Below are 56,460 nucleotides of genomic sequence, written 5' to 3'. Positions count from 1 at the left end.
AAGGCTTTATTTCCTATCAAAAAGACGTAGAAATAAACTCCTGCCGTTAACCACTCCGGTTACCTTGACTTATTATTTCATCAAGCATGAACACTACAAGCATCGCAGCTTGTGTGAGCATGGACTTTCCTCTACACAGTAAACTGTGCAGCGATTACATGAGCATTCTTATTTATTATATCATATTTTTACATTTCTTTCTCATTTATTTTTTGTCCAAAAACTGCTTTTTCCAAATTGGATAACCTTTTTAATACGTCATAATTTGATTGTGGCGGTGGTGTGTTTGCTGTTACGCGAGATTTTGGTTGACTAGCACTTTTTCTAAACCGTTCATTTTCTTGTTTTAGCTTTTCAATCTCTTGGTTAAATGCTTCATAATCTTTAATAATAATATCTAAAAATTCATCAACATCTTCCTCGTTATACCCTCGCATCGATTTCTTAAACTCTTTTTCCAATATATCGTTTGCAGTTAATTGTACCCTACTTACCGTCATAAATGATCACCTCAGTAATTATTGTAAACAATTATCGTTTTGATGTTCCATCTCATCATTGCTCGTCTACTGTCATTTTATTAATTAAATTAAAAATTATGCAATGCTTGATGATATTATACCATTAAATAAACCTATAACGAATTAAACGTCATTATATATTAAAAAACGTTGTTCTAACAACAACTATATCAAATAGTCAATTTTCAAGTAAACGTAATGTTATGCATGAAGAAGAACGTATTTGGGGCTGTTTTTAGGCTGAATTGCGACTAAAATAATACGTAGGTAGATGTTATAGAAATCAAAGATCGCTTTTACAGTGGCGGTCTTTTTTTCTCCTTTTTTATTGCTTTTCATAAAAACACGAGCTTCATTTAAAAAAAGAACAATTTATCCGATGTTATAATAGATCCTTTAGGTCCTATTTTCCAAAATGTTATAAGACAGATAATGACAGCCCCACCAATCGTAGTGCCAAGTCACAAAAATATCTTATCTATTTTATCAATTTTTTTATGTGAGGATTTAGTGCTTGCCAAGGCTTCATTTGCGGTTTTCTCTGCATCTTCTGCCATAGAGTCAATTTTTGTTTGAACCTTTACCATTCGTTCTTTTATATCCAACAGCATTACAGTTGCATCCACACCTCAACCCCTTTCAAAATTTTCACATAAAAAATACGCTCGAAGTGAGCGTTTTAAAATATAATAAGCACCATAACCGAGATGCTTTATTGCGTAATTTAGATAAAGAGTAATTTTATCTCTTTTATTTGTTCTATGTGTCGCTGTTCATGCAAATATATCTGTTCAACCCATTGATCAAGAGGTAATTCACCGAGAGCAGGATGTTTCATTGATTTTTTGGCTAATATGGATTTATCTTCTATAGTACTAAGAAAACTCATCAATTCTTTTCTTGAATCTCTTAACAAATCAACTATTTGCTGAACTTCAAATGGCCCTTCGTCTGGTTCAACGATTTTTGGAGCTTTAATCTTTTTCGTTCTATCCAATAATATAAGGTCAACCTTTTTACGTTCTTTTTGAGCACTATCAATCTCTTTTAATCCCCATGCAATAGCCTTTATAGAAGCCTTTTCCACTAGAACTAAGTGATGGCAAACTTGTGCTATACTCCACTTATCCCTATCAGTCTTACTATTAAATTGAGCATCATTTAATAAAGTAATTTCCTTTACGAGATCATTTCTCGTTTCATACAGATTGTCATTTACTAATTTGTTCATGAGATTTCTCCCTTCACAATGCAAGCGACTTTCATCGCACATAGCGGTTCGTCATCAATAGCTATTTACTCATTTCCCTATTTTTTTATTATATTCCCATTATTAGAAAAGTCAATATTTATTTTTAAGCATACAAAAATAATGCTCGTGTGAGCGTTAAAGAAAAGTACCTCATCATGAAGGTTCTTTAAAAAAATTTATTAAATAAATAGTAAGCTGATGCCAAAATAGTAACCGTCCAGATGAAATTTATTAGTACCCTTGGCATCGGCAACAACTTTAAAATAATTGAGATAGCCATTAACACTAATAGTAAATATAACAAAAATGGTACTAGCGTCTCGTACAACGATAATGCGGAGATCTCCATCCAATCACTCCTCTTTGGTAAAATAAGTTTTTATTTTTACCATTTGAAAGGCATAAATTCCTATAAATAAAAAATACGCCCTACTGGACGTAAAAGAAAATATTTGATTTTTTTAATAAGAATTTGCCATCCTCTATTAAATGTAAGTTAACTAAATGTATTAATAACGCCTGTTTTCGAAACAAAAGCCAATATCTTAAGACTGATGTTTTTTTAACTTCTGCTGTAAGTATTCTTCTGATTTTCCTTTTGGTATACTAAGGGTTTCCCAGTTCTCATCTTTTAATTGTTTCCCAATATAAACAATCTGACCAACATGATAAGCGTAATGAGCCATTTGTCTTTCGATTGCTTCTAGTACAGTGTGTTTTTCACTCCGAATGGTTATATTTTTTAATAAATCTTGGTTTTCCAATTCATTCAATGTATCAAGAAAAGTGTTCCATCCTTTTTCCCAAATAGTTATCATTTCTTGTTTAGAGGAAATGTCATCTTCAAATTCCTGATCACGATTTCTGAAGGATTTTTCTCCATCTGTTGTTAAAAAGTCAGACCATCTGGATATCATATTTCCACTTAAATGCTTTACAATAATTGCAATGCTATTTGAAGCCTCGTTTAATTTCCAGTGTATATCTTCCTCTGATAATTGACTTATTGTTTTATCTCCAAGATTTTTAACGCTTTTAAATCTTTCTTGCACAATCTTCAAGTATTCATTTCCAAGATTCATTAAATATACCCCCTTGAAATTTGTTCAATAATCTGACCCGTTGTTTTGACCATTTAGATCCGTTATCATACTCCCCATTATACGGTAGGAAGGGAAATATTTCCATAAAAAACAACGCCTAACAAATTTTTCCCCCTACGCAATATATAGCTACATGATGCTATGTTTGGTAAAAATTTTAAAATTATTGCATGCTATTATATTAGACCATCTTAACCAAAATGCCCTGCTATTGGCTGGGAGATATCCTAGCTTTTATTTTCTACGTATTCGATAAGAAGTTCAAAAATTCTCCAAACTATCATATTATTACAATCCCATATCTATGATAAGCTTTAAGTATGGAGTTGATACTGATGATTCAATCTACTAAAACCAATCATTTAATAATAGAGGCAACAAAATTTATACAAATTTGTTATGATGAACTCGGGATGTCTAAAGAAAAGCAATCGGAACGAATGACAGAAATTGAAAATGAAATAAAGACTACCGGGACATACTTCCATAAATCTTTTGAATTAACACACGGTGCTAAAATGGCCTGGCGTAACAGTAATCGTTGTATAGGACGATTGCTATGGAATACATTACATGTTTTTGATGCACGTGATGTGTATTCAGCTGAACAAGCTTATAAAAAATTATTAAAACACATTGAATTTGCTACAAATGATGGAAAAATACAATCTACAATCACAATCTTTCCACCTCGAGAAAATGGAAAAGATCCATTAAGAATTTTGAACCATCAATTGCTTCGTTATGCTGGATACAAAAATGGCGATAAAGTAATTGGTGATTCAACATCTGTTAAAATAACCAAAACATGTGAAGGCTTAGGATGGAAAGGAACTAATACTCCTTTCGATATTCTCCCATTGGTTATTCAGGAATTAGGAAAAAAACCTAAAGTATATGAAATTCCTAAAGATATAGTTAAAGAAGTTCCAATAACTCACCCACAATATGAAGCCTTTAGTAAACTAAATATTAAGTGGTATGCGGTCCCAATCATTTCAGATATGCGTCTCGAAATAGGTGGAATTGATTACCCTATGGCCCCTTTTAATGGTTGGTATATGGGCACTGAAATTGGAGCAAGAAATTTAGCAGATGAAGATCGATATAATTTATTACCAAAGATTGCTGAAATAATGGGATTAGATACAAAATTAAATCGCTCCCTATGGATCGATAAAGCTTTAGTTGAATTAAATATTGCAGTATTACATTCTTATCAAAAATCCGGCGTTACGCTTGTTGATCATCATACTGCAGCAAAACAATTTAAGAGCTTTGAAAAGAACGAGAGCGAAAACGGTCGTTCTGTTACTGGGAATTGGGCTTGGCTCATTCCGCCGATATCATCTGCAACTACACACATCTATCATAGACCATATAACAACGACATTTTAACACCTAATTACTTTTATCAATCGGATCTTAAATTGAATTAAACGATATAAAAGAAATTTCTATGATATGAGGCTAGGACAAAACCCTAGTAAGTGAAAAAGAAGTCAGGTGGTCCATCTAACTAATGGATGGAACGCCTGACTTCTTCCTCTATATGCTGGTAACTTCGTTGATTTGCACTACAGGAGGCTGCTTTTCAGCCTCCTCGGAAAGAAAACCATTCTTCCTAGCGAGGTTTTTAGACTAGTGGGACTGGGACTGCGCTTACTCGTCCCATCGAAGAACATTTGCTTTTCCGCAGGGGTTGTCCCCTTTCAAGTTGTTGAGCCTCTTTCCCCATACCGTTTCCACCTTCGCTTTTAACTGTACTATGCGTAACTTCTTCCCAAGAGATCGGGAGGAATATAGTTCGATAAAATAACATAAACGGTATACACGTAGACTACACTAATACCTTTTTCGATAAAATAATGGGTTAAATGAAGTTAAAATTAATCCAATACACTGGATGGATTGCATCACACACATGCTACTATATTAATCGATGAGTTGATACCACCAACTGATGTTGCCGATCGTTTAGGGAGTACGCTAGAAATGATTTATAATGTTTATGTCCATTCATTTCAAAAAATAGAAAATAAAGTAGTTATGCATTTGGTGAGCGTTTAAAAAGAGTAGCTAAATAATTCAGGTGGGGCTAATTTCAGGGCTACTTATTTTATTGAGTCTCGATAAATGTATATGTAACATTGTATTTGAACGATTTATCGAGACTATACTTTTTTATGCATTAAAAAAGAAGCTTTAAAACAAAGCTTCCTTTCTAAGCAGAAAGAAAGTATCAATCCTTTCTTTCTGCTTATGTGCAACATCACTGTCGTTACTGACGGCTTGCCAATCGGTGTGTTTTTTTAACGTACGCCAATAATTTTAACTATATTTTAAAGAAAATTTATAATTTAAAGGAATAGGGTAATAATTCAGCAACTGTTATTTCCTTTGTTTTTCCTGTAAGATTTGTTAAATAAATCGTTACGTCTTCAGTAAAAAACTCAGCCATCACTTGACGACATGCTCCACAAGGGCTAACTGCACCCTTACTATCTGCGATAACGGCCATTGCTTGAAAGTTTTTTTCACCTTCTGAGATTGCTTTAAATATTGCCGTTCTTTCCGCGCAACAAGTAAGTGAGAATGAAGAATTTTCTATATTACAACCAGAGTATATTTTACCGGAATTTGCTAAAAGTGCAGCACCTACTTTAAAGGAAGAATAAGGAACATAAGCATTTTCTCTCGCCTTTGTAGCTTCTTCAATTAATTTCTCTTTCACTATTTTGTCTCCTTTAACAATTGATTGAAAATGTATTTACATGATTTGTAAATGTCCATATATCTTCTTTTTCGTACATCGGCATAATAACTATGCATCATTAATTTTTTCATATTATCTTTAGTTGCATGGATTTGTTGTTCATGAATGGAAATTTGCTTTTTATTAATTAAGTCAATAGCAAGAGCTTCCCATTCATCAAGCAAATGAAATATTGGCTCTGTTTCTTGTTTTACATATAGAAAAAACGCTCGATCTTTTGCAGGTTCCTTACCCTCTTCATACGTATTCTTTAATTCGTTTAACTGGTGCATTAATTGCTCTGTTTTTCTCAAAATAATTGTCATCAAGTTTATATCACCACTTATAAAGCTAAATTTCTACATTTTCTTTGTTCTCTCTTCTATTCTCTCAATATACCCTTTTGAGAAATGAATCAATTCAATTTTTTGATCATATAACTCTTTGATCTCTTCTCCTACCATTAAACCATACTTGCTATTAATTTGTCTAAACTGATCCATGATATGGCTAAATGCATGCTCCATTTCTTCGTTTGTTTTAGTTGTCATTTTCTCTATACTATTAGTTGCTGTTAGCATTTTTTTCACCGAACCTTTCGATTTCATTTTCTTCATAAACGATTATTCGGTTTTTATATTTTTTATCCTGCAATCATGACAAAACTAGTGAAATAAAGATAAATTCCTTCAAGTTCTCTTAACGTGTTGAAATATGTCATTGCTGTGAATCATTTTTTGCTAATTATTTTCGATCAAAATGATGATTAGCAAATGAATCACTTTTCCACACTATTTTTCGATTACGCTTTATTTTTATCGATCATACTTTTGGTTTTAATCCCCTTATTAGTTCATGACTGTGATTATATTCTGCCTCCAAAGAGCAAATTAAATGTTGAATTGCTAACCCAGGTTGGGTATGTCTTCCACATGTATATATATCAATACTTGCATATCCATGTTCTGGAAAAGTGTGTACACTTAAATGAGATTCTGCTAAAATAACAACTCCACTAACTCCTTGCGGTGAGAATTCATGAAAGAAAACCCCGCATATCGTAGCTTTAGATTTTTCTGCAGCATACGTAAACTCCTTTTCCAAATAATCTTTATCCGTTAGTTTGTGCACGTTACATCCCCATAAGTCAGCTACAATATGACAACCGAATGTGTCCATCTTAATGATCCTCTCTATTACCTTTTTTATGAATGAAGTGAAATGTATGTTGGCTACAATTCGGACAACCTTGATTTTTTAATTTTTCTATCGTTGGAAAGTCACCTTGAATACCGATCAAAATTAATTGTTGGCACATTTTACACTGGTACGTACGTATAGTTTGTTTTATCTCACCCGTATAAAGTGCATCTTCAAAAGAACTAGTAATCTTCGGTGTTGTTTCCTCTGTCGTTTTTAAAATGATCATTTGTCCCCTATTTCCGATAATCTGTGCCCCTTCATATTCATTAAAATCAGGAATAATTTCTTCAAGTGATAAGCCCATTTTTACTATTTCCCTTTGAAATGCCAACATATAATCAGAAGATTTATGGGCAAATGATAAAAAGATCGGTAATCCTTTTTCTTTCTTTAATGCTGTTATTCCGCGGGAGGTGAACAACTCCATCCCTTGCAAAGTATAGGGCGGATCTGTAAAAAAACAATCGTATTGTTCATGAAAATAATTTGGAAGTGGTTGTCGCAAATCTACATTTAGATAATTAATCAATAATCCTTCTCGAACCTTTACATCAGCAATATATTGCAAAAATCGTTCATCATTATCTACAACGGTAATCATCGTTTTTTTATGGTCTTTTTCTGGAAATAAACGTTTAAGAAGGAAGCCGATCGAGACACTGACTAAATCATCATCTCCCACACATAAAATTTGCTTTCCCACTAGTGCATATGCTCTTAAACATAAAATCGCTCGATGTAAACTAGTTTCAGGTGTACATTTAGATTGATCTGTTAGTACGTTAACTTGTGGGCGTGATTGAAATAACTTACTTAGTATCGCTAATATGTCGGCTAGTTCTGTCTTCCAATCATTATTATTAATCATAAGCTTTTGATAAAGCTCTTTATCTAGTCCTCCATATCCCATTTCTTTTTCGATAAATACCATTCCTTCGCTCGTACAATACACACCACGTCCTTGAATTAAAGCACCCGCCTTAATAAGTTCCTTCTTAATTGCTGTTGCAACTGGGACTGGAAGTTGAATGTTACGTGCTAATTTTTTTGTGGAAATTCCTGGGTCTGTATAACATTCAACTAATACTTTTTCAATAACATTCGCTCCTTCTTGTAGCCTGACATTTACTTTTACTTGTTCTATAAGGTTTTTCATTAAATTAGTCTCCCAATGTTAAGTTATATTTTGAAATACGTTGTATAAAAAGCAAAAAAAGGACATAGATGAACAAATTGTCCATCTATGTCCCTTTTCGAAAACACGATCATATCATACATAGTATATCTAGAGCTTCAAAAGCACTTTAAATATACTTAAAATAAAGCCATGCCTAAGAGCACGACTTTTGTAATCAATTGTGTTAGATGGCCGTTATGTTCTTAACTGATCTCCAGCATTCCATTTTTTCCATAACAAATAACCCCCTCTAAGAAGTGGGATTTTGCTAAAAATAGAATGATATAGATAAATTTTGATTAGTTAACAACAATTTCGGACATCAAGACATCCCCTATTATTTAATATACAAACAATTATACTTAATAAATACTACTATTACAATAAGAAAATACTTAAATAATAGTATGTTTGATGTATATTTTACTTAATTACTAATACAGTCCCCTTATGTTTTTTATTAGCCCCTTGATCATGAGGAGATCTGTTTTTTTATGATGCAAAAAAATAGCCGCAAGCTCCCATAGCTTGTGGCTTGTACATTTTGTTTATACGAATAATCCTTTATCTATTTTTAAAATAAGAAAATACAGCTGGCAAGGTAGACATTAAGATGATAATCAAAATAACAACTGAAAAGTTATCTTCCACAATTCGCAGATTACCAAATAGATAACCAGCCATAGTACAGACTAGTACCCATAGCACTGCTCCTACGACATTATAAAAGGTAAACAGTTTATAATTCATGCCACTTGCACCAGCTACAAAAGGTGCAAAAGTTCGAATGAATGGCATAAAACGAGCAATGATTATTGTCTTTCCACCATGTCTATTAAAAAACTCTTCAGCCATATTCATTTTTTCTTTATTGATCATTCTTCTGAAACGATTTTTCTCCATCACAGATTTTCCTACTTTTTGTCCAATATAATAATTGACTGCGTCTCCTAGTACTGCTGCGCTAATAAAAGTAAGTATCAGTATTGACAGACTAAGCGAATCCATTGAAGCAAATGTACCACTGGCAAATAATAAAGAGTCACCAGGTAAGAATGGAAATATCACCACTCCTGTTTCAATAAAGACAATCAAAAACAATACTACATAGGTCCAATGGTCAAACAACGATATTATTTCAAGGAGATGCTCATCAATATGCAATATAAAACTGATTATAAATTTAACTAATTCCATATATTTTCTCCAAAATAATCTTTATCCATATAGCCCGTCACCTTTTATCGCATTTAAGACCAGCTCTTTAATATAGGAAATCCATCCTGCTTGGGTGAAGATACCAACAACAATCATAAACCCAAAAAACATAATTGTTATTGAAAAAATATAGATATAACATTCTACTAGCTGCTTTGTATATTCAGTTTTATTTATTTTTTTCATAAAATACTCCCCTTTATATTTTTGGCTAAAAGCTATTTATGCTTCTGGGGAGATAATTTGATTCATACTTCACAGCAAATAAAAAGCCTATTGACTGTAATCTTCGTAATGAAATATTCAATGTATATTGAATGAGAAAATAGAAGCAGATCAGTATACATGGACTTGAGGGAAATATCGAGTCCTTTGAATAATTTTCACTAGATAAAATAGTCGGCTTCGTTAACTGAGCTGCTGTGAGACTTGAAGATTTATTAGTGGCAGAGATTGTAGTTTCTTCAATTTCCTCAATATCCAGATCAATATTAATCGTATTTATTTGTACATGTAAAAGTAAAATCAAAAAAATACAAAGTGAGAAAAATTGAAGGGTTTTTTTCATTTTTTACCTCCTACCATTAATAGTTGCTTAAAAATTATATAGATACAATATTATTATACATTTTACTTTATTCCTTTGCACTCATAGGTTCATTTTTCTTAATCTATTGACAAAGTAGTACTAATCGACTTGGATCTATCGTTCAGTAACATTTTTAACACTGAAAAGCTGGAATTACATAACTTAGTAGTACTCATAGATGACAATAATAATGAAGACTGTCCTTTATTATTTAGAAGGAATCTACAGGAGTTAAATCAAGAAAAGCTAAATAAAAGATAATTTCCACTGTTCGATCCCTTGTCTCTCTACCAACTGCAACAGCTAGCAACCTTCTCGTTTTTACCTATGATCATAAGACATCCTCCTGAATAAATAGGAGAAGCTTGGTCAATATAAATGTAAAAATTTCTATGTAAGAATCCTCCATTTATTGAATTCTCAGTTTTATTCTTATGGGAATTTTCAAAGTAGACATGCGCCTTTATGACATTAGTGTCATAGCATGTAATTAGTTAGATTATTATTTTTTCAAAAGGAGAGTGAAAGCAATGAACGGTGAAGAATCACATCAACATCATGAAACAAGACATGTACACCATCATTACCATCATCACCATCATCATATGATGCATCCTGGAATGCATCACGAAATGCAACATGGAATGCAACATGGCATGCATCCTGGAATGCATCATGGTATGCACCACGAAATGCAACATGGTATGCATCAAGGGATGCAACATGGGATGCAACAAGGAATGTATCAAGGAATGCATCATAATTCCCGCTAGTATTGGATTCAATCTCTTCCCCTTATCGATGGAAGTTGATCCTCCGTAAGTTATTTATTATGTAATGAAAGGTTCGTTTTCCTGAATCTCAATAATATTATATTTAACAAACAAGTTAATTTTAGAAATGTGTCATTAAAAAATCTAGAGTGAATGTTCTATTCCTCTAGATTTTTTTAAAACCACTTTAAAGTTAATGTCAAAGTATTATGTGACATTTCATATCCTTTATCCCCTCCCTCATTTTTTGATCATTTAAACGCCATCTTTTCTAAAAAGAAAAAGCAATATCCCTCAAATGAATAATTGTCGTTTTTTTCTATATAAGTTCCTGAAACAGGATCTTGCTCTGCCAAAACATACAATCCAACCATCTTTTAGATAAAACTTTTTAAACAAAAATTTTCTATGAGATGGTAAACTTGCTACTGCTTAATTTCTTTTTTAGGAGCCATTTTAAGTTCAGCAAAACAACGAGAACAAAATTTTCAAGAATGATGTTACCTTATTTTCCTATATCGGTGAAGAACCAAAAACGAATAAACCTTTACGTCAACGCTTGAGTGGGAAACGGTTTTTTTATGATAATGTTACCCTCCCCTACATGATTAAACCATATGACCTTTCTAGTTATTATCTAGCGCACGCTCTTGCTGTTAAATGTAAGAATATGTGCAATAAGATTACAAATAATTAAAAATAGAATACAAAACCACTCAAATCTTGTAGCTGAAAGATCGCTTGTTTATAATAACTTTAAATGAATTGTTTCCAGTAAAGGAAAAAGTACTATTCATCATCCTGTATAAGCATCTGTCCACGTAAAAAACGAGATGGATAAAATGAAATTACAGCAAACAACAATTGATGAAAAGATTATTATTTTTTTAAAAGAATGGTACCAAGGATTTACGTACCGTTAGAAGTATAGGCAATTGATATGGAGTCAATGTGTATGAATCATAGTTTTACAGGTATTTATCAAAAAGTAGATGATAAGAGCTTCGGGTTAGCTCCAGATGGATTACGTTACACTATGCTACAATATTAATGGATGAACTTATTCCACCTACGGACATAGCGGATCGATTGGGAGGCTCCTTGGAAATGATTTATCGCGTCTATGCTCATTCAGTTGAAAAAGTAAATGGTGACAAAACTGTGACAGCTTTTAGCAATCGACTTAAAAAAATTTCGGAATAAGTTGTTAAAAATAACCGATTTGGACCTAAGTTAGGCTGGAAAATGGAGTAATTCCTACGATCATTGATATACCAATACGTAAAGAGTTTAATTTACTAGTATTGATATTATAATGTATAATAATTATGGTCATCAAACGTATGTATTTAGTTTATATAAAGCTTTGATATATAAGGGTTTCAATGAAATTCATAAAAACATACGTTTCTATCTAAAGTTGTTTTTGAGGGGCTAATTGGGGCTAAATTTGGGGCAAACAAAATGAGCGTGGACAGATGCATAATATTTAATAGGAGTGACGCAAATAAGCGTCTTTTTTTCTTCATAAAAAATAACCCTTCAACGGGTCATAATAAAGTTACTTCTATTATATGTTCTAAATTTATTTCAATATCATTTAGAAATAATCTTTTATTTAAGATATCGATATGAAGCAAATACCCAACAATAATTTTATGGTCGTGATCTGCAAAATACTTAATCCTTATCTGTAAATCATTTTCTAACGCATCCTGCAGCAACAGATTATTTTCTGCTATCTGCTGTTCATCGATTTCAGGCATTTCTTTATGATCTTGTTCCTCCCACATTTTGTTTAATGCTTCGATGTGTTCAGGCAACATGATCGATGTCCATTTCATCGTACCTCTATCGTTAACTTTCATACTACCGCCCTTTCTTTTATAGGGACAATGGCTAACAAATTATTAATTTTAAAAGTACGTCTTGCTCCACGTAAATAGCAATATGCTGTAAAGGTAGCGCTATTGATTTTAAGAACTCGTATAGTCCTCTTAGTTACTTTACTCTTATCGTCCATGTACATGATCTGCAACGTTCTATTTAATTTTACATACTTTATTAATTCGTTACGCACATTCGTTCCCCTCCTTGACTCAATTATAAGAACGGTTGTTCCTGCTGTCAAGAGGAAATATATTGAAGCTGTTAACCTAAACTTAACCTTCATTTGTTATATTTTATCTAATTAAACAAGATAAAAGAGGTGTTTTTTATGCATCAAGAAGTATTCAAGAAAAACTTTTTTGTGGTTATTATCCTACCTGTTGCAATCTTTGTTATTATGTCGATAGCATTTAGGGGTATATATTCTATAGATGGGTCTGTACCTATTTGGGTGTTAGTATTTTATATCATACCTGTGGCTTTCGCCATTGGTGGTCAGGTTGAAAAAGTAATAGTTGAAGACGGAATGTTATATTATAAACATGGATTTATTATTAAAAAACAAGATGAAGTTTCATTAAATGAGGTCTCCCGAATTGAAGTAAGGGCTGTTAAAGAATGGGTTAAAGACAGTGATGGAAAAAGTGAACTTAAAACGAACAAATATGCTTACGTATTAGGTGAATCAGGTCAAATCTTCTTTACTTTTAATGCTGATTTTATTAGAAAAAGAAATAGACAAAGATTTGAAGATGCCGTAACTACATTCAATCCAACTATCGAGGTATCTTAATAATGTCGTTATTAACCTAGTTAGGGATAAACACACCATAATGTAACTTATTTCAGCAAACAAAAGAGGGCAATTAAGCCCTCTATTTATTTGTCAAAAACAACATAAATTATTCCCAAAATTATTTTTTACTTAATATCCTTTCGATTTAAGCACTGCTTGTAACTTCTTATGTGTATTCGGACCATATACCCCATCAACTTCATACGGTAAGTAAACCATCTGGAATCGTCTAATTGCATCCACTGTTTTAGGTCCTAGTATTCCATCAACAGCACCGCACTTGAAGTAAACAGCATTAAGGGCGCGTTGTAATTGTTTAACGTTATTCCCTCGAGATCCGTTCCTTAAAATACCACTTGGTAATGGGTAAGTCTCCTTTTTGGTATTCGTTTTAAGTTTAGTCACTGTAGCAGAACCAGTTTGCGTTTTAGGTGGCGTGTAAGTTTGTGTTTTCAGTGAGATATTAGGTTTCACTCCTGCTCGCAATTGCGCTAAAGAAAGTCCACCTGTCATTTGGATATGCGGATAGTCTTTAAAACTTTTCCAATCTCCACCCCACTCAAATCCAAGAGACTTTGCAATTTCCACCACTCTCCGCCAGTTTGCATTCACAGTCCAACTAGCGGTTTTTCCCGCTTTATTGGTCAAAAAGAAATCTAATGCTAATCCAAAGTTATGCATAGATTGACCGCCCCGAGCATTTGTAACAATTTTGCCTGGTGCAGTACGCCCTTTTGCATACAGTTTATTTTGTTCAGCATGTGATCGGTAGCCATCGCTAAACAAAACATAAATACCTTCTTTATAAGCACGTCTGATAATTTCTTCAGCACCTTTTTTAATTACTGGATGCACGTTTCCAATACGATTTAACGCCTTATTTACTAAATTTTCAACAGACATTTCAATATCCCCTTTCTAAATTTTAAAAAGAGTAACGATTTATTCGCTACTCTTATCTCCATTTAAGATTCTTGAAATAAACGTCCTAAATAATTCACCTTTTTTACCATCTTCCGTCAATTCTAGATGTGATAAAATCGAATTTATTTCACTGACTAAATATCCAATAAAAAGTGTAACTACAGCTGGTATCGCAATCTTTTCTGGTACAAGTAAAAATGCGACAATCATAAAGAGTACCAATACGATAAAATACATCATCTTTTTAATGATTCCGTAAAGAGCAATGCCACTCTCAAATTTAACATTGCTATTAAACCTAGCATTTACCCATCCAAAACTAAAATCAGTCGTACTTGCTACGATAATAATTGCTAGTAATGCGATTATTAATCGTATTCCTTCTACCTGTGTCAAACCTTCTAACAATGCAACCATATCCATTTATCTCACCCTTCAATTTTAATTTTTGGCATAAAAAAACACCCACAGATGTGAGTGTTGAAAAAGATTACTCTTATTGAAATATCAAAGATGTTCTATTATCAAGCTTCAAAAGTTCTTTTTCACTTTTCAATATGTTCTTATGAAGATTTAGAGACTCTTTTTTAATTTTTAAGAAATTTTCTAAAAAATCATCGTTTATTAAATTCCTTGCGATTTCCCATGCATTTTCTTCTGCACTATAACTATTAAACGCATACTTGTTAAACAACCTTTCATTAAAACCATTATCGTAAATATTTTTTAGCGCCTTTGTCATTTGTGTGTCAATATCATTCAAATCAGGATCCAGAACATGACCTACTTCATGTAAATATATTATTGATGCATACTCTTTTATATCAATATGATTTTCATTTGCGCTCTCTTTCATCAGTATTTCATTTATTAATATTGTAGATTCAACAGGAACATATAAAGCCTCTTGTAACATTTCATTGTCCTTTTTAATTATCAAATTCGATTCCGCATCAGTAAATGAGTCTTTTAGAAATTCAATCAAGTCAACCACCATATTTCCCTCCTTGTCCCCATCATACGACAAGAAGGGAAATTTAACCATAAAAAATACACATTTGAATCAACACTTGTTGCATATCGTAATCCTAGTTACCTACCTTAGAACTATATATAGATCCACTTGTCCTCATACTGCCGTTTTGTTCTCCACAATATGGACATTCGATATACTCTGTCATTTTATTCCCAGGGTAATGATCACCGTGAATTGACCATGTAAAAGGCTTTTTACACTTACCGCATGTAGCTTTGTTCGCGCTAGGGTTTTGCATATGATTATAAATACTCAATTCAGACACCACCTTTTTTTACTAAGCATACCAATACTTAATAAAATGGTAAAGATTTTGTTACATGATTGACTGAGTCGTAAAAATAACGCCTATTCAGCGTTTATCACTTCCTCTTCATTTTGCAATACCTCCAACTCATATTTTAATCTTTCAATTTCTCTTTCCCTCTCAGACAGTTCAGGCACAAAAATAGTTTCACCCTCTTTAACTCTTAATTTTGGAGTGAAACCATCTAAATATAATTCACATTTGTCGATTTGATCTGCTACATAATTATCAACAAAAAACTGAAAGCCTTGGTCTGTGCTAACAACTCTATTTCCAGTTTTTATACTGGTAACATTATCATTTTCATCTAAAACAAAAAAGACTTTAATTCGTCCTGGTGCATTTCTCGAATACGTTTCTATCAATTTAATCACCTTCTTATAAAAAGTCAGTTTGAACAACACGCGGTATTCTAAATCGAGCAATTTGTGTTGCATTATTCCACGATAAATTCCATCCGATTCTAAGATCAATCGTTCTGACTTCATAGCTTGGTTTACCCATGTCTATTATTATATCTTTTACACCCCTATCGCCAAGTTCATAGATTTCATCATAAAACATACTTGTATATCCTGAGGGTGCGGATGTTTCTTCACGTAAATGTAACCTATGCTTACCTACTTTACTATTTACAGCAATTTGGTAAGTGATTCTTAAATACCTTGCACTATGAACGAACTCGTATCTTTGGAATCTAACTGTATAATGCCTGGTAGAATCTCTAATATCTTCTGTTAAAACAGAAGGAGTTCCTCTACCATCCAAACTTCCATATTCTTGTTGGTAAAATCCATTGTCTGGATAGAAAGCTTCAAATCGATGTCCCCCTGTTGACATTCGCCCCATTTCCATAAAGTGCGGATCATAACTACTTATTGCATAATCGTTACGAGTCATTCCGTCAGTCATCCAAACCGCGAGGTCTGGACGAGTGATCGATATACTTCTATCATCGATCGTTACGCGGTTATTACCAATCGTAACTTTCCCTTGTGCATTAACTACAAATTGATCATTAATATTTAATCCGGCAAGTGATTTAATGTGCTTGGCTTCAAGCTTTCCTGTTATATTTACTCTGTCAAAATCTAATAATGCTCTATCCGGTGACAAATTAAGTTCACCAAATGCGCCATTCTTTGATACTTTAGCATTGATTTCTCCTGGTAGAACATCTAATTTACCCTCTGCCGATTTGACACGTCCTTCGACCGAATCTAGATCATCTTGACTAGCTTTAAGTTCTACTTTACCAGCTAGTGTCTTTATTTCGCCTAATGCACTGGATATTGCACCGCCAACGTCTTCGGGTGCAGGACTCCAATCGGTGGCTTTGTTGCCTTTTTCTATTTTAAGATTACTAACGGTAAACCAATCTGATGTATCATATATGCTATAGAATTCTATATCCGTACCATTAGGATGAACTGTTCCTGTATTTCTTGTTACAACGGTCTGAAAACTTAATCTAGTTTTTTCTGTACCAATGTTAGTAAAGGTTTTCAAAGGGTTAAAATAAAGCTCGCCCCGCCTATTCGAACAATAAACTTGAATTCTATCCCCTTTAACCATTTTTATGTCAAAACTTATTGTAATTGTGTCACCGATATTAACTTTTTCTAAAGCATGATTGATATTGGCGTAATACATGTGTTCGGCACGATTACCAGTCCCTGTATACTTAGATAATTCCCCACCTTCAAACAAATTCCTATTCTCATACTCAAGCCCATCTAAATCAGCCCTAACTTTACTAACGCTAGTAACAACACCTTCTGCGGTAGTCTCAATCTCACCGACTTTCTCAGTTAATGAATTATTTATTAGGTCTACTTTCTTATCATCAGCTTTAAGACCAATAGCTTCCTCATTTTGACCGATACGGGTGCCATAATCATCTAAATAATTTATAATACCATTTTGATCTGTTGTATATTTGGTTATTCCTACATAGTTATTTAAACGATTGTCTATTTGTTCTATTGTATAAACAGTAGAGCCATCTGCTTTCTTTTCAATTTCCGAGAACATGTCCTCTGGTGCAGGACTCCAATCGGTGGCTTTGTTGCCTTTTTCTATTTGAACCGCATCAGTAAGTGTTTTCTCATCCCCTCTAAAATCTGGGCTATTTCCACTAGACCTAATCTGTATTTGGCGTGTCTCATTTGTAACTGTAAAAGTTACTTGAAGCCTTTCCCATCCACTAGTAACTTCTGCTTTTCGATCCGAGGAAGCAAGTGTATTGTTGTCTGCATCCATAATACGAATTTGGAGCAAAGGTCTATTATCTTCATTTGATAAAATCTGATAATATAAGCTAGCTGTATAAGTGCCTTCTTTTAAAACTATATCTTGTCTTAAAATAACATACCCTGTGCTTTCAACATAATTACTTCCAATATACCCATCTCCACTAACAACTCTATTACTATAAATGTCAGTAATAGATAAGAGCCAGTTGTCAGAACCTTGACTAAAATCGCCATTTCTTATATAATTCCTTCCACCAATTTGCAGATTATCAATCGCATGAACAAGTTGCCCATCCACATACTCAATAGGCGCTCTTTCCGAAATATCGTTAGCAATAGATTGCATTTTATTTTCATAAACTTCTTTTGCTACAGCATACAACTTCGCTTGATCTAATGCACTGTTAGCTTTTTGTTCGGACACTTTTTCCGCATAAGATTCAACGTCAACTTTAATTAATGCATCTTGTTCTACAGCATATTCTTTAGCATTTTTTTCAGCAGTAATTCCTGTTGCTTCAGCAAATGTTTTGCCATCCTCGAATACTTTCTCGTCTTTATTATCAATGGTTAATCTATCGTAGGTATGTTCAACCATTTCGTAATAGCTAACTCTATTTTGTATTTGCTTTTTTAGCTGCTCCCAAATGGCATGAACCTGTTCCTCTGTGTATTCGATAAAGTCACCTAATACAATGCTTTTCTTCTCATTTGATTTAATTGATCTTTCTTGTTCGAATACTCGTGCTTCTACATAAAGTGGTGGATTAAACGATGTATCCTTTATTTTAATCGTGTCACCAAATCTAATTTTTTCGTGGTCTAATCCCGGTACTTGTTCTAAATCAACTATTTCACATTCATATGTTACTTGCGTATTTATACGTTTATTTAATGCAGTACGTGTATAACGTCTTGCTTCTGTTACAGTCATTTCGCTACGTTCTGATTGAATTTCATATGCTTCAATTAAATGATTAAGATTACCATGGTCATCATACCAACCCCATCTTTCAAGTGCATCAAAGTCTTCAACCAGTACCTCAATTCGTGAACCGTCATCTTTTTCGGGACCTAATCCTAAAAGGGCTGTTACAACATCTTGCTTTTCCACACGTCTAATTCCAACTAAATCCTTGCTGAACTTGGACTCTCTACCTTGCCATTCTCCGATACGTTCTAAAAAGTCAACATAGCGACCTGTTACTTTTCTACCGTCTGTTTCAATACGGAAATGTAATTCAACATCAAACTCTTTAACGATTTCACGTAAATTTTCATACGGACTTATATGTTCATTTATATTTATCGTTATATCACCAGTGCCTTCTACGGTGCCGACTTGCCAACCTGTTTTATTTAAGGCTCTACCTGCATGTTGTGAGATTGTGCCTTTAAATGTATTCGGATATATGACATTTAATTTCTTTAATTCAAGATATGAAGCATGGGAAAACACCTGTACTTTTAAACCTTCCGTATCACGATATTTCGGTACTTCAAACATGACAAATTCACGATAAGAACCATCTTCATCTGAAATAATAACTCTGTTTCTCTTTTCTAAATGTTGAGAGTATGAACGATCTGCAAAGGCAATGAATTCAAATGTTTCAATATTATCTTCAAGCGATCGTTTATGACTATCGGTTATAATATCATCGCTAATGATATAATCTAGTATTTCGTCTGTTTGCCAGTCTAAAATATGAATCTGTGACATAGTATCCTCCTTTCTTGCAGGACTTTTGACCCCTTATGTCGAATGATGACGATAAGGGAGGTGAATAGAATGAAATTAGAAAACAAAATTAACTTAGATGACATAATAAAGTTATCACACATGGAAGTAATTAATGATTTGATCAAAGAATCAGCAGACGTTTTAACTAAAGGTGGTGTTCAGTCAAAAATTGATCCGGAAAATGTCGCTGAAGTTATTAGCGAACAATACAAACGACTATTCATAAAAGAATTCACTAAAAGATACTATGATACTATTTCTGACAAGTTTGAGATTGTAGATCGACTTGAGGAAATAGTTGAACAGCTAGAAGCTTCCCGTCTATAAAAACTCTCAACTTTTTGGTCACTTCTGTGACCTCTTTTTTTCTCATCAACTCTCCCACCCCCTCACAAATACCTGTTTCTAAACGTGACCTTCGTATTAAAACTATCCTCCGGTGTCACAATCAACATATTTTCACCTTTTTTGAGCGTAAAAAAAGAAGCACCAAAGTTTTTTAGATCCTTCCTTGATTCTCCATTTAGTCGTATGTCTTTTTCAGCATGATCAAATTCTATAACATCACCAGGATATAAAATGTAAGGTGTCTGATCTTCGACAATTCTTGCTAACTCAAACACTTCTACGCTATTAATTCTTAATCTAGCAGGATTTGGTCTGTCTTGGTATTTACCGATGAATAGCGTTATATATTTCAATTTCCCTTGATACAGGTTATTTACATCATTATAAGTAGCTGTAATATTGCGTCTGTGTTTTCTGTTGTACCATTCTGCAATATAGAAAGTGTACCTTTTCCCTTCTCGTTTAACGCGTAGATACATTAGTGTCGTTTCTCTTGAATCATCGTAGGAGTAGTTATGTTTACCAATTGCATAACCATTCTTAGAACCACTACCACGATATGGACCAACACGTCCTAAACCACGTCTACGTAAATAACTTCTATTATCATCTTTGATTCCTAATTTACCCAACATATTCATATTTTCATCATGAAAGTAAATTTCCATTCGGAAGTTTTCTTCTGGACGTCTTGAAATAATATCAAACGTTGTTTCAATTTCAAAATCTTGTAGGGTTTTTGGTAGTTCTTTCATAACAGCTGGTCCATGCATCCGATTACCAGTTCCGTAAGATTGGGTTCTAATCCCTGCATCATCGGTCATCATACTACCACTAACATCAATAAAATAATCATCTGTCATATCAGATGTTGGTAACCACGTATCGATCATACTTCCGTTTTCGTATAATACACTAACACGTTTATCAATAATTTGTTCGTGTCCATCCTCATCAACTGGTTGTCCAACTAGGTTATATTCATCGTCTTGATTTGACACCATCGCAAATGTAGTTTTTTTCGTAGCTTCTAATTCAAATATTGGATCTGCTTTAGCTGTACCTTGATTTTCAATAGTTACAATATCGGCTGGGAAGGTTAATGTTTTTTCAGGTCCATATGAATACGGATCAGCGCAAAGAAATGTAATTACCCCTCTACGTTGATCCACAAATTTACTAAAATCTTCAATGGTACCTTCAATTTCAGCGTAATATGTTCGACCTGGTTCATCATCAAATTCTAAAGGTACAGCTTCATTGGTGACAAGCCATGCTGCTAATTCATCCTTTAATTGGAGTGCATGTTCATCATTGTCAACAACAAATCCAATCGGCTGTGTAATATATAAAACATCTGTTTCTTTGCCGCTAACATAAGCACCAGCTTTTCCATTAACTCTAATTAAATTATTTCTTATTGGAGCAAAGGGTGACTTCTGCCTACCTTCCAATAAGTGAAGCCAAGGCTTTTTTTGTCCATTAAATGTCATTGATTTACGCAAAATTCTCCCTAACCCCCTTATTCCGATCTTGTATTTCTGTAACATAGCGTTCTATTGCCTGTCCTGCAACTCGTCCATCTATTTCACTTGTAACATGAAGCTCGATTACAAGTGGCTGACTGTCATTTGATTGTTTAGGCTGGTTTAATCGGTTAACAATTCTATTCGTTTCAGCACCCATATTTGTACCTTGAGCATATCCAGGCATATTATTTAATGCTCTTAAAATCCGTTTTGATTCGTTATGGGTAAAGACCTCATATCCTGCTGGTCTGTCGTACATGCCAAAATTAAGCATCTCCCAACGATTACCTAAACGACCTAATTCATAGCCTTCTTCTCCAGCCATAAATAACCCCCCCGGATGCCCCCCGGGAGGAGTACCGTCTTTATATCCTAGGCCAGCACCGCCTCCAACAGCTGTGTTAAGTTTTATTGTTCTGTTTAACGGCTTGGTTAATGCTCCATCTAAACTAGCTATAGAAGGTGACGGTTTTAAATTTATAGTTTTATTTATATCTTTGTCGAGTTCCTTATTCATCTTCTGCGCTTCTTTTCTACCTGCGCCAATCTTTTTATTTGTGTTATCTTGTTCTTTTCCGATGTTTTTGAGGTTATATTTACCGTCAATCAAAAAACGGTTACTCTTACCAAGAAGATCATTTCCTTGTTCTTTTTTCTTATTAGCTTCTGATTGGTAGCCAACTTCTTCTTTAATTCTATCCCTTACATCTTCATGTTTACTTATTGATTTATTTAAATGTTCTAATGTATCGTCATATAGACCTAGACGTTTTTCTTCTTCTGTCATGTTGGATAAAATTTCGGATCGCTGTTCCTTTAAACTTTCGATGGTCTCATCCAATTTTTTTAGACCCTCTCCTTTTTCAAAGTTTAGGTCAACTTCTGATAAAATTAGATCAGCCATTTGCGCTTCAATCAGTTGTAATTTTTCCAAGTCTTCTTTGTTCAAGTCGATCTTTTTGACAATTTCATCACGTTGTTTTTGTAACCCATCTATCATATCTCTAACTTCGCCAAGTTGCGCTTGATTTAATGCCACTCTTTCTTCTTCTAATGTTGAAATTTCATTATGGGTAAGTTTTTGATTTTGTAATTCCTTTTCAATTTCTTGGAGTCTGGAAACCCTCTGCTCTTCACTCATTAACTGTGCATCAGTTAAGAATTTTAATTCATTGTCAATAATAGCTAATTCTTCTCGTAATTTCGTTTGTTCTTTCATTATCTCTGCTTCACGTTCTAATGCTTTCGCACGCTCGGCTTTTAACTCAATCATGGCCATTTCATTTAAATTATCAATATATTTCTGTACTGCATCTGTGGATTTTACAAGCGCATTACCCTGTTTAGTGTAAGATTTCTCAACTTGTGGAGATTGTTCAATGATCCCATTATTAGCTTCAATTAGTCTTTCTATTTCTTCTTTAGTCATTCCGGACTTTTCTGCTAATTCCTTATATTCATCTTTTAATTCCGCAACTAAGGCTGGGTTCTGGGTCCTGTTTAGTTCGGATTGAATGTCCATCAATCGTCCGAATTCTTCTGTAGTTAACCTACTTTTCATATTTAATTCATTGTATTCATCAACTAGTGCTTGGAGTTCATCAGCCTGCGATCTATAAGATTCAGCTAGTTCGGTACTGATTTCTTTATTCTTTTTAGATTCCTTATGCAGTAAATAAAAGCCAGTAGCCAGCCCACCAATAGCAACCGTAGCTAAACCAACAGGACCTGCAGCACTCCCCATTAAGCCAATACGACCAAGTAGTCCTGCTCCACCAGCTTTCCCTAACATTCCTGCTACTTTACCACCTACACGTAATAGTCCACCCACACCAGTAACAAGATTACCCATTACTAATACAACAGGACCAACTGCTGCAGCAAATGCAGCCATTTTTATTATGTTCTTTTGAGTACTGTCATCTAATTCTCCAAACTTACGAACTAATTCAGTACCCCACTTAATCCCATCTGTTAGTGCTGGAATAATATGTTCAGAAAATGCAATACCCGCTTCTTCTGCAGCCGATCTAAATTCACGTAAAGCACCTCTAGCGTTATCTTCCATAATTTCTGCCATTTTTGCAGCTGCGCCTTCCGAATTCTCTAGTTCCTTGGTGTATTTTTCAAGTTCCTTTGAACCACGATCGAGTAGCGTAGACCATCCAGCAGTCGACTCTGAACCAAATAAAATAGCAAGGGATGCAGCTCTAGTTTTGGAATCCATATCGCCTAAACCTTTTTCAAGTTCTCCAACAACCTGGTGCATTTCTTTCATATTTCCATCAGCATCGAATACTTTAATTCCTAAATCTTTAATAAGGTCTGCTGCTTCACCAGTAGGGTTTGCAAGCCTTAATAATCCTTGTCGCAATTGACGTCCAGCTTGTTCCCCTTGAATCCCTGCATCTGACATAAATCCAACAGATGCAGCTAGACCTTCAATTTCTAATCCTAAAGTTGAGAAAACAGGTGCTGCATACTTGGCAGCTCCACCTAATTGTTCAACATTAGTATTGGCGCTTGCAGCTCCTGCAGCTAAAACATCAGCAACCCTACCAGATTCGCTCGCCTCATATTTAAACGCACTTAAAATGTTGGACGCGATGTCGGCAGAACGTCCTAAGTCCATACCAGATGCTGCAGCTAAATCTAACAGACCCGGCATACTATCTAGTATTTCATTAGTCTCAAATCCAGCCATAGCTAAAAATTCCATTCCGCTTGCTGCTTCTGTTGCACTAAAACGAGTAGTCGCACCTAAGTCACGTGCTTGTGATTTAAGTTTTTCAAAGTCCTCACCAGTTGCCCCAGAAATCGCCTGGACCTTTGACATACCTTCTTGGAAGTCCATGCCAACTTTTACTGCAGCACCACCTAAACCTAGAATGGGAGCAGTTACACGCATAGACCAAGAACGACCAAATGAAGTCATCCCTCGACCAATATCTTGCATTTTTCTACCTGTTTCATCTAAACTTTTACTTAATTTATTCCACGGATTGGTCTGTCTTTGAATTTCAGCAGTAATACCTTTTAGAGCATTTTCTGTTTTATTCATTTCAGCTTTAGCTTTTTGGTAAGCTATATTAGCCTGTTGTGTTTCTTTAGAATTATCACCGGTTGCCTTACGACTCTCTTCATAGCGGCGTCTTAATTCAGCGACCTGTTCGCGTTGAACTTTAAGTGTCCTATTTAATACATCTGCTTTAGATCTTAATTCTGTAACACCACGAGCAAATCCAGTTCCAGAAGAAGTAACGGCTTTTTGCTCATGCTTTAATCCTCTTAATTCTCTATTTACACTAGCCATCGATTGTTGAAATTGTGCAGAATCAAGAGATATTTTTGTTTTTAGATCACCTACATTAGCCATATACTCCCTCCTTAGAATAATTTGATTTGATCGATGTAAGTTTGCTCTTCGCTATATAAAGACAAATAAAAATGGATGTCCATCTCGTCTATTTGTCCGAGTGTCCATCCACTTTTTAATAGTGTTTTATATAAAGGTTTCATTACTTCGTTTTCCATTGTTTTTGCATATTCAATAAGGGAAGCACGCCTTTCTTCTGGCGTCACTTCCCCTTTTCGTTTCCCTCGTCAACTTCTTTTTTTGGCTCTTGCCCAGTTCTTACAAAAATAAAAACTTTTCCGAATGTACTAATCAATTCATAAGATTTAATTCCCTCTAGGAACTCGTCTATCGTAAACTGCTTACCAAAGACATCACTAACAAATCCTGCAAGTTTCTTAATATTTTCCACTGACATATCGTTATAATCAATTTCTTGATCATACTCCATCATTTTCAATAAAAACTTTGCAGATACATGTCCTGGGGTAAATGTTTTGTCTTCTCCATCAATTAATAATGTTAAATGCATGTTTTACCTCCTAAGCTTCCGGCGTTTCTTCGTAAGGTGTATCAAACCAATTATCAAAAATAGACTTGTCAATTTCTGAATCATCATCATCGGCATCATTTCCATATAGTCGATCAGATTCTCTACGAATAAAACGTCCTGTCGTTGTTGGAGTTTGAAATGCAGGTGTTTCTTGTTTTGTTTCGTAATTCGATTCTGGTAGTGTGAATTTCCCTTTATAAAGAACAACATATCGATAAGCGCCATTAGCTTTTTCTGAACGAAAAGCCAATGCTCCATATGGTGGTCTGTCATCTTCGCTATCAACTAAAACCCCATCGCTATTAATTTTCTTACCGAACATAACGGATTGTGATTTTTTGGACAAGTCGTCGGTTTGGACTGTAACTGTTGTGACACCTCGTGCATCCGCTGTTGCCGCAACCCCATCTTCTGCCCTTAGTTCAGCGCTATTAAAACTAGGTTGTACATTGGCTTGCATGGCCTTTCCGATTCTTATTCCAGTATCATAGGTTGTTTCTTCTTCTGTGTCTGTCAAAATAGGGAAAAAGTAAATATCTCTTAATCCAATAGTTGCCATTCATTATTCCTCCTCAATAATGTAAAATCTTAAAATCTTGTGAAAAAATTTAGTGTCAGTTTCGTACCTTTGATCTTCAAAATTTCTTTTAAATCCTGCTTGTTTCATAGCTTGTTTAATTTCTTTTGTTAACTGGATGTAGTCCCATTTCGTGAACAAGTCTAATTGAACATAATGAGTAACATATTGCTCATTATCATCAGTATCAAATGGGACAGGTGGCAAAAAGAAAAAGCGAATGTAAGTATCATCGCTTCCTTCGTAATCCTCAAATGCAACATCAATATCGACTGATTTTAGTGCATCAAATATTCTCTTGTTCATACCATCAACCTTTGACGTATCTTATCAGCTATTGCTCGTTCAATTTTCATCTTACTAGCATTAAAAGCTGGTCCCATAAATGGACGGGCGCGCATTTTAGAAGTTCCTACTTCATGGAAATATCCATAATAAGCTTTACCTTGTTGTTCTACATAAACCTCTGCTTCTCCATCTTTGACATCTGATATTTCAACATGCATTTCTAGGTTTCTTGTTAGTTTAGGCACTCGTTCTTTTGTGGCTTTTTGCATAACCTTTGCACCTTCAAGTACGGCCTCATCCTTGCCCTGTTCAACTTGATGGCCTGTTCGTTCTAATTTATCAATCAAATCATCTATTCCAATAAATTCAAATTCCATTATTCCACCGCCTTGCAAAAAACGGTCATTGTAATGTTTTGTCCATCGTCATTTTCGATTGATTCAATCTTATGTTCAATGCCACGCCATTTAATTTTTACATGTTTTGGCCTGATTCCATCCATGAGTATTTTTTGATAACGAACAGTAAATTCCCTATTATGTTCACGGTTAGTTTGTGCAGCTTCATAAAATGTTTTTCCTTTTAATGTTTTAAGTGCACCCCATGCCTTTGAATAAATATCAGTACCAGGTACAGGAAATCCATTTTCATTTTTTTCTAGTGGCTGGGTAAAAAGCAAACGCTGATCAAAATCACCTGGATTAATTGGTTTCATTTGAATCACCCACATAGCAGTAACGCAATTCCCTTAAAATACTATCTAATGAATGTGGTATCTCATAGGATGCATTACCAATCCTAAATGCTTGCCTGTTGTCATACCAATGTTCGACTAATAATGCACACGCTTGCTCAAATTGTTCTTTTGCATCGGCATTTGAAAAATCGATATGGCCAACTTTATTTTTAATGCTTATTTTTGCACGTTGATAAAAATTCTTTAAGTCGTTCTCTTCTTCATCGTCAAGGTAATCAATACGTAAATACCGTTTTAATTTTTCTAATTCTTCTTTAGTCATAACATCACCTCAATTAAGAAGAGAGCGATATTACTCGCTCTCCAACAGTGATTCGATATGTTCAATTACACCCTTACGTTTTTTGTCCTGTTTCTCCTCATGAAGCAATTGATTCAATTCATAAGGCCCTAGTTCGGATGTAATCGCGTTTTTAGTTTGCTGCACATTGCCATCAAGTAGAGAGGGTTGTTCTTTGATCTCTTCACCGACAAATTTTAATTTTTGAAGTTCTTTAATACGTGATTGACTTCCTTCATAAACAGAATCGATATTATAGACTTGTTTTGTATGCTTATCGCGGAAACGTTTAATTACTTTAACTTTCAAGTCACTCCACTCCTTTTATCCTTCTGGAATTTCTTCTGGTGCAGGTTTAGTAATATCAAGTTGAGCATAGACAACTGCTTCTTCATCCCACTTTGTTACATCCTCGCGTTGAATTGCTCGGAATTCAGTAGTATTTGTTCTCCAAGCCTGTCCACCTTCTTTAGTCATGTCGATAGAAAGTTGTTTTCTATCCCAAAGTACGACTGCCTCTTCTAACGCACCGATAATTACTGGAGCGAGGTTAGCTTCGGTTTTGATTGTCTTATTAGAAAGAACAACAACTTGATATCCGTGAAGTAATTTACCAGTTGGGCGTGTTGGGTCTGGCTGTAAAAGTGGACGTCCATTGCCATCTTCTAATTGGTCAAGGTAGTTAAATCCATCTTGGTTAGTGTAAATTCTTGTATCGTCCAAGAATGCAGGGTCTAATTCAACGTTTATAATTGTCTTAATACCTTTGTAATCATCTAACTTCTTTTTAACAAATCCGTTAACCACTTGTAGAATCAAATGGTTGTCAGTAGCTTTACCTTTCTTGCCAATCCAATCAATCAAATATTCTTCTAGTGCCTGGTCGGCATCATCTAGAACATTATTAGGTACTGGCAAGAATCCAGCATAATCTTCAATAGCATACGACAAACGGTCAAATTGCGGTGATTCGATTTCTTTCATTGCATTTGGGTCACCGTATTCACTTAGCGGTGCAAATGGTGTATGCTCAGAGCGTTTTTCTAGCGTTCTAGCACCTTTATTAGTAGATACAGGAACAACAGTTACATATTGCCTTAAATCGTCTCTAGATTGGCGCAATTTATTAATCTTAGTCTGAATGTCTTCAGGAATTATATAACCGCCATCTTCACCTTCTTTAGAAGATAAGCGAGCTTTATATTGGTCCATGATGTCTAATTCTTCATCAGTCATTGCTTTTCCACGAATAGCTTTGAAAAACAACCCTTTATATTCTTTCGCTTCGTCCTTCTTTGGTTCTGGTTGCATCTGTGCGCCATTGTTATTTACGTCTGGTAAAGTAATCCCTTGAAAATCTTTTTGTAATGCTATAAAGTTATCAAGTTCCGATTTCTTTGCCTTTGCTTCATCAAGTTTCGCGCGTGCTTCCTTTTGCTTTCCTTCATCCATTAAAGCTTGTGCAGCATCTTTTAAATCAGAAACATCTTGACGTAATTGTCTTTCACGATCTGTCATTCCTGCATCGGCAAATACACCTAAAGTATTTCGTTTCAAGTTCATTAATGCTTGTCGTAAATTTTTCATTATTTAATTACCTCCATAAAAAATAGACCTATAAACTTAACAGGTCTAATTCGTTTTGTATTTTTATTTTTTCTAACTCGTCATCCGTTTTGCTTTGCGGCTGTGGTTTCGGTTCTGACTTTGGTTCATTATTCGACTCGACTTCCAACAGTGACTTAGGCACATTTTTATATTGCTCTAACATATGAACTGCACTTGCTGCAATTTGTGTTTTTCCAGTCAGATTTATATTAAAGTATTCTGATGCTTGATCTGCATCTAACCAAACGTCAACCTCTTCAGTAATCCTATTCGTTAGAGTATCAATATCAATTCCTTCACGTAAGTTTTCCTTATAAATATTTGTCATTCCAATATTTATCGTGTCCAGATCATTGGCAACCTTACGCAATTCATCGGCATTACCCCATAACCCGGCTAATGGTTTATGAATCATCATAAAGGCATTGGATGGCATGTAAACTTCATCCCCAACAAGAGCGATAATAGATGCCATAGATGCAGCAACTCCATCGATATGAACAATTTTCTTGGCTTTGTTGCGCTTTAACATATTGTATATAGCTAATCCACTAAATACTGAACCGCCGGGACTGTTAATGTAAATGTTTAATTCGTCTAGTCCCTCTACCTTTTCAAGTGCTTCTTTTACATCATCCGGCATCACATCTGATTCGTCCCACTTCCAATCTGTGTTATCGACAATTTGTCCATAGATGTAAAGTTCTGCCGATGTGTCGGTGAGGTTCTTTACTGTAATAAGATTACTTTTATTCTTATTAATAGGAGTGACACTGTTTACAATTGGATAGTGTAGTTTATTTTTAATCATCCTCACCCCCTTTCAAATGGTGGTATATAAGTAATCGGAAGAGTTAATTTAGCTAACTTTGTATGCAACATGACTTCTCTAGCATTTCTATTTTCCCACCACCTACCAATTTTTAAGACTAATGAATCTGCGAATGGGTAACCATCCCACGTATTCCCATTTGTGATAATGTATGGTCGCTTTTCAATCCCTAGATGTTCCTTGATTCTTTTCCAATAAGAATCAGCTAGTTCTCTTCCATTCGCAATAATAATTACATCTGCATTAGGGTCACGTTCTAAAAAGGTTTTTACTCTCAATAAGTCGAATGTGTCTTTATCCATCATCATTACCCCCTTTCGTTGCTCCCGCTTTAGCAAGTTGATATTCATCTGCTATTTCTAAAGAAACGTGATTCAAATCGACACGATGCACGTCACCACCTTCTATAGCATTCTTTTCTTCAAATTCCCTAACCTCGTTTATAGAGTACACGCCTTCACCGAGCATAATTTTGTAAAACTCACCTCGTGTTTTGGTGTCAGCACGTAAAATCATATCCAAGTTAAAATTTAAATAGTATCTTGCTGACTCCCTTTCAGTAAACAAACCATGTCTAAATTCTTCTTGATACTGAACTAAAATAGGATTGATAGTGTTTTGTAAGAAAGATAGATTCTCTTGTTCGATGTTTGAATGAGTTGCCCTTTCTAAGTCACCTACCATATGCGGTGGAACGTCAAACATTGTAGCTATTTCATTCTTGTCAAACTTCATAGACTCGACAAATTGCGCATCACGTAATGGCATGCTCACGCTTTGAAATTCTAATCCTGCATCTAATATCGCTACTCGTTGAGCGTTATCTATACCTGTGTTAGCTTTTTCCCATTCATCCCTAATCACGTCTTTAGCTTCTGAATTTAACATTCCGGGAATCTTTAAGAATCCACTATTCGATGCACCATGCTTATAAAATTTACCTTTAAACTTTTGCGCTGCTTGCGAACTTCCGATAGCTTCACGTGCTACCTGTATAGGTGGTTTACCTTTAATTCCATCAGCAGTTAATGCTGTTAAATGAATTATGTCATGATAAGCTATCTTGACCTGTTTTCCATTCGGTAATGTAGTGACATACCATAGAAAATTAGTGTTAACATCAATAATTGGTTCAGTAACAGATGGATTAAGTAACCATAAAGCTTTTGGTCTGCCATCTGCTCCCCAATCGACATTTACATAAGCATTTCCCCAAGTATTACGATGCGTTTCAATTAAATGTTTAAATTTAAATGGACCTTGATAGGGATTCGGTCTATTTTCTAGTAATTTTGCTACCGCATGTGACCGTTCGCGCTCTCTACCTTTATTTGTTCGTTTAAACGTCTGAAACGGTAGCATAGCGACCGCATTAGCTTTAATATTCACACACCTATAAACAGTTGGTATGCCTAACGCTGAATCGACTGTTACCTTTTCACCGCTTGATGATCGATTTCCAAACATATTAATAAACCACGGGGCAGGATTCTTTAAATCAGTTGTATCTGATTCGTTCCTACTTTTTAATACACTTTTGAATAACACACTTAACCATCCCCCTTTCTATCGCTTGGCAAGGAAGACACCTATAACAATTAAAACAAATCCAGTTAAGTAGTTACCTGCCAAAACGTTCAAATTTACCACACTGATTAAGTACGTATTCACGATAATCAAACCTAATCCTGTAAAAATAAAAAAATCCTCCAACCATTTGGTGAAGAATGTCGTAAAAAAAGATAATATGAATTGTTTTAATGTTTGAGCCATTATTGAAAGTTCCTTTCAATAGCTTCATGTGATTTTTGTTGCTTGGTTACCTGTTTGTTAATTTTTTCCACTATAACATGACTATCTATATTGATTATTTCCGCCCCTATATCATCAACTTCTAACACTTCAACAGTTAATGTTTCATCGGTTATAAGCAAACCCTCTGATAAGTTTTCCTTTACATTTTCTTTTATTTTGCTTTTAATATCATCACTAACAATACCGTTAACTTTAATGTGCAATATTTTCATCTTTACCCTCCTACAATCCCCAATTATTTAAGAAATGACCGCTTAAATCTTGTGTAGTTTCTCCATGTATCGCTCTACTTAAAGCATTTATAATCGCTGCAGCTGGATCTATTCTTTCCGTAGATTTTTCTTTATCAAGCATTATGTTCTCTTGAGCATCCATCTTTGTTACTGCGTTACTTAAAGCCCAATGTAATAAAGGGTCATCAAAATGCGTTATATTCTTTCTATAAACTCCACTTCTAAATTCCTTTGTCGCAAATGATAAATATCTTAAATATTGCGGAATTTCTACCATAGTAAAACCATAGTTTTCTAAAATCTGCACTAAATGAGTTGCGTTCCATTTATCATAATCTATTTCAACGATATTATAGCCCTCGTCACGCATGTCTATAATATGTTGCTCTACATAGCTGTAATCTACAACACTTCCTGGCGTTGTTGTCAAATACCCTTGGTCTTCCCATAAGTCAAAACGGACATTATCCGTGTTCATTCTTTCGATTAATTTTTCTTCTGGCATAAAAGAATGCTGTTGTACAATGAATTTTCTTTCTGGAAGTTGGAATACCTTCCCTATGCTTGTTAAATCTGTTGTACTCGATAAATCAAGTCCTAAGTAAACAGGGTGCGGAATAACATCTCTTGGAGTAATAATAGCTGTTTTCCACTTCCCCATTTTCATATATCCATTAGGTTTTGAGTCTATCCATACATCCATATTTTTTGTTAAAAATGTACGCATTTTTTCTGGTTGTTCAAGAGCGACTTTTAATTCTGAACGAATTGCTTCTATACCTTCTTCATAAGTGGCAACGATAGGATTAGCCTTTATCCAATTTGATTCATCTTTAATATCATCGATAAGGTTCCCTTCATCGTCTTTATCTAATTCACATATAATAGCAAAATATTCATCGTTCTCTTGTGGCATATCTGGATCAAGTAATTTACTTACATATTCATATTCCTTGTAACACGGTAATGATAGATTGAACCCCGCGGTCGTAATGACGAACATTAAAGGTTCTTTACGTGCCACCATACCAGATGAAAGTACGTCATATATCTCACTAGTTTCATGTGCGTGATATTCATCCACAATACCAACAGAAGGGTTTTTCCCATCACCTGTTTTTCTAGCTTCTTTCGATAGCGGGATAATAACAGATCTATTCCTTAAAATTTCTATTTTTCCATAAGCTTCTTTCCACTTATCCTCTAGTAATTCACTTGATTGAATTCCTGTTCTTACAGCTTCATATACTTCTGATGATTGGTCACGTGTCCAACCAGCAATAAACGCTCGATGTTTCTCATCTCCAAAAAAGGTAATATAAGCTGACACAATAGCAAGAAATTGAGATTTAGCGTTTTTTCTCCCCAGTTGTATATAAACCTTTCTTATTTTCCTGGCGCCATTGCTTTTTTTCTTAAAACAAAAAATGTTAACTGCTAAAAATAACTGAAAATCAACTAATTCTACTTGTTGTCCAGCAATGATTCCTTCTACGTGTCTAAATTCATGAGCGAACCAATAAAAATCTTCAAGTTCGTTTTCGTCAAAATAAAAAGAACTGTCATCATTCTGACAATCCTCATAATCTCGTAAAAAACGTTTAACTGACCATATATGTTTTTTTCCAGCCTTAATATTTCCACTTAGTATGTCTTCGCAATAATCAAAAACTCTTTCCAACAACGTCATAGCCTACCACCAAAACGGCGTTCCGCTTCTGTTTTAGGTTTGTTGTCATCTTTCTTAGGAATAACCAACGACAAACGAGATGTAATTGATAAACCTAAATCACCCGCTGCACTTCTACATTCAGTAAACAAGGTGTTTCTAACTCTTTGTAAATCTCCATATGACTTGTTTGCAATAGTGACTTCCTTTAAAATTTCTTTTCCATGTTCATCAAGTTTACCAGTCTCTACTAACACTTTTTCAGTAGTTTTCATCGCACGCAAAGAACGTGTTATTTTAATATACTGGTCTCGTGAATCAATGTATCTCGCAAGGTTGTCTACATCTAAATTTGAAAATATATCTAACTTCACAAGTTCAACTGCTAGAAGGTCAAATTCTTCTTTTTGCTTTATGGTTAAATAACTTGGGGCAATGATATTATCGACATCCCCGCGCATTGACACTTCATGTTCTTCACGTTTTTTAATTTCTTCTTTTGTTAAATGATTTGATTTCCCTTTACCTTGAATAACCGAAAGTGGTTGTTTAGGTCTTCCTCGTCTACTCATCAATTACACCTCCTTTCAAAACTTTTAATAAACGGATTTTTGTGTGCGTTTATGGGGCAGACGCTCTACGGAAAATAAATTTAAAATTTTTCTACCCCGGGGGTACTATTTATGTTCCTTGTTGTGACAAGAGTGACAAAGAGATTCCAAATTGTCTAACTCTAATCGTTGATCCCAATCAGTCTTAACCTCTACAATGTGATGCACGACATCCGCCTTGACTAAGTGACCGTTAGACTTACAACGTTGACATAGACCATTGTCCCTCTCATATGCTAGCCTTCTTACCCGTTGCCATGCTCTGGACTTATAGAATGAATCAACGACAGGATCTCTTCCATACTTGTTATAGTTCCTCATTGTTTCACCTTTATTTTTTTCATGGATTTTACAGTAGGTTTTTCTAGTAAGATTTCTACAGCCTATTTCTCTACAAGGTTTTAATGGTTTTTGTTTAGGCGTTTCATTACGATTTACCTGCATTAATTTCACCTTGTTCAATCTCTGTCTTTAACTTGTTGTTCATGAACTGTAGCCTTCGTGATAACTTATTTAATTTATTCTTTTGTTTTACTTTCAAATCGGGTAGCTTTTTTCTAAGCGCACTTATTTCCTGTTGAATCTTTTTCATATCGTCATTTAAATAATATGAAGTATATTGTTGGCCACAATTAGGACATTCGATATAATGTCGTTCTACATTGCCAGGTAACTTTTCAATACCTTCTGTTTTTAATTCAGTGATATAGAAATCTTTTTGGCATCCATCGTTACAGTAGACTTTGTTATTCATAGACTAACTACCCCGCTTTTCATTTTTAATCTTCCAAGCAAATGCTTTAATTGTTAATACGGATGTAAAGTACATAAGCAATAAGGAATGCAGTATAGTTCTACCTATTGAATCTGTCATCACCAATAAGAATATGTTCCCTGGTATACAGATTATCATTAAGGAAAGCCAGAGTGATTCTATAAACATTTTGAATAAGTTTATTTCTATTGGTTTATATTTAATCATGATGAACCCTCCATTCTAATAGGAAGCCCCATATTGTTTTGTTTAACTTCTAACTCTTTCAGTGCAGCAGTTGCTTTCCTTGCTTCGCGTTGAACTGCTTTTAGTCCTTTTAATGCATCTGAACAATCAATGTCCACTGTTAGCGTTCCAATACTTTTAGGCTTCGGTTGTACACCCTTTTTTTCTTCTGCACCTTTAAAGCTGGGCTTATCCCCATTACTTCGCAAGACTTATTGTCTGCCATGTTCCCATCTCCTTTTAATTTTTTGTATATAAAAAAGACACCTACAATTAAGTAAGTGTCTTAAATATTACTCTCCATTTTCAACAATGTAATAGAAGTTATTAATGTCTATTTCAAAGTCTCGCTTCTCGCTCTCAATAGTGAAGTATTCATCGATAACTTCAATCATTACCATTGTTTGAACAAATAGATTTTCTTCTTCTTCTGTGAAGCTCATTATGTTATCAATATATTTTTCTTGGTAATCATCTATCATTTTATAATTTATAAGGTTTTTATCATCTGCTGCAACTGCCTCATCTATTTGTTTAACGACCTGGTTAGAATCTATAGCAAACTCCTCGCCTATATTTGCATGGATCGCTACAGTGTCATCCGTTTCCTCCACTTCAACTTCATCTGACTCATTTTCCTCAACTTCCTTTTCTTCTTCCGGTTGCTCTTCTGCACTACCTTCTTTTTCCAGTGTTGCGACTTTGTTTCCACAAGCCGTAATTAATAATAGTGCTGCAAACATTAATAAGTATTTTTTCATTCCATCCCAACCCCCATAATATGTTATGTACATTATCGGATAGTTGGTAAATTAATGCAATTTAATATTGTTCGTGCCTGTCAGCTTCATAGCTATCAATTGCCGCATCTGCGGCTTTATCGCTCTCTTCTTGCCTATAAACTAAGTAGTCATTAAACCTTGAGCTTTTTCTCCGAGCAAATTCAAGCGATGACTCAAACACGTCTCTACCAATGTTTGTTGCAAAAAATTCATACGATAACTCGTAGCAAATTTCAAGATCATCAACTAAATTTAATGCTTCCCTTGTAGTAAGTTCTGTTGTATAATGCATCAGTTCGTTTCTGACAATTATCAATTCATCTATATGTTTTTTTAACTCTTGTTCAATCTTTATATCAAGGATGTGCTCTATTCTTTCTATTGCAGAATTTAAGTTTATTGTGTGAAGTTTTGAGTCTGCCTTAAAGACGCTTGTGTGACCCTTATCTTTCATTTCCTTTCGGGCTTTAGCGTATCTATCAATATTGTTGAACAACAGCACTTCATCTTTATTGCTCAATATATACTTCATCAATATTTCAATTCCGTGATTCATATATATAACAATATCCTTCAAGTGATAGTCATGAATTTCTTCTCCAATGCGGTATTGATTAATTAATTCATGTGCAATTTTAAAAGAGTCACAACCATTTTTTAATAAATCAAACTTCATCACAACCAACCCCCACACTTTTAAATCAATTATGCTAGAGTTGGTAAATATTTTCAAATTATTCTTATGTTTTATTGTTTTTCTAATAAGCACTTTTATAATATTGCCTCCTTTACATAGAAAAAGACACCTCAATGTGAGATGTCTATAATATTTCTAATCAATAATTTCTGTTAGTTTTGTATTATATTCTTCTGCTTGTTCAGGTGTTAAATCGTAAGATACTCTTAATAATACTTTACCATTTAAATACATATATTCTTGCAAGAAAGCAACTCCTTCGCTAACAGATTCTATATAATCATGTCTTTCTTTTGCATCTTTATTACTTTCAAACACTTCCACAGTTCCCCCTACAGGATCCGTTTCTTCATCATATTGTTCTATCCTATCATCTGCAAAATTCACTTTGCTCGAATATTGATTTGGTCTACCCAATAAATCATTTGGGTCTGTCTCTTCTGTGTAAATAATCTCATTTTCAATAGGTAAACCTGATTCTTTTAATTGTTCAACAATTTCCTCTGCTGTCAATTCGGTATCATTCGTTGAACTACATCCTGATACCACTAGTAGTCCTGACACTAATAATAATAATAATATTTTCTTCACGCAATCCCCTCCTCTTGACATAATACGACAAAATAGTAAATAAAACCACCCATCGCCAATTTTACGATGAGTGGTTCAAAGGAGGGAAAAAGCTATGTCAAACTCAAACTTTCTCATACTACTATAATTACATACATTCCATGAAACTACCTGCCATTTTCCTGCCAAAAGTCTGCCATCATTTCACCATTGCTTTATTTATCCTATATGAGTTACCTATAAGTAGGAGTGTGTGTACCTCGCAGAACCTTCACAATCTCTATTGCACCAACACTTTATCCCACTTCCTGTTTTTGAGTTACACACTCGTCTTTTAAGAAGAACTAATAAGTGACATACGTTGTTTTTATAGATAATTCTGTAATACTAGCAAACAAAAAAGCACCCAATTGGATGCTTTCAGTAAAATATTATTTAATTATAGACCTTTAAATCTTTCCATTGCTTGATCTAAAGCATCTTGTGTTACTCCAATGTATCTAAGAGTTGTTTTTTCTTCCGTATGATTGAATATTTCCATAAGCATAACAACATCTTTATACTTTTGGTAAAAATGATAGCCGAATGTTTTGCGAAGAGTGTGTGTGCCTATACTATCAAGTCCTACGTATTCTGCAGCTTCCCTAAGTATTTTATAGGCCATGCTACGTCCAATCGGTCTATTCACTCCTTGCCTGCTTGTAAACAAGTATTCATCATCTTCTTTCCCTTCTACATATTTTTTAAGTTCTCTTCGAAGGAGTGGTGTCATTTGGATGTGTTTACGCTTATCCGTTTTCTTTTCTGTTATGACAAAGTATTGTCTGCGATTAACGTCACCCACACGAAGTGGAAGTATGTCTGAAATTCTTAATCCTGTATTTATGCCAACCATAAACAGAATATAATTTCTTTCAGATTTACTTTTGAGAAATTTTTTCATAGCATCTATACGATCCTGGTCCCGAATTGGATTGACAAAATTCACTGTTTTACTCCCTCCTTATAGACTTCTATTTTGAGTGCAAATGCTAACTTGTAAAATGCTCGTGATTTAATGCGATAATATTTTCTTTCGCTAAATCCCAATTCGTTATAAACTTCATAATCATAGACATCATCTCTGTTCAAGTAACGTTTTATTATGATCGTTCGTTCTTGATAATTTAACCGATTAACAGCTTTTCTAATTCTATTAATATAGTTTCTTCTTTTTTCTGTGATGTCGATTTTTTTAAGAGCAACATCTTCAGTTGTTGAATGAAATTCATTAGTTGGTGCAGCTGGTGCTAATCTGAATGATGCTGTTACTTTAGGTTCATGCTCTTCCGGATCCATAAGCAACATGACCTGATATTTTTCCAATGCTTCCTCTACATTCTTTTTTGTTGCATCTTGATCGATCTCAGGTAAAAATGTTAGCTGCATGATCATCATCCTTTCTTTAATAGAAATAAAAAGGGCACCAAACAACGCTATTGCGTCATTCAGTGCCCTCCAGATAGCTGGTAGGACTTATTTTCTCAGTTTGATTTCATTTTCCTTTAATTCTTTAGCGCTAATTAGCCAAGCTAAATACTGATTTCGTTTACTGTAACCTATATGTCTAATAAAAAGCATGAACAATAAAACAATCAAAACTGCTATTAGTTCAAATCCAATTTTTCTCATAATATCCGAGTTCCCTTGAATAAATAAATTAATTGCATCATCAAAATTTGAATCCTCTTTTTCTATTTTTAGATCTATCATTTTACTAGATAAATCATTAATAAAAGTCATAATAGAACCGATAGCTATGCCAATAATGGCAAATAAAGCAACGTACATTGGTATAACAATGCTAAAAAACACTTTTGTAAGAAATCCATGCGTTTCTTTATGACCTTTCAATTCATTAAGCAGATAAATTATATCTTCATAAGAATGACTTATCTTGATTTTAAAAACAAACCCCCTTTCATCGAATACCGTATTACCTACTAAATATTCTTTTTTAATACTACCCATATACTTATAAGCATCCTTTGAATTTCTCATTAATTCTTCTAGCTTTTTTTGTTTCATTTCTAAAACTCTTCTCCCTCATCCCACTTAACTCTCTTCACCTTCCCCTGGTGTGTGATAATTTTCGTCTCCCCATACTTCGGAAGCTTCGCAATTCTAGCTTTACCATCACACACCACAATGGCAAACGAGTTATTTTCTTCCATTATATCAACTTCTAGTCTTTTAGTCTTAGGATTTATATCTATATCTTGTAATCTCATAGCAGAACTCCTCCCACATATGGTATAATGAACTTGTCGAATGGGTGGGAGGAATCCTGCCTTTTTTATTTATTATCTTCCACAATTTAAAATTACAAGCCTTCTTTGGGCTAATTATTATGCAATTATCGTAATTTCTCCTTTTTCAATCTCTTCCGTTAGATTAAGATGGAGGTAAGTTTTAATGTTGCTTATTGCTTCCAACTTCCATGCACCGCCATCTGATTCAAAGAGCGCACAACGTGGTCCATTCTGCATTCTAAAAACAAAATCACTAACTGGCTGATCTACTTCAACAAACGATCTAAATGGTGCAAGTGATACAGGATTCGGTACTTCAACATTACCTACTGAAGCAACACCAACTTTTGCAACAACTGCCTGTGAAATTCCGTCATCCTTAACATTTTTGACGTTATCCTCTTGGATATTTCCTACAACTTTCAGCATAATGTCACGATCTTCATTTTTAACGAAACAGGACTGCAACTTGATATTAAATTCTTCTGTATCGTGAAAACTATCAAAAAGAAAATGTGGAATTAACGCCTCTGCTTTTACAAAGTAATCGCGTCCAGCATCATTGTTCAAAGGTGATTCAACTTTTACCTCTGTCGGACTTACAATGTGGACGATGAATGGATTGTCTGAATTATACTTTTCATCAAAATCTGATTGTAAATAATCGACTAGACCTGACAATGTATTTACAACAAATGGACCTGCTGTTGGTTTTTTTATCAGATGTAATTGCTTGTCTGAAAAAGTTTGGTCATTTTCCTTGTGAATTTCTGCTTTCCCCATACCCACTAAGTATTTCAATGCATCTTTAATCATTTTTCATTCCTCCACTTTTTTTATTAATTCATCTATGCAATTGGAGCATAGCTTTATAGAATTATTGTGTTGATCCCCGAAACTTATAAATAATACATTTTCAGATGAACTGCAATTTATGCATTCTCTATACCTGTTATCCTTAATGACCTCAATCAATTCGACTGTTCCTTCAAATTGATAACTTTTTCCCCAACATCTGTTGAAACATCACCATCAACGTCAATAAATAACTGGTCTTTTATTCCGCTTTTTAATTCTTGGCCAATTATATTTCCATTATCATCAGCACCCATAATAAGCTTAGTTTCTGCTTGTTTTGCTGGAAGTAACTTAGATTTAACTACAACGGAAACATTACCAATATCCCTGCTTTCATCGCCATGGATTTTTACATTAACTGTTATCGTTCTGTTTTTCGTGGGATCGGTGTTAGGATCCGCAATGTTAGTTAGAACCTTTTTCAATTCCTCGTTAAACCTAGCAGCTAATGCCCCCTCTGCAAAACCATTTAAATCAACCATGTAAGGATTTCCTTCATATAAATCATTTATATTTTTCAACTTAATTCCTCCTGTCAATCCCGTTTTAATAATATCTTCAATTGGCATCATTGCGCCGCATTCTGGACATTCATAGATGCCCATATTCCAATGTTCCAACTCACTCTCACCACATGCGGGGCAAATGTTTTCCATGTCTTCCCTCCTTCACTTAATAATCGAACTGTGAATTAGTTAATACCGTAATATTCTTTAATTCTTTTTAAATTGGGATGAAAATGTTTTTCTAAATCTTCTAAACTACAAACAAACTCATATTCTTTTCTGAAATCATCATCCATATCGAATCGAGCCCTGTAAAAACACCTTTCTGATTCTACGTACCAGGGCAAAGTATATGCATCATAGGCTGGTTCAGAAAGATATACTACTTGATTGTCAAACCCGTAAGAATTACATTTTTTAAGTCCTGTTATTAAACAACTGTCGGGCGCTTTATCAAGGAGTTTTTCAAATTCATCTGCTGTTAACTTTTCATTTTTATTTATCATTCACCTCTACCCTTCTCCTTCATACCATGCACTAGTTAATTCTCTATTTCAGTAACATCTATATCTTCAACAGATGGCATTTCTCCTAAAAGATCGTAAGTTTTTTTCTGCATCTCCTTAATCATGGTGTCAAAATCATGTTTTTTTATGATGCGTTTAATCGATTCACCTATTGTGTAGAAATGTTCGATTGTACCTTCTTTTGTCGACATCAACTGAAATGCGACTAAATTCACGGGAACTCTCATCAACATTGCACCACTAGTCACCTCTGAAATGTTGATCGTTTTTCCAATTGGGATAGCACAAAAACGGTAATTTCCCACTTTTATTTCATGACCAGCTGCAGGCATCCACTTTTTAAATGCTAAATAAAATTGTTCCGGTTGATCATTCACTGTAATTTTCATAACTTACCCCATTCCCCCTTTTTCGTAGAATTATTTTTCAACCAGTCTACACAGCAGGTAAACTAAACCTCCACCCACTAAACCGAAAATCATCCCGTAAAACAAACCGATCAAAAATTCCATATCATTCATCCTCCCTATCCAAACAGCGGTGACAAGTAAATTTCCCATCTTTCAAACCACCATCATCCGCAAAATCCTCACAAACCGAACAACTTTGATAATTGTGATCCTGATTAAAAATCATCAAAACCAACTCGCATGTGGGCTCTCCACTTTTCTGTCTTCTGCTATGATTTTTATTTTCAACCGTTTTTCATAACAATTTTCACAGATGCTACTACGTTTATTCCAAGTTACAATTGCTTAACAATCGACACATCTTTTAATAGATTTCACCGTGCTACCTCCTTATATTTTGTGGTTCATAAACATACCGTCTGTTTTCATATTCAATAACAGTTGGGACATTTTTCTTTATTTTCAAGTGCTTAATCGGTTTTCTATAGTTAAGCTTCCTCACAATTTTTCCTTCTCTAGCTTGGTGAAAAATTGCTAGAAAAATTTCATCCGGATCCCTTTCATATTCAATTGCAATTTGTTCAATGCTACAACCCCTGTTCCATTTTTCGCTGATAGCTTCAAGAGCATGCCTTTCAAATACTGGTTCTAATTCCTCGTTACAAAAAACATAATCCTTTCCTTTTTCGATATATACAGGACCGTAACCCCTCGTATTCATTTTGCATTCAACATCTTTCTAGTCTCTTTAACTCCAGGAACAAATTTATCAGCAACAGCACTTTCTTTATTGTGTTTCCACCAGTTATCCCATTTTCGTTTTGTTTCAGCTTTTGAATCATTAGGTTCAAAAACCATTACGCTTTTCATACCTTTTAAAATATCCGTTTTCATTTTCTGAACCCCCTCATACGATAATCAGGACCTTCCACTTCTATGACTTCCGTTCCGTCCATCATTCGCGATAAGTTTCTAGAATTGACCTTTTCTTTCAGCTGCTCACCAGTGAGGTTAGTTGTATAAATTGTCGGTTTTCCTGAGCGACTATCAAGAACTTCAAACAATTTGGTATGAGTCCAATTGTCATCATCTTTTCTGAGATTTGTGTATTCAGTACCTAAATCATCTAGTACAAACAAATCGACACTTTCAATTAAATTCAAAATATCAGCCTCATTGAATCCAGTATTTCCACTGTAGGTTTGTCTGATTTTTGTTAATAATTTTGGTACTGATAGAAATAAACAAGTAACCCCTTTTTGCATTAATTCTTTCGTTATGGCTACAGCTAAATGACTTTTTCCTACGCCATAATCGCCGACCAGTAATAGATTGCTAGATTCATCTTTTTTAAACTCTTTGGCATATTCCATTAGCTTTATTTTTGCATTTCCTAAATCACTTGTAGGTGGCTTGTATGTTCTGAATGTTGCCGTTTTTAATGACTTATTAATTAAGGAATTATGATCAAAAATACGATGGAGTCTTTTTATCCTATTTTTCTTTGCTTGCTCCATTGTTTCTTTTACAAGCTGTATATCCTCGCATTTACAGCCATAATCAGCTATCGTTTTTTCACCTTTTAATGGACCAATAGGAATAATCATTTCTGTTTGCTGAACTAATTCACCACAACCATCACAAACAAATTCTTTAATGATTTTTCGCTCTGGATTGAAAACAAAATCTTTAATAGCCTGCATGATCAACCCTCCTAAAATCCGAGATTGTATTTATATTTTTCGCTTCTGGCTTCTGTGATAGGAGTTACTTTTGATTTTTCACCTTTATCTCTTTTCACCTGCATGACCAAAGTGTCAAATTGTTTTCTTAATTTTGCTGGTGAAAGGATATTTGCATGCCAAAATTCATGAGTTTGTGTCCAATCAATCAAATACTCAATTTGCTCTTCCGTTCTCTTATCACGTTCGCGCATCAACCGAATGTCATTTGCCCATTTATTTAAATTAGGTTTTCTGTGACTTGGGTTATTTTCACGAATTTTATTAAAAAACAATTCTGCAAGACGCATGTCGCAAATTTCAAATTTGTGACGTTTATTATTATTATTCTTACATTCTTTCATTCTTACATTCTTGTTAGTTGTCAGTTGCTTGTCATCTGTTTGTCGGTCGCTTGTCGCTTTCTTTGTCGGTAGGACTTCTTTCTCTTGAAAAACTCCCCAATTAACAATAGTTATAAGCCTATTCCTGTTTGTCGATTCGTTTGTCAAAAAACCGTACTTTTCGAAACGATGAAGGGCAGTCCTTACATTCCTAATTGAGATCCCAATTCCCGCCATTTTCACAATAGAATTAAGGCTTGTGACAAATTGTCCTGGCTTTGCTACATACTTTTTTCCTTTCCATTCCCATTGTTTTTCATCGTGATTAGCCATTAATAAAAGTGTTATTAAAATTGCTTTTTGCTCTGGACTTGATTCTGTCCAAATAGGTTTATTAATTAATTCACGATGTAACTTTATCCATCCTTGCATCGAAGATCTCCCCTCGCTGTTTATGTACGTTCACATATCGCAAAACCATTTTCTTCACGTACAAATAAGTAATCGGGATAGCGTTGTAAATACTCTTTAATATTTGACTCTATTTCCTTTTTGTCATGTGACTGAAAGGCCCATTCTGGCAATAGAACTCTATGAATTATTCGCAACTGCTATCCCTCCTAAACTACCAAATTATTAAACTGAAATACTTTGAAACGCCTTCATACACTTGCTTTTTCGAACGAAAACAATCATGAGAAATACCCGTTTCCACTTCGTACAATCCAAATTGATTTAATAAAACCGTCACACCTCCTAGATCAACTACTTTTCCAACTTCTAAATTTGATATTTTATTAAAAATAGGATCTTCTATTGCTCCTAAATAATCATAAATATGTGTTTGTTCCATCACGAACCTCCAGTGGTAAAAATGGCTGGATTGATGTATAATAAAAATATAAAGATACACGTGTTAGGTAATGCTTTGGTCGGCTACTTAACACTTTTTTTATGTTCTTTATCAGGATCGAAATATCCAACTGCAAATAGAAAAGCAAGAATGATGCAACCTGCAGCTAAAATTTTATTGTCTTCTCCGAAATAAAAAGCTCCCGCGAATGCTGCAATAACTAAACTTCCAATTGTATTAAGCATTTTCAACCTCCTAACAATTGCATAATGCTTTGCATAATATTCAGACCATCGACGCCACACATAAATGCTACTAATACTTCTGTTGCTTGCGTATTTGATAACCAAGCTTGTACGATTGATAAAGTAGGTTCTTTTGAACCACTTTCATACTTACTAATATCTGATTGATTCACATTCATTTCGAGAGCGAGTTCCTCTTGAGTGAGCCCTTTTCTTTCTCTGCAAGCCCTCAAAATCCCGCCATATTTTTTCATCATTTGCCTCCTTCCAACATGTCCTTAATAAACCAATAGTCGGCAATAGATAAACGCTTTATATCATATTCCTTGTATCGTTTGTTATATTGATATACATAGATCAAACTTATAGTAGAAATACCTATCATTATGTGATTCTCCCAGTCTTGAATTTCAAACTTCTGTATGTCTGATAGATATGGGTCTTCGGTGATAGAATCAACTTTTTCTTTAATTTTTTCAACTAAGTCTGACGGTACCAATTTTTCAAGAGCCTTATAATCGATTTCAACTGCCATAATTAAGCTCCCTCCAACAAAATAAATTCATTTTCAAGTGCAATTGGGCTAACTTGCCAACAATCACCTTCATGGTCCACTACGCTATATAAAAAATCTTTTTCACAAATGTCATCGACAATGACTTCCTTTAGAAAACTAGGCTTACCTTTTAAATTTACTGGAACAACTACATCACCAATACCGAATTTGAAACCTTTTACTTTAAGCAAACAATCACCCCCTTACAGCTAAAATGCCCGCGATAAGTATTATGATTAAAATTAACAGACCGAATAGTCTTAACAAACCCAGCATGAAACTAAATTCTTTCATCAAATTTTCCTTCCAACAAATTGAAAAATGTTTAAAAAAATTGTTTTTTTCTATCCATAAAATTTTCTAGCGTCTGTCCACGCATTATTTTTTACCACTCTTCCATGATTTGCTTCATAACTTCCAAACTTTCTTTATAAAACCAGTAACGTTTACCCTTTTCTTTCCTACGTTCCAAAATTCTCATTCGTGGATCATGAAGGAACTCCTCTTCCAGGAAAGATTTACTCATGCAAGTTTGTTTAATCATTTCATTTACGTCCCAGGTGAATAATGTTTCATGCAAAATTTCGTCTAATTTGTTATTGATATACTTGCGAACTTCTTTTTGATCAACGTCTACATGAATTTGAGCCAAAGACATATGCTCACCCCCAATTCTCTTAGTTTACATAATCCCTTATGGTAAAATGCCCCATGAACTAGCTGAGATAAAAAAACATTAAATAAATCTAATTAATCCATTTTTCTATCCAGTGCAATAGGTGTCATTTCTACATGCATATCCATTAAAAGTTTTTTTGCATCACGATATGTGAAATCGTTAGCAGAAAGTAGATCATAAATGCTTTTTTTAAGCATGTTTTCTCTATCTGTTTTAGTCGTAACTTTTGTTGCGACTTCTTTTTTTTCCATGTTCATCCCTCTCACCTCCCCTTATTCCAAATTGGAATAGACTGCCCATCGATTAAGATTTACAATTTAGTTAACCACATGGTTTGTATTAAGGCCCCTATTTAGTTCACTTGTAGTTAACTCGATATTAAAAAAAATATCGTCGGGTTTAGCATTAAAAACTTTAGCTATTTTTACAGCTAGTTCATAGCTTAGTTTTCGTTTACCATTTTCAATCATCCAGTAGTATTCCTTTGATATTCCGACTTTGTCAGCGACCTCTTGATATGTTAATCCTGCTTTTTCACGAATTAATTTTAATTTTTCTAATACCATAATTTCACTCCCTTTTGTTAACTTGAGGTTAATTACAGTATAGTTCACTGGTAGTTAACTTGTCAAGTGTTTTTTTAAAATAAGTTTCTATTTAGTTAATTTTACAGTTATATCCTTTGAGTTACCTAATAGTTAACTTATAATATAAATAGGAAACGAGGTGTTAATAGTGCTAGGAGACCGATTAAAAAAATTGAGAAGTGATAAACGAATAACGCAAGAAAAGTTAGGTAAAAAAGTTAATGTAACTAAAGTTTCAATATCCGGATATGAAAATGGAAATAGAAGTCCTGACACTGAAACACTTCAGCGCCTTGCTAATTACTTTGAAGTTAGCGTTGACTACCTCTTAGGCCGAACGGATAATCCAAATCCACCGAATAGCGAATTCAATCCAATGGACGAAATCAATCGACTTATTAAAGAATACGACATCGATCAATCGGGATTTTTTGACATAGAGAAATGGAAAGCAATGGGACCAGAAGAAATAAAGCAACTAGAGGAATATTTTGAATTTATAACAAGCAGAGCGAAAAATAAAAAAGATAGCTCTAAATCATAAAATAACCTAAACATAATTAACTAACATCAAGACTAACCACACCAAGAATTTATTTTGGTGTGGTTTTCTATAATCATGATATAGTACTTTTGAAACCTGAAGATTTGACTACTCAACTTAGTGAATAATTTAACATTAAAAAATAAAGGAGTTGCGTTAACTATGAAAGTTCTATTTTACAGTTTATTCGATATTTCTCATGAGGAAGATAAAACTACGCCCATTTTTTTCCATGATAAATTGGGTTCAGACGAACAAACAAACAGTGACATTCGAGATGTTATTGAATTCGCTGATAGCACGATACAAGAGGCTGATGAGTTAACCAAAGTTAGAGATTACTATTTTGAGTCCGAAGACGCAGAGGTCATTTCCCAAATCAAAAAAATTCTAAAATTGTATATCGATGAATCCTTTTTAGACGAACGTATTAATGAAAAACTATTAACTATTTCTAAACGTTATGCTCGTGAGGAGAAAGATGTAATAGAAAAAAAATCACAGTTAAATACTCCTGCCCCAAGCAATCTCTTTTATGTTCTAAGTAAACTTGAAGATGACAATGAAGAGGAAGGTAGATTTCATTTTTTTATAGCAAAAATTGAAAAAAGTGAATTTTTACATTCCGAATCTGATTCATCTAATAAGATATTTAGATTAATTCAGGGTTTACCTCACAAATCTGATGATAAGAAAAAATCTGATAAAAGCTGGAAAACCGCTAGTATCTACATATCTTATCAAGTCGATAAAAATGAAGAAGCAATTTTAGATATAGAACGAGTTATAATTTCTGACACAAATAATACTATTGCAGTATACTGGTCAAAAAATTTTTTAGAAGCAACAGAAGTAAACGACGATGAAAAAAATACTTTATCTGCTTATAATGAAGTGAGGAAAATAATTAATAATTTAAATCGTAGCAAAGACAAAACTCCTCAAAGAGCTGCAGATGTTAATCATTTAACAAATGCGTTAAATTCATATTTCTTAAATAATGAAGCCTTCGACTTTGAAAGAATGGTAGAATCAGTATTCAGTCCATCTTATGCTCCTGCGTGTTCTAATCTTGACATGCAATCATTACATAATAAAGCTGTTAAGCTAAAGGATTCCGTTAAATTCGATAATAACTTTTCTATTATACCAAAAGTTGTGGAAGATAAGGCAAAACAGACTATTAAAATATCGGACAAAATTGATATTCGAGTCAATAAGCACTCAGATGATTTAAATGATATAATTAGCAGTGAAGTAGATGAATTTGGCAATCCTTTTATAAAAATAAAAGTCGATAGTAAAGAAAATGAAGCCTATATTAAGTTTATTAATAGAGAAACTATAAAAAGTTAATTTTTCAATAATAATTTGATAGAAAGGAGGGGTTATGTGAGCATAATAGAAAATTTTAACGAATTTAATTATTCCATGAATTTTAAAACAAAACTAGAATTACTAAATATGCAGAATGTAATTGAAGTTTTTTTAAATACGAAACACGAGAAGGATTTAATTAACATAGAAATTTACGATTATTCTTTAGCTGATACTGTATACAATGAATCTAATATAGATTCATTTGACTTTACTTCATTGTCTACAAATATAGATGAGGATAGTGAAGAGTTTCGGTTGAAAGTAACTATAAAGAAAAACAATTTTTCAATTTACTCAGCTGAGAAGTTTCTTGAACATATTGATGAACTTGAATTTAAGCACATATTAAACAATTTTAATACATTCACAAAAACTCCTCCCGAAAGTTTGTATATTGCGGAAGCAAAGAATCAGTTTCATAGCACTCTTTTTAGTGACGCAAAAAGCAAAATTAACCGAGAAAAATATATCTCACAAATGGGAGATGCTGTAAATGCATTCGGATTTCCATCACACTCTTTATTGCCAAATGATTTTGATTTGAACTATAAAGATTTATCAGGGGAAAATTATGATACAATCAGAATCTTTAAATTTCTAAAACAATTACAAGGATTATTATCACTCTTTTACCTATCCGATTTTATAGAATTAGAAAAAAACAAAATTACTCTTAAAATAAATAATACGTACACACTTCGATCTCATTTCGACTTCGGAGAATTATCTTTTTCCTCTTTTAAAGTAATTGATGAATTATATAAAGTGTATCGATGGGTTTATGAAAATGAGAATAATGAAAATATCCAAGATAAATTGGAATTAGCCAGAATTCAGTTAGCAAAGAACATTTCATTTGAAGATAATTGTTTTCATATTGAGACAGAAAATATTATGTCAAACTTACAAAGTATGTATAAGATTTATCTTAAAGAAAATGTAGACAAATATATAGAAGCTACAAATAAGGTTGCAGAAATAATATCAGATATGACATTTAGGCAAAACGAAATTACATCTTCATTTACTAATTCACTAAAAACTAACTCAACCCTGTTAATTGGTTTTTTTATTTCGTTAGTTGTTTATAATAATTTGGCTGCGGGAGAAACATCAATATTTAATGAATCAAACTTTTTATTAGTAATTTTATTTACTATAATTTCTGGTGTATCTTTAGCCTTATCTCATCGTCAAGTAAATCGTAACTTGGACAGATCAATTGGTTATTATAATAAACAAAAAGAAATTTACCAACATCTTTTTTCAAAAGATGATATTAAAAAACTTTTCTCAATTGATTATATAGATACCTTAGAAAAGAATGTAAAGACTGATCGTAATCTGTATACAACAGTATGGATTTTAGAATTGATAACAATATTCTCCGCTTCTTATATTGCAACCTATTACCCGAGTTTTTTTATGTCGGTAATCAAACTTATATCAAAATTATTTAGTTGATACTTTTCTGCTAGAATGTTGGTGGTAGTAAGAAGCACTGTAAGTGAAAATACAGATAATTTAATTGTTGAAAAACTAGATATAAACATTGATGAAATAAGCGGTCATAGTTCAAAAGAAATAAAAGCAGATGAACTAATTGCAGAAGGATTTGAAATAAAGGTAATAAAATGAGCGGGCTTTCTTAGATTTATTATATCATAAAGTAGCTAATTGACTAGAATTAAGTAAAATTATATTAGAGTCTCATCATAAAAACACATCCTCTTAACAGGTATACGTTTTTTTGTATATCTCTTTTATTTCCCCTTAAAAAGAACGTACGTTTCTGTTACAATAAATGAAACATACGTTTTTAGGGGGTCTTTTATGTTTTACAATCTAACTAGAATGGAGAAATGGATCACGAAAGAATATGTAAAACACAATATTGCTTCTGCTAGTGATATTGATTTGGACAAATTGTCCAGCATTTATAACGTAATTGTTTGGAAGATGCCGATGGAGCCAAGATACGATATTTACAATAAAAAGAGATTTATCTGTATTGATTCACGATCAAGTCCTGTAAAACAACGCGAACAATTTTTTCATGAATTATGTCACGTCATTTTCCATGTCGGTCATCAATCAAAAATGAATGAACCTTTTCGTCAAATGCTTGAATGGGAAGCAGATAATTTTATGATGTATGCCGCCCTCCCCTATTTCATAATTAAACAGTATGACCTTACATGTGATTATCTAATACATGTTCTTTCTAACGAATTTCAAGTAACAAAAGCTTTATGCGCAAAACGATTACAACAAATTAAAAATAGAATACAAAACAACTCAAATCTTGTGGCTGAAAGACCACTTGTTTATAATGGTCTTAATTGATTGTTTCTGTAAAGGAGGAAATACGTAAATCCTATCCTTGTAGAAAGCGTCTGTCCACGCAAAAAAAGGATGGATAAAAATGAAATTACACAAATCGGATATTGATGAAGAGATTTATTATTATTTTTTAAAAAACGGTGTAAAACTTTTTATGTACCGTCATAAATATTACGACAGCTTAGGTAGAAGACGAGAAAAGAAAAAAAGTAGCTTTGCAACAGGAAAAGCAGCCCTTAATGCTTTATTGAAGGTGAAGGCTGCTATATTAAATGGTCAGTTAAAACATATTGAACATAGTCAAATGACTGTTGGACAATGGTTTGATATTTGGTACGAAACGAAAAATAGATACTGGGAAAGGGCGACAACTAGGCCGAAACGTAAAGCATTAATTAAAAACCATATTAAGCCCCTCCTAGGCAGATATAAATTAAGTACATTGACAGCGAGTACTTATGAAAGAGAATTTATTAATAAACTTTTAGATAAAGGTTTTGAACCAAGTACTATGTTTAATTATCATACCATATTCAAAACGGCTATCAATGCTGCTGTCAATGAAGAGATCATTTTACGCAACCGATTCACAAAAATAAAAATAGATCGAGATGACATCCTTGATAATTTTCTCGACCCTAGTGAATTAAATCTTTTTTTAACCAGGGCTAAAAAATACAGCAGTATAACAAGTCATTCTATGATTTTATTACTTGCATACAGTGGTTTAAGACGAGGAGAAGCTTTGGGTCTTAAATGGAAAAACATCGATTTTAAAAAGAATACAATCGCCGTTGAAAGGACTAGAGATAACAAGGGCGAAAGAAAACCAAAGACCAAAAAAAGCATACGCACCATTGATGTAGATCCAATAGTGATAAATAATTTAGAGCATTATAAAAAATGGTGTATTGAGACAATGTTGAGATATGGTAAACATTTAAATAGCGACGATTACGTATTTATTTCTCACTTATCCCAGAATGTAAATCAATCTTTTTTAAATCACTGTTTTGCAGGAATATATCAAAGAATGGAAAATGAGGGTATTAAATTAAAAAGAATAACTCCACACGGATTACGTCACACTCATGCTACAATATTAATTGATGAATTAATCCCACCAACAGATGTAGCAGATCGTCTAGGTAATTCATTGGAAATGATTTATCGTGTATATGCCCATTCAATTGAAAAAGTGAATGACAAAACCGTGACAGCTTTTAGTAACCGGCTAAAACAACTTGCAGAATAAGTGGTTAAAATAAGTGGTTTGGGGCTAAATTTGGGGCTAATTAATGTAGATGTTTTGAAGATCATTGATATACCAACACTTAGGGAGTTTAATTTACTAGTATCGACATTATAATGTATAATGTTAGGAGGATTTAAATGAATTACCCGAATGGAATAAGAAAAACTGCAGCAATTCGTCATGGTCATTCTGTTCCTACAAAGCAATCATATGGGAATCGCGGTATGTCGTTAGAAGAAGATATTAACAGTACGAATGAGTACTATTTAGAAACGAATCAAGCAATCATTCATAAAAAACCAACCCCGATTCAAATTGTGAAAGTGCATTATCCTAAAAGAAGTGCAGCGATGATAACGGAAGGATATTTTAGAAGCAAATCGACATCAGATTATAATGGGATATATAAAGGAAAATATATCGATTTTGAAGCGAAAGAAACAAAAAATAAAACGTTATTCCCTTTAGCAAATATTCATGAACATCAATTTGAACATATGAAGTCGATCATTCATCATGGGGGAATTTGTTTTTGCATTATTCGTTTTGCCATTTATAATGAAACCTATTTATTGGAAGCTAGTAATTTAATAGCATGTTGGGAAAACATGTTAAATGGCGGAAAAAAATCAATACCTTATGAAACGCTTAAACAAGAAGGATACTTAATTCCATTTAAGTATCAAGCTAGGGTTGATTATTTGAAGATCATTGATCAACTCTACTTTTAGAATGGAGGATAGATGAATGACAACAAATCATTCTCGAACAGCTAGAAGAAGACAGAAAAAGACGATGAAAAAACCTTTATGGAAAAAAATCTTGATGACCCTATTCATCATTTTTATTTTTGCAGGATTAGGTGTCACTACTGTATTTGGTTATTTCATTGCAACAGCACCAAAAATTGATTTTGACAAATTAGATGTACCTTATGCTTCCCAATTTTACGATAAAAATGGAGATCCTTTTGCGGAAATTGGGGCCGAAAATAGGGTGAAAATTGAATATGATGATTTACCAGAAGTTCTGATCAATGCAGTTACGGCAACTGAGGATGCACGTTTTTTTGATCATCCCGGAATTGACATCCGCAGAATTGGTGGAGCAATTAAAGCAAATATTCAGCACGGTTTCGGTTCAGAAGGTGCGAGTACAATCACCCAGCAGGTTGTTGAAAATATGTTTTTAACACCTGAGAAATCGATAAAATTAAAAGTTCAAGAACAATGGCTCGCCTTAAAATTAGAACGAGAATTTTCAAAAGAACAAATTCTAGAAATGTATTTAAATAAAATATTTTATGGTAGCAATGCTTATGGGGTTGCAAAAGCAGCTGAAGTATATTTTGGCAAAGAAGATTTACACGACTTAACACTTGTTGAAGCTGCGATGTTAGCGGGTCTTCCACAACGACCGACAGCCTATAATCCATTTGAAAATCCTGATCTAATGGCAGAGCGTGTCGATACAGTATTAAAATTAATGGTACGCCATGGAAAAATTACACAGGAAGAAGCGGATGAAGCGAGAAATACAGATATCGCTAGCGTACTTACGGATAAAAAGCCAAAATCCTTTCCATATGATGCTTATATTCAACAAGTACAAAGAGAACTAGAAGATAAGTTAGAAGGTGTCGACTATAATACAGCAGGATTAAAAGTCTATACAGCATTAGATACGAGTATTCAAGATCATGTAGAGTTTTTACTAACAGATAGTGATGAAAACCCAATCTCTTATCCAGATGATGAGCTGCTCGCAGGAATGACGGTTGTCGATACGAAATCTGGAGCTATTCAAGCAATTGGTGGAAGTAGAAATAGAGAAGATGCATTTGGTTCGAATTATGCCATTGATGCTAATCGTCAAGGTGGTTCAACGATGAAACCACTACTTGCTTATGGTCCAGCGATCGAATATGAAAAATGGTCTACATATCATCAAATAAATGATGATGCACCATATGACTTTGGTGGTGCTAATCCGATTCAAAACTGGAACCGACAGTACCAAGGATGGATGTCAGCCAGATACGCATTAAAGGAATCATTAAACGTACCGGCTGTAAAAACGATGGAGGAAATCGGTTTTGATCGTGCCCAAACATTTGCTGAAGGACTTGGTATTAATTTTCATAATGATGAAGTTTGGATTACAGATGCAATTGGTGGTACAGAGACAAATGTATCTCCCCTTCAACTAGCTGGAGCGTATAGTGCCTTTGGAAATGAAGGAATTTATACAGAACCATATGCCGTCGTAAAAGTAGAATTTCCTGATGGTTCTGTCGTTGATTTAAAACCAGAATCAGAAGCAGTGATGTCTGATTATACGGCTTATATGGTTACAGATATGTTGAAATCCGTACTTAGTGATGGAACTGGTACAAATGCTAATATTCCTGGTCTTCCTGTTGCTGGAAAAACAGGAACAACGAACGTTTCCGGTAAAAGTGGTGCCAATAACTCTTGGTTTAGTGGCTATACGACAAACTATTCTATTGCCATTTGGACGGGATACAAAGAGCATAATCGAATAATCGAAGACACACAAATACCACATGCTTTATTTAAAAATACAATGACGGAAATCTCTAAAGATATCGAGACATCAGACTTTGTCAAACCAGATTCTGTCGTTGAAGTTGCAGTTGAAAAAGGGTCAAACCCACCTGCCCTACCAAGTTCCTATACACCGAAAGAAAATATTGTAACAGAACTTTTTGTGAAAGGGACCGAACCATCTAGTGTTTCCGAGAAATTCGATGAACTTGATCCTGTATCAGGACTGACAGCAAAGTATAATGAAGGAAACAACTCGATTGATGTTAGTTGGAAATATGATGCAGATGCAGATGTATCATTTGAAGTAGCATATAAAGTTGGTGATGGTGACTTCAAACAATTAACTACGACTTCTGATTTACAAGTTGCGATTACAGAAGTAGAACAAGATACGACATATACGATTCAAGTAACTGCAGTAAGTAATGAAAATAATTCGAAGAGTGCAGCCCAATCTACAACTGTCACTATAGGTAATGAGGAAGAACCTGATGATGAGGAACCAGACGAACCAATACCTAGTGTGGAAGGATTAAGTGCATCCTTTAATGAAGCAAATGCATCCATCAATGTTACGTGGCAATATAACGGACCATCTGCACAGTTTGAAGTAGATATTAACGGAAGCAAACAAACCGTACAATCCAAAAGTGTGCAAATCAATGGTGCCACTCCTGGTAATACGTATACGATTACGGTAACGCCAATTGCGGATGGTAATCGGGGAGAATCAAGAAATACTAGTATCACCGTACCAGCAAACGATAATAATGATGATCAAAATAATGATGATCCTGGTAACGATGATGATAGTAACAATGATGACAATACTGATGATGAACCAAACGATGATGATGCCGATCAAGATGAACGCGAAGATGAACAGTAAAAAAAACTGGCACCCTTTTATGGGTTTGCCAGTTTTTTATTTGTTTTTCATCCGTTTTTTTCCTTCACGACATACAGGTAATAACGGGCATTCAGGACAATTTGGATTCGCTGCTTTACAATGGTAACGACCAAAGAAAATCAAGCGATGATGAGATACACTCCACTCTTTCTTTGGTATCTTTTTCATTAATGTTTCTTCCACTTGTAAAACAGTATCTTTCCAGCGACAAAAAGCTAGTCTTTTAGCGATTCTTTCGACGTGTGTATCAACCGCAATTGCTGGTTCGCCAAATGCAACGGACATGACGACATTGGCTGTTTTTCTTCCAACACCAGCAAATTTCATTAATTCATTACGCGTTTTAGGAATAACCCCATCGAATTCATTAAGTAAAGTGGTACAAAGCTTTTGAATGTTTTTCGCTTTTGTTCGATATAATCCAATGGAACGAATATCTTGTTCTAATTCAGATAATTCAACTGCCAAAAAATCTTCTGGTGTTTTGTATTTTTGAAAAAGATCTTTTGTGACTCGATTTACGTTGACATCGGTAGTTTGCGCAGAAAGTAGTACAGCAATTAATAATTCAAATGCATTTTCGTGGATAAGTTCACAATGCGCATCTGGAAACATTTCCCCCATTTGATCTAAACAAAAGCGGATTTCTTTTTTCGTGAGCATTGAATTAGTCTCCCCCTTTAAGCCAATTAAAATAGACAGATGTATCTCTTTTTTTAACGGTATATTGTTTATTCACTTGATGTTTGCGAAATGATTTACTCTCTTCTCTCGCTTGTTCTACGGAGTGAATCCCTTTTCTCTGCCATTCTCTTAAAATACGATCGATATATT

77 protein-coding genes and 1 other RNA gene (2 of these 78 running past the window's edge) are annotated in these 56,460 nt (G+C 34.1%); 12 read left to right on the top strand and 66 right to left on the bottom strand.

What is annotated here, in order from left to right:
- From rnpB to DFR56_RS06720, 5 genes are all read right to left on the bottom strand, one after another.
- Nucleotides 1–166, bottom strand: an RNA gene (gene rnpB / locus DFR56_RS06735) — RNase P RNA component class B (it extends 211 nt beyond the left edge of the window).
- Between the two features lie 22 nt (nt 167–188).
- Nucleotides 189–500, bottom strand: coding sequence for a cell division regulator GpsB (gpsB, locus tag DFR56_RS06730; RefSeq protein WP_110394669.1), 312 nt, complete (start codon nt 498–500; stop codon nt 189–191).
- Nucleotides 501–982: 482 nt separating this feature from the next.
- Nucleotides 983–1,147, bottom strand: coding sequence for a hypothetical protein (locus DFR56_RS22870; RefSeq protein WP_158525522.1), 165 nt, complete (start codon nt 1,145–1,147; stop codon nt 983–985).
- Nucleotides 1,148–1,245: 98 nt separating this feature from the next.
- Nucleotides 1,246–1,752: a DinB family protein gene (locus DFR56_RS06725; protein ID WP_110394668.1), complete on the bottom strand. Its 507-nt coding sequence runs from the start codon at nt 1,750–1,752 to the stop codon at nt 1,246–1,248.
- A 566-nt stretch (nt 1,753–2,318) separates the two neighbouring features.
- Nucleotides 2,319–2,855, bottom strand: a complete 537-nt coding sequence (locus DFR56_RS06720) for a DUF1572 domain-containing protein (RefSeq protein WP_110394667.1) — start codon at nt 2,853–2,855, stop codon at nt 2,319–2,321.
- Between the two features lie 356 nt (nt 2,856–3,211).
- Here DFR56_RS06720 and DFR56_RS06715 point away from each other — a divergent pair, with 356 nt between their 5' ends.
- Complete coding sequence (locus DFR56_RS06715; RefSeq protein ID WP_244916439.1) at nt 3,212–4,315, top strand: nitric oxide synthase oxygenase; 1,104 nt, start codon at nt 3,212–3,214, stop codon at nt 4,313–4,315.
- Between the two features lie 914 nt (nt 4,316–5,229).
- Here DFR56_RS06715 and cdd read toward each other — a convergent pair.
- The 7 genes from cdd to DFR56_RS06680 all read right to left on the bottom strand — a co-directional run bounded on the left by cdd (nt 5,230) and on the right by DFR56_RS06680 (nt 9,415).
- Nucleotides 5,230–5,613: a cytidine deaminase gene (cdd, locus tag DFR56_RS06710; protein ID WP_110394665.1), complete on the bottom strand. Its 384-nt coding sequence runs from the start codon at nt 5,611–5,613 to the stop codon at nt 5,230–5,232.
- Nucleotides 5,610–5,957: a DUF1798 family protein gene (locus DFR56_RS06705; protein ID WP_110394664.1), complete on the bottom strand. Its 348-nt coding sequence runs from the start codon at nt 5,955–5,957 to the stop codon at nt 5,610–5,612. Before DFR56_RS06705 ends, cdd begins: the two co-directional genes overlap by 4 nt.
- Before the next feature lie 33 nt (nt 5,958–5,990).
- Nucleotides 5,991–6,212, bottom strand: coding sequence for a hypothetical protein (locus DFR56_RS06700; protein WP_207521560.1), 222 nt, complete (start codon nt 6,210–6,212; stop codon nt 5,991–5,993).
- Nucleotides 6,213–6,453: 241 nt separating this feature from the next.
- Entirely contained in the window at nt 6,454–6,810 is a 357-nt protein-coding gene (speD, locus tag DFR56_RS06695; protein WP_110394662.1) for an adenosylmethionine decarboxylase, read from the bottom strand.
- A 1-nt stretch (nt 6,811) separates the two neighbouring features.
- Entirely contained in the window at nt 6,812–7,990 is a 1,179-nt protein-coding gene (locus DFR56_RS06690) for a bis-aminopropyl spermidine synthase family protein (protein WP_110394661.1), read from the bottom strand.
- A gap of 585 nt (nt 7,991–8,575) precedes the next feature.
- Nucleotides 8,576–9,208 (bottom strand): DedA family protein, encoded by a 633-nt coding sequence (locus DFR56_RS06685; protein WP_110394660.1) that lies wholly within the window; start codon nt 9,206–9,208, stop codon nt 8,576–8,578.
- A 21-nt stretch (nt 9,209–9,229) separates the two neighbouring features.
- Complete coding sequence (locus tag DFR56_RS06680) at nt 9,230–9,415, bottom strand: hypothetical protein (protein WP_110394659.1); 186 nt, start codon at nt 9,413–9,415, stop codon at nt 9,230–9,232.
- Nucleotides 9,416–10,348: 933 nt separating this feature from the next.
- Here DFR56_RS06680 and DFR56_RS06670 point away from each other — a divergent pair.
- Complete coding sequence (locus DFR56_RS06670) at nt 10,349–10,591, top strand: hypothetical protein (RefSeq protein WP_110394657.1); 243 nt, start codon at nt 10,349–10,351, stop codon at nt 10,589–10,591.
- Between the two features lie 1,550 nt (nt 10,592–12,141).
- On the opposite strand, the gene DFR56_RS06665 is transcribed toward DFR56_RS06670, so the two are convergent.
- Nucleotides 12,142–12,459 carry a YolD-like family protein gene (locus DFR56_RS06665; protein WP_110394656.1) on the bottom strand — a complete coding sequence of 106 codons (318 nt, stop codon included), beginning with the start codon at nt 12,457–12,459 and terminating at the stop codon, nt 12,142–12,144.
- Nucleotides 12,460–12,809: 350 nt separating this feature from the next.
- On the opposite strand from DFR56_RS06665, the gene DFR56_RS06655 reads away from it, so the two are divergent.
- Entirely contained in the window at nt 12,810–13,274 is a 465-nt protein-coding gene (locus DFR56_RS06655; protein WP_110394654.1) for a hypothetical protein, read from the top strand.
- A 132-nt stretch (nt 13,275–13,406) separates the two neighbouring features.
- Here DFR56_RS06655 and DFR56_RS06650 read toward each other — a convergent pair whose 3' ends face one another.
- The 5 genes from DFR56_RS06650 to DFR56_RS06625 form a co-directional block, all read right to left on the bottom strand.
- A complete protein-coding gene (locus DFR56_RS06650; protein WP_110394653.1) occupies nt 13,407–14,180 on the bottom strand; it encodes a M15 family metallopeptidase in 774 nt (257 codons plus the stop codon).
- 39 nt (nt 14,181–14,219) lie between these two features.
- A complete protein-coding gene (locus tag DFR56_RS06645) occupies nt 14,220–14,624 on the bottom strand; it encodes a phage holin family protein (protein ID WP_110394652.1) in 405 nt (134 codons plus the stop codon).
- 73 nt (nt 14,625–14,697) lie between these two features.
- Nucleotides 14,698–15,195: a hypothetical protein gene (locus tag DFR56_RS06640; RefSeq protein ID WP_146214257.1), complete on the bottom strand. Its 498-nt coding sequence runs from the start codon at nt 15,193–15,195 to the stop codon at nt 14,698–14,700.
- 390 nt (nt 15,196–15,585) lie between these two features.
- Nucleotides 15,586–15,909: a hypothetical protein gene (locus DFR56_RS06630; protein WP_110394649.1), complete on the bottom strand. Its 324-nt coding sequence runs from the start codon at nt 15,907–15,909 to the stop codon at nt 15,586–15,588.
- Nucleotides 15,910–15,922: 13 nt separating this feature from the next.
- Complete coding sequence (locus DFR56_RS06625) at nt 15,923–19,522, bottom strand: phage tail protein (RefSeq protein ID WP_110394648.1); 3,600 nt, start codon at nt 19,520–19,522, stop codon at nt 15,923–15,925.
- 69 nt (nt 19,523–19,591) lie between these two features.
- Here DFR56_RS06625 and DFR56_RS06620 point away from each other — a divergent pair, with 69 nt between their 5' ends.
- Complete coding sequence (locus DFR56_RS06620; protein WP_110394647.1) at nt 19,592–19,870, top strand: hypothetical protein; 279 nt, start codon at nt 19,592–19,594, stop codon at nt 19,868–19,870.
- 62 nt (nt 19,871–19,932) lie between these two features.
- Here DFR56_RS06620 and DFR56_RS06615 read toward each other — a convergent pair whose 3' ends face one another.
- The 46 genes from DFR56_RS06615 to DFR56_RS06405 all read right to left on the bottom strand — a co-directional run bounded on the left by DFR56_RS06615 (nt 19,933) and on the right by DFR56_RS06405 (nt 46,603).
- Complete coding sequence (locus DFR56_RS06615) at nt 19,933–21,396, bottom strand: distal tail protein Dit (protein WP_158525520.1); 1,464 nt, start codon at nt 21,394–21,396, stop codon at nt 19,933–19,935.
- Nucleotides 21,389–24,796, bottom strand: a complete 3,408-nt coding sequence (locus DFR56_RS06610) for a phage tail tape measure protein (RefSeq protein ID WP_110394645.1) — start codon at nt 24,794–24,796, stop codon at nt 21,389–21,391. The genes DFR56_RS06615 and DFR56_RS06610 overlap by 8 nt, the downstream gene beginning before the upstream one ends.
- A gap of 11 nt (nt 24,797–24,807) precedes the next feature.
- Complete coding sequence (locus DFR56_RS06605; RefSeq protein WP_110394644.1) at nt 24,808–25,002, bottom strand: hypothetical protein; 195 nt, start codon at nt 25,000–25,002, stop codon at nt 24,808–24,810.
- Complete coding sequence (gpG, locus tag DFR56_RS06600) at nt 24,999–25,307, bottom strand: phage tail assembly chaperone G (protein ID WP_110394643.1); 309 nt, start codon at nt 25,305–25,307, stop codon at nt 24,999–25,001. Before gpG ends, DFR56_RS06605 begins: the two co-directional genes overlap by 4 nt.
- Nucleotides 25,308–25,317: 10 nt before the next feature.
- Nucleotides 25,318–25,887 carry a major tail protein gene (locus tag DFR56_RS06595; protein WP_110394642.1) on the bottom strand — a complete coding sequence of 190 codons (570 nt, stop codon included), beginning with the start codon at nt 25,885–25,887 and terminating at the stop codon, nt 25,318–25,320.
- 3 nt (nt 25,888–25,890) lie between these two features.
- Nucleotides 25,891–26,211 carry a hypothetical protein gene (locus DFR56_RS06590; protein ID WP_110394641.1) on the bottom strand — a complete coding sequence of 107 codons (321 nt, stop codon included), beginning with the start codon at nt 26,209–26,211 and terminating at the stop codon, nt 25,891–25,893.
- Nucleotides 26,208–26,570 (bottom strand): HK97-gp10 family putative phage morphogenesis protein, encoded by a 363-nt coding sequence (locus DFR56_RS06585; protein ID WP_110394640.1) that lies wholly within the window; start codon nt 26,568–26,570, stop codon nt 26,208–26,210. The genes DFR56_RS06590 and DFR56_RS06585 overlap by 4 nt, the downstream gene beginning before the upstream one ends.
- Nucleotides 26,570–26,908: a phage head closure protein gene (locus tag DFR56_RS06580; protein ID WP_244916438.1), complete on the bottom strand. Its 339-nt coding sequence runs from the start codon at nt 26,906–26,908 to the stop codon at nt 26,570–26,572. Before DFR56_RS06580 ends, DFR56_RS06585 begins: the two co-directional genes overlap by 1 nt.
- Entirely contained in the window at nt 26,895–27,212 is a 318-nt protein-coding gene (locus tag DFR56_RS06575) for a head-tail connector protein (RefSeq protein ID WP_110394639.1), read from the bottom strand. Before DFR56_RS06575 ends, DFR56_RS06580 begins: the two co-directional genes overlap by 14 nt.
- 30 nt (nt 27,213–27,242) lie before the next feature.
- Nucleotides 27,243–27,539 (bottom strand): hypothetical protein, encoded by a 297-nt coding sequence (locus tag DFR56_RS06570; RefSeq protein ID WP_110394638.1) that lies wholly within the window; start codon nt 27,537–27,539, stop codon nt 27,243–27,245.
- Between the two features lie 15 nt (nt 27,540–27,554).
- The gene (locus DFR56_RS06565; protein WP_110394691.1) at nt 27,555–28,748 is read right to left on the bottom strand and encodes a phage major capsid protein; all 1,194 of its coding nucleotides are present in this window, start codon (nt 28,746–28,748) and stop codon (nt 27,555–27,557) included.
- Between the two features lie 97 nt (nt 28,749–28,845).
- The gene (locus tag DFR56_RS06560) at nt 28,846–29,649 is read right to left on the bottom strand and encodes a head maturation protease, ClpP-related (RefSeq protein WP_110394637.1); all 804 of its coding nucleotides are present in this window, start codon (nt 29,647–29,649) and stop codon (nt 28,846–28,848) included.
- 2 nt (nt 29,650–29,651) lie between these two features.
- Nucleotides 29,652–29,972, bottom strand: coding sequence for a hypothetical protein (locus DFR56_RS06555; RefSeq protein ID WP_110394636.1), 321 nt, complete (start codon nt 29,970–29,972; stop codon nt 29,652–29,654).
- On the bottom strand, nt 29,965–31,218 hold the full coding sequence (locus DFR56_RS06550) for a phage portal protein (protein ID WP_110394635.1): 1,254 nt from the start codon (nt 31,216–31,218) through the stop codon (nt 29,965–29,967). The genes DFR56_RS06555 and DFR56_RS06550 overlap by 8 nt, the downstream gene beginning before the upstream one ends.
- Nucleotides 31,219–31,236: 18 nt before the next feature.
- Nucleotides 31,237–31,443, bottom strand: a complete 207-nt coding sequence (locus DFR56_RS06545; RefSeq protein ID WP_110394634.1) for a hypothetical protein — start codon at nt 31,441–31,443, stop codon at nt 31,237–31,239.
- Entirely contained in the window at nt 31,443–31,697 is a 255-nt protein-coding gene (locus tag DFR56_RS06540; protein ID WP_110394633.1) for a hypothetical protein, read from the bottom strand. The genes DFR56_RS06545 and DFR56_RS06540 overlap by 1 nt, the downstream gene beginning before the upstream one ends.
- Nucleotides 31,698–31,707: 10 nt before the next feature.
- Nucleotides 31,708–33,408, bottom strand: a complete 1,701-nt coding sequence (locus DFR56_RS06535; RefSeq protein WP_110394632.1) for a terminase large subunit — start codon at nt 33,406–33,408, stop codon at nt 31,708–31,710.
- On the bottom strand, nt 33,405–33,959 hold the full coding sequence (locus DFR56_RS06530) for a phage terminase small subunit P27 family (RefSeq protein WP_110394631.1): 555 nt from the start codon (nt 33,957–33,959) through the stop codon (nt 33,405–33,407). Before DFR56_RS06530 ends, DFR56_RS06535 begins: the two co-directional genes overlap by 4 nt.
- A 105-nt stretch (nt 33,960–34,064) precedes the next feature.
- On the bottom strand, nt 34,065–34,319 hold the full coding sequence (locus DFR56_RS06525) for an HNH endonuclease (RefSeq protein WP_342353146.1): 255 nt from the start codon (nt 34,317–34,319) through the stop codon (nt 34,065–34,067).
- 106 nt (nt 34,320–34,425) lie between these two features.
- Nucleotides 34,426–34,752 carry a hypothetical protein gene (locus DFR56_RS06520; RefSeq protein WP_110394629.1) on the bottom strand — a complete coding sequence of 109 codons (327 nt, stop codon included), beginning with the start codon at nt 34,750–34,752 and terminating at the stop codon, nt 34,426–34,428.
- Nucleotides 34,753–34,976: 224 nt separating this feature from the next.
- Nucleotides 34,977–35,207 (bottom strand): hypothetical protein, encoded by a 231-nt coding sequence (locus tag DFR56_RS06510; protein ID WP_110394627.1) that lies wholly within the window; start codon nt 35,205–35,207, stop codon nt 34,977–34,979.
- Nucleotides 35,208–35,291: 84 nt separating this feature from the next.
- Nucleotides 35,292–35,759, bottom strand: coding sequence for a hypothetical protein (locus DFR56_RS06505; RefSeq protein WP_110394626.1), 468 nt, complete (start codon nt 35,757–35,759; stop codon nt 35,292–35,294).
- Between the two features lie 61 nt (nt 35,760–35,820).
- On the bottom strand, nt 35,821–36,456 hold the full coding sequence (locus DFR56_RS06500; protein ID WP_211320610.1) for a hypothetical protein: 636 nt from the start codon (nt 36,454–36,456) through the stop codon (nt 35,821–35,823).
- A gap of 156 nt (nt 36,457–36,612) precedes the next feature.
- Nucleotides 36,613–37,068, bottom strand: coding sequence for a hypothetical protein (locus tag DFR56_RS06495; RefSeq protein WP_110394624.1), 456 nt, complete (start codon nt 37,066–37,068; stop codon nt 36,613–36,615).
- A gap of 418 nt (nt 37,069–37,486) precedes the next feature.
- The gene (locus DFR56_RS06490; protein ID WP_110394623.1) at nt 37,487–38,035 is read right to left on the bottom strand and encodes a site-specific integrase; all 549 of its coding nucleotides are present in this window, start codon (nt 38,033–38,035) and stop codon (nt 37,487–37,489) included.
- Entirely contained in the window at nt 38,032–38,475 is a 444-nt protein-coding gene (locus DFR56_RS06485) for an ArpU family phage packaging/lysis transcriptional regulator (RefSeq protein WP_342353145.1), read from the bottom strand. The genes DFR56_RS06490 and DFR56_RS06485 overlap by 4 nt, the downstream gene beginning before the upstream one ends.
- A gap of 87 nt (nt 38,476–38,562) precedes the next feature.
- On the bottom strand, nt 38,563–39,114 hold the full coding sequence (locus DFR56_RS06480; RefSeq protein ID WP_110394622.1) for a hypothetical protein: 552 nt from the start codon (nt 39,112–39,114) through the stop codon (nt 38,563–38,565).
- A gap of 2 nt (nt 39,115–39,116) precedes the next feature.
- Nucleotides 39,117–39,317, bottom strand: a complete 201-nt coding sequence (locus DFR56_RS06475; protein WP_110394621.1) for an XtrA/YqaO family protein — start codon at nt 39,315–39,317, stop codon at nt 39,117–39,119.
- Between the two features lie 117 nt (nt 39,318–39,434).
- Nucleotides 39,435–40,154 carry a hypothetical protein gene (locus DFR56_RS06470; protein ID WP_110394620.1) on the bottom strand — a complete coding sequence of 240 codons (720 nt, stop codon included), beginning with the start codon at nt 40,152–40,154 and terminating at the stop codon, nt 39,435–39,437.
- A 155-nt stretch (nt 40,155–40,309) separates the two neighbouring features.
- The gene (locus DFR56_RS06465) at nt 40,310–40,852 is read right to left on the bottom strand and encodes a hypothetical protein (RefSeq protein ID WP_244916436.1); all 543 of its coding nucleotides are present in this window, start codon (nt 40,850–40,852) and stop codon (nt 40,310–40,312) included.
- A gap of 35 nt (nt 40,853–40,887) precedes the next feature.
- Nucleotides 40,888–41,208, bottom strand: a complete 321-nt coding sequence (locus DFR56_RS06460) for a hypothetical protein (RefSeq protein WP_110394619.1) — start codon at nt 41,206–41,208, stop codon at nt 40,888–40,890.
- Between the two features lie 35 nt (nt 41,209–41,243).
- Nucleotides 41,244–41,618 carry a hypothetical protein gene (locus tag DFR56_RS06455; protein ID WP_110394618.1) on the bottom strand — a complete coding sequence of 125 codons (375 nt, stop codon included), beginning with the start codon at nt 41,616–41,618 and terminating at the stop codon, nt 41,244–41,246.
- Nucleotides 41,619–41,648: 30 nt separating this feature from the next.
- Nucleotides 41,649–41,789: a hypothetical protein gene (locus DFR56_RS22865; RefSeq protein ID WP_158525519.1), complete on the bottom strand. Its 141-nt coding sequence runs from the start codon at nt 41,787–41,789 to the stop codon at nt 41,649–41,651.
- A gap of 232 nt (nt 41,790–42,021) precedes the next feature.
- Nucleotides 42,022–42,360 (bottom strand): hypothetical protein, encoded by a 339-nt coding sequence (locus DFR56_RS06450; protein ID WP_110394617.1) that lies wholly within the window; start codon nt 42,358–42,360, stop codon nt 42,022–42,024.
- Nucleotides 42,357–42,533, bottom strand: coding sequence for a hypothetical protein (locus DFR56_RS22860; protein ID WP_158525518.1), 177 nt, complete (start codon nt 42,531–42,533; stop codon nt 42,357–42,359). The genes DFR56_RS06450 and DFR56_RS22860 overlap by 4 nt, the downstream gene beginning before the upstream one ends.
- Complete coding sequence (locus DFR56_RS06445; protein ID WP_110394616.1) at nt 42,530–43,342, bottom strand: ATP-binding protein; 813 nt, start codon at nt 43,340–43,342, stop codon at nt 42,530–42,532. The genes DFR56_RS22860 and DFR56_RS06445 overlap by 4 nt, the downstream gene beginning before the upstream one ends.
- Before the next feature lie 11 nt (nt 43,343–43,353).
- Nucleotides 43,354–44,136: a DNA replication protein DnaD gene (locus tag DFR56_RS23290; RefSeq protein ID WP_110394615.1), complete on the bottom strand. Its 783-nt coding sequence runs from the start codon at nt 44,134–44,136 to the stop codon at nt 43,354–43,356.
- Between the two features lie 20 nt (nt 44,137–44,156).
- The gene (locus tag DFR56_RS22850; RefSeq protein WP_158525517.1) at nt 44,157–44,312 is read right to left on the bottom strand and encodes a hypothetical protein; all 156 of its coding nucleotides are present in this window, start codon (nt 44,310–44,312) and stop codon (nt 44,157–44,159) included.
- Between the two features lie 17 nt (nt 44,313–44,329).
- A complete protein-coding gene (locus DFR56_RS06435; protein WP_110394614.1) occupies nt 44,330–44,557 on the bottom strand; it encodes a hypothetical protein in 228 nt (75 codons plus the stop codon).
- A gap of 83 nt (nt 44,558–44,640) precedes the next feature.
- Nucleotides 44,641–44,802 carry a hypothetical protein gene (locus DFR56_RS22845; protein ID WP_158525516.1) on the bottom strand — a complete coding sequence of 54 codons (162 nt, stop codon included), beginning with the start codon at nt 44,800–44,802 and terminating at the stop codon, nt 44,641–44,643.
- Between the two features lie 2 nt (nt 44,803–44,804).
- Nucleotides 44,805–45,056, bottom strand: a complete 252-nt coding sequence (locus tag DFR56_RS06430) for a helix-turn-helix domain-containing protein (protein ID WP_110394613.1) — start codon at nt 45,054–45,056, stop codon at nt 44,805–44,807.
- Complete coding sequence (locus tag DFR56_RS06425; protein WP_110394612.1) at nt 45,056–45,337, bottom strand: hypothetical protein; 282 nt, start codon at nt 45,335–45,337, stop codon at nt 45,056–45,058. The genes DFR56_RS06430 and DFR56_RS06425 overlap by 1 nt, the downstream gene beginning before the upstream one ends.
- Before the next feature lie 2 nt (nt 45,338–45,339).
- Nucleotides 45,340–45,549 (bottom strand): hypothetical protein, encoded by a 210-nt coding sequence (locus DFR56_RS06420; protein WP_110394611.1) that lies wholly within the window; start codon nt 45,547–45,549, stop codon nt 45,340–45,342.
- A gap of 194 nt (nt 45,550–45,743) precedes the next feature.
- Nucleotides 45,744–46,016, bottom strand: coding sequence for a hypothetical protein (locus tag DFR56_RS06415; protein WP_110394610.1), 273 nt, complete (start codon nt 46,014–46,016; stop codon nt 45,744–45,746).
- A 92-nt stretch (nt 46,017–46,108) separates the two neighbouring features.
- Nucleotides 46,109–46,294, bottom strand: a complete 186-nt coding sequence (locus DFR56_RS06410) for a hypothetical protein (RefSeq protein ID WP_110394609.1) — start codon at nt 46,292–46,294, stop codon at nt 46,109–46,111.
- Between the two features lie 60 nt (nt 46,295–46,354).
- Nucleotides 46,355–46,603 carry a helix-turn-helix transcriptional regulator gene (locus DFR56_RS06405; RefSeq protein WP_110394608.1) on the bottom strand — a complete coding sequence of 83 codons (249 nt, stop codon included), beginning with the start codon at nt 46,601–46,603 and terminating at the stop codon, nt 46,355–46,357.
- A gap of 160 nt (nt 46,604–46,763) precedes the next feature.
- Between DFR56_RS06405 and DFR56_RS06400 the strand changes: the two genes are divergently transcribed.
- From DFR56_RS06400 to DFR56_RS06370, 8 genes are all read left to right on the top strand, one after another.
- Nucleotides 46,764–47,168: a helix-turn-helix domain-containing protein gene (locus tag DFR56_RS06400; RefSeq protein ID WP_110394607.1), complete on the top strand. Its 405-nt coding sequence runs from the start codon at nt 46,764–46,766 to the stop codon at nt 47,166–47,168.
- A gap of 162 nt (nt 47,169–47,330) precedes the next feature.
- The gene (locus DFR56_RS06395) at nt 47,331–48,524 is read left to right on the top strand and encodes a hypothetical protein (RefSeq protein ID WP_110394606.1); all 1,194 of its coding nucleotides are present in this window, start codon (nt 47,331–47,333) and stop codon (nt 48,522–48,524) included.
- A gap of 36 nt (nt 48,525–48,560) precedes the next feature.
- Entirely contained in the window at nt 48,561–50,012 is a 1,452-nt protein-coding gene (locus DFR56_RS06390) for a hypothetical protein (protein ID WP_110394605.1), read from the top strand.
- Nucleotides 50,013–50,033: 21 nt separating this feature from the next.
- Nucleotides 50,034–50,186: a hypothetical protein gene (locus tag DFR56_RS22840; protein WP_211320609.1), complete on the top strand. Its 153-nt coding sequence runs from the start codon at nt 50,034–50,036 to the stop codon at nt 50,184–50,186.
- A gap of 195 nt (nt 50,187–50,381) precedes the next feature.
- Nucleotides 50,382–50,894, top strand: a complete 513-nt coding sequence (locus tag DFR56_RS06385; protein WP_110394604.1) for an ImmA/IrrE family metallo-endopeptidase — start codon at nt 50,382–50,384, stop codon at nt 50,892–50,894.
- Between the two features lie 79 nt (nt 50,895–50,973).
- Nucleotides 50,974–52,146, top strand: a complete 1,173-nt coding sequence (locus tag DFR56_RS06380) for a tyrosine-type recombinase/integrase (RefSeq protein WP_110394603.1) — start codon at nt 50,974–50,976, stop codon at nt 52,144–52,146.
- 137 nt (nt 52,147–52,283) lie between these two features.
- Nucleotides 52,284–52,877 carry a Holliday junction resolvase RecU gene (gene recU, locus DFR56_RS06375; protein WP_110394602.1) on the top strand — a complete coding sequence of 198 codons (594 nt, stop codon included), beginning with the start codon at nt 52,284–52,286 and terminating at the stop codon, nt 52,875–52,877.
- 16 nt (nt 52,878–52,893) lie between these two features.
- On the top strand, nt 52,894–55,605 hold the full coding sequence (locus tag DFR56_RS06370) for a penicillin-binding protein 1A (protein ID WP_110394601.1): 2,712 nt from the start codon (nt 52,894–52,896) through the stop codon (nt 55,603–55,605).
- 36 nt (nt 55,606–55,641) lie between these two features.
- Here the strand turns inward: DFR56_RS06370 and nth are convergent, their stop codons facing one another.
- Complete coding sequence (nth, locus tag DFR56_RS06365; protein WP_110394600.1) at nt 55,642–56,289, bottom strand: endonuclease III; 648 nt, start codon at nt 56,287–56,289, stop codon at nt 55,642–55,644.
- Between the two features lie 4 nt (nt 56,290–56,293).
- Nucleotides 56,294–56,460, bottom strand: partial view of a DnaD domain-containing protein gene (locus DFR56_RS06360; RefSeq protein ID WP_110394599.1) — the final stretch only. The gene runs 511 nt beyond the window's last position; only the last 167 of its 678 coding nucleotides appear in the window; its start codon lies beyond the right edge, outside the window — the gene reads right to left on this strand; its stop codon occupies nt 56,294–56,296.

This window comes from Pseudogracilibacillus auburnensis, assembly GCF_003201975.1.
GTDB classification, from domain to species: domain Bacteria; phylum Bacillota; class Bacilli; order Bacillales; family Amphibacillaceae; genus Pseudogracilibacillus; species Pseudogracilibacillus auburnensis.
Note: the sequence above shows the minus strand (reverse complement) of the source record. Positions and strands in the feature narration are given on the sequence as shown.

Bases quoted from the DNA above. Each gene is read 5' to 3' on its own strand.
- gpsB (WP_110394669.1), bottom strand. From the start codon at position 500: ATGACGGTAAGTAGGGTACAATTAACTGCAAACGATATATTGGAAAAA.
- DFR56_RS06725 (WP_110394668.1), bottom strand. From the start codon at position 1,752: ATGAACAAATTAGTAAATGACAATCTGTATGAAACGAGAAATGATCTC.
- DFR56_RS06720 (WP_110394667.1), bottom strand. From the start codon at position 2,855: ATGAATCTTGGAAATGAATACTTGAAGATTGTGCAAGAAAGATTTAAA.
- DFR56_RS06715 (WP_244916439.1), top strand. From the start codon at position 3,212: ATGATTCAATCTACTAAAACCAATCATTTAATAATAGAGGCAACAAAA.
- DFR56_RS06705 (WP_110394664.1), bottom strand. From the start codon at position 5,957: ATGACAATTATTTTGAGAAAAACAGAGCAATTAATGCACCAGTTAAAC.
- DFR56_RS06700 (WP_207521560.1), bottom strand. From the start codon at position 6,212: ATGCTAACAGCAACTAATAGTATAGAGAAAATGACAACTAAAACAAAC.
- speD (WP_110394662.1), bottom strand. From the start codon at position 6,810: ATGGACACATTCGGTTGTCATATTGTAGCTGACTTATGGGGATGTAAC.
- DFR56_RS06690 (WP_110394661.1), bottom strand. From the start codon at position 7,990: ATGAAAAACCTTATAGAACAAGTAAAAGTAAATGTCAGGCTACAAGAA.
- DFR56_RS06685 (WP_110394660.1), bottom strand. From the start codon at position 9,208: ATGGAATTAGTTAAATTTATAATCAGTTTTATATTGCATATTGATGAG.
- DFR56_RS06680 (WP_110394659.1), bottom strand. From the start codon at position 9,415: ATGAAAAAAATAAATAAAACTGAATATACAAAGCAGCTAGTAGAATGT.
- DFR56_RS06670 (WP_110394657.1), top strand. From the start codon at position 10,349: ATGAACGGTGAAGAATCACATCAACATCATGAAACAAGACATGTACAC.
- DFR56_RS06665 (WP_110394656.1), bottom strand. From the start codon at position 12,459: ATGAAAGTTAACGATAGAGGTACGATGAAATGGACATCGATCATGTTG.
- DFR56_RS06655 (WP_110394654.1), top strand. From the start codon at position 12,810: ATGCATCAAGAAGTATTCAAGAAAAACTTTTTTGTGGTTATTATCCTA.
- DFR56_RS06650 (WP_110394653.1), bottom strand. From the start codon at position 14,180: ATGTCTGTTGAAAATTTAGTAAATAAGGCGTTAAATCGTATTGGAAAC.
- DFR56_RS06645 (WP_110394652.1), bottom strand. From the start codon at position 14,624: ATGGATATGGTTGCATTGTTAGAAGGTTTGACACAGGTAGAAGGAATA.
- DFR56_RS06625 (WP_110394648.1), bottom strand. From the start codon at position 19,522: ATGTCACAGATTCATATTTTAGACTGGCAAACAGACGAAATACTAGAT.
- DFR56_RS06620 (WP_110394647.1), top strand. From the start codon at position 19,592: ATGAAATTAGAAAACAAAATTAACTTAGATGACATAATAAAGTTATCA.
- DFR56_RS06610 (WP_110394645.1), bottom strand. From the start codon at position 24,796: ATGGCTAATGTAGGTGATCTAAAAACAAAAATATCTCTTGATTCTGCA.
- gpG (WP_110394643.1), bottom strand. From the start codon at position 25,307: ATGCATTTAACATTATTAATTGATGGAGAAGACAAAACATTTACCCCA.
- DFR56_RS06595 (WP_110394642.1), bottom strand. From the start codon at position 25,887: ATGGCAACTATTGGATTAAGAGATATTTACTTTTTCCCTATTTTGACA.
- DFR56_RS06590 (WP_110394641.1), bottom strand. From the start codon at position 26,211: ATGAACAAGAGAATATTTGATGCACTAAAATCAGTCGATATTGATGTT.
- DFR56_RS06585 (WP_110394640.1), bottom strand. From the start codon at position 26,570: ATGGAATTTGAATTTATTGGAATAGATGATTTGATTGATAAATTAGAA.
- DFR56_RS06580 (WP_244916438.1), bottom strand. From the start codon at position 26,908: ATGAAACCAATTAATCCAGGTGATTTTGATCAGCGTTTGCTTTTTACC.
- DFR56_RS06575 (WP_110394639.1), bottom strand. From the start codon at position 27,212: ATGACTAAAGAAGAATTAGAAAAATTAAAACGGTATTTACGTATTGAT.
- DFR56_RS06565 (WP_110394691.1), bottom strand. From the start codon at position 28,748: ATGACAGATCGTGAAAGACAATTACGTCAAGATGTTTCTGATTTAAAA.
- DFR56_RS06560 (WP_110394637.1), bottom strand. From the start codon at position 29,649: ATGATTAAAAATAAACTACACTATCCAATTGTAAACAGTGTCACTCCT.
- DFR56_RS06555 (WP_110394636.1), bottom strand. From the start codon at position 29,972: ATGGATAAAGACACATTCGACTTATTGAGAGTAAAAACCTTTTTAGAA.
- DFR56_RS06545 (WP_110394634.1), bottom strand. From the start codon at position 31,443: ATGGCTCAAACATTAAAACAATTCATATTATCTTTTTTTACGACATTC.
- DFR56_RS06540 (WP_110394633.1), bottom strand. From the start codon at position 31,697: ATGAAAATATTGCACATTAAAGTTAACGGTATTGTTAGTGATGATATT.
- DFR56_RS06535 (WP_110394632.1), bottom strand. From the start codon at position 33,408: ATGACGTTGTTGGAAAGAGTTTTTGATTATTGCGAAGACATACTAAGT.
- DFR56_RS06530 (WP_110394631.1), bottom strand. From the start codon at position 33,959: ATGAGTAGACGAGGAAGACCTAAACAACCACTTTCGGTTATTCAAGGT.
- DFR56_RS06525 (WP_342353146.1), bottom strand. From the start codon at position 34,319: ATGAGGAACTATAACAAGTATGGAAGAGATCCTGTCGTTGATTCATTC.
- DFR56_RS06520 (WP_110394629.1), bottom strand. From the start codon at position 34,752: ATGAATAACAAAGTCTACTGTAACGATGGATGCCAAAAAGATTTCTAT.
- DFR56_RS06505 (WP_110394626.1), bottom strand. From the start codon at position 35,759: ATGAAAAAATACTTATTAATGTTTGCAGCACTATTATTAATTACGGCT.
- DFR56_RS06500 (WP_211320610.1), bottom strand. From the start codon at position 36,456: ATGAAGTTTGATTTATTAAAAAATGGTTGTGACTCTTTTAAAATTGCA.
- DFR56_RS06485 (WP_342353145.1), bottom strand. From the start codon at position 38,475: ATGCAGCTAACATTTTTACCTGAGATCGATCAAGATGCAACAAAAAAG.
- DFR56_RS06480 (WP_110394622.1), bottom strand. From the start codon at position 39,114: ATGAAACAAAAAAAGCTAGAAGAATTAATGAGAAATTCAAAGGATGCT.
- DFR56_RS06475 (WP_110394621.1), bottom strand. From the start codon at position 39,317: ATGAGATTACAAGATATAGATATAAATCCTAAGACTAAAAGACTAGAA.
- DFR56_RS06470 (WP_110394620.1), bottom strand. From the start codon at position 40,154: ATGATTAAAGATGCATTGAAATACTTAGTGGGTATGGGGAAAGCAGAA.
- DFR56_RS06465 (WP_244916436.1), bottom strand. From the start codon at position 40,852: ATGGAAAACATTTGCCCCGCATGTGGTGAGAGTGAGTTGGAACATTGG.
- DFR56_RS06460 (WP_110394619.1), bottom strand. From the start codon at position 41,208: ATGATAAATAAAAATGAAAAGTTAACAGCAGATGAATTTGAAAAACTC.
- DFR56_RS06455 (WP_110394618.1), bottom strand. From the start codon at position 41,618: ATGAAAATTACAGTGAATGATCAACCGGAACAATTTTATTTAGCATTT.
- DFR56_RS22865 (WP_158525519.1), bottom strand. From the start codon at position 41,789: ATGGGAAATTTACTTGTCACCGCTGTTTGGATAGGGAGGATGAATGAT.
- DFR56_RS06450 (WP_110394617.1), bottom strand. From the start codon at position 42,360: ATGAATACGAGGGGTTACGGTCCTGTATATATCGAAAAAGGAAAGGAT.
- DFR56_RS22860 (WP_158525518.1), bottom strand. From the start codon at position 42,533: ATGAAAACGGATATTTTAAAAGGTATGAAAAGCGTAATGGTTTTTGAA.
- DFR56_RS06445 (WP_110394616.1), bottom strand. From the start codon at position 43,342: ATGCAGGCTATTAAAGATTTTGTTTTCAATCCAGAGCGAAAAATCATT.
- DFR56_RS23290 (WP_110394615.1), bottom strand. From the start codon at position 44,136: ATGCAAGGATGGATAAAGTTACATCGTGAATTAATTAATAAACCTATT.
- DFR56_RS06435 (WP_110394614.1), bottom strand. From the start codon at position 44,557: ATGGAACAAACACATATTTATGATTATTTAGGAGCAATAGAAGATCCT.
- DFR56_RS22845 (WP_158525516.1), bottom strand. From the start codon at position 44,802: ATGCTTAATACAATTGGAAGTTTAGTTATTGCAGCATTCGCGGGAGCT.
- DFR56_RS06430 (WP_110394613.1), bottom strand. From the start codon at position 45,056: ATGAAAAAATATGGCGGGATTTTGAGGGCTTGCAGAGAAAGAAAAGGG.
- DFR56_RS06425 (WP_110394612.1), bottom strand. From the start codon at position 45,337: ATGGCAGTTGAAATCGATTATAAGGCTCTTGAAAAATTGGTACCGTCA.
- DFR56_RS06415 (WP_110394610.1), bottom strand. From the start codon at position 46,016: ATGTCTTTGGCTCAAATTCATGTAGACGTTGATCAAAAAGAAGTTCGC.
- DFR56_RS06410 (WP_110394609.1), bottom strand. From the start codon at position 46,294: ATGAACATGGAAAAAAAAGAAGTCGCAACAAAAGTTACGACTAAAACA.
- DFR56_RS06405 (WP_110394608.1), bottom strand. From the start codon at position 46,603: ATGGTATTAGAAAAATTAAAATTAATTCGTGAAAAAGCAGGATTAACA.
- DFR56_RS06395 (WP_110394606.1), top strand. From the start codon at position 47,331: ATGAAAGTTCTATTTTACAGTTTATTCGATATTTCTCATGAGGAAGAT.
- DFR56_RS06385 (WP_110394604.1), top strand. From the start codon at position 50,382: ATGTTTTACAATCTAACTAGAATGGAGAAATGGATCACGAAAGAATAT.
- DFR56_RS06380 (WP_110394603.1), top strand. From the start codon at position 50,974: ATGAAATTACACAAATCGGATATTGATGAAGAGATTTATTATTATTTT.
- recU (WP_110394602.1), top strand. From the start codon at position 52,284: ATGAATTACCCGAATGGAATAAGAAAAACTGCAGCAATTCGTCATGGT.
- DFR56_RS06370 (WP_110394601.1), top strand. From the start codon at position 52,894: ATGACAACAAATCATTCTCGAACAGCTAGAAGAAGACAGAAAAAGACG.
- nth (WP_110394600.1), bottom strand. From the start codon at position 56,289: ATGCTCACGAAAAAAGAAATCCGCTTTTGTTTAGATCAAATGGGGGAA.